The following is a 54,412-nucleotide window of genomic DNA, read 5'->3' as shown; positions in this document are numbered from 1 at the left end:
GATGACAAGTTGGGCTAAGTTAAAAATCTATCCTTCAATTGAAACGAGCATGACAAGGTTTGTCACAAAAGAACATGTATAAAACCCAATCATGCGAGTTCCATCAGACCAATAACTTAGACTTATTTTATACGGATGAAAAATATTATTCGTAATTTGCAAGCATGGATTTAAAATTAGCAGTCCTCATTGACGGGGACAACATACCTTCGGGCTATATAAAAGAGATGATGGAAGAGATTGCCAAATACGGCAATCCTACCATCAAGCGGATTTATGGCGATTGGACCAAGCCAAATCTGGCGCGCTGGAAGAATATTCTCCTGGAAAATGCCATTATGCCCATTCAGCAATACGGGTATACCACGGGCAAGAATGCCACCGACTCGGCTATGATTATTGATGCGATGGACATTTTATATTCGGAACGGGTAAACGGGTTCTGCCTGGTTTCCAGCGATAGTGACTTTACACGGCTGGCTACACGCTTGCGGGAAGCCGGGATGATGGTGATAGGTATCGGCGAAAAGAAAACACCCGATCCCTTCATTGTATCCTGTGATAAGTTTGTTTACATCGAAATTTTGAAAAATGCCGGCGATGAGGATGATGGAGCGGAACAAGATAAAAAACCGGCCAAAAGTACCGTAGATAAAATCACACCCAAAGTGATCCGCCTCATTTCAAGCTCCATTGACGACATTGCCGACGATGACGGATGGGCTTTTCTGGGGGATGTAGGAAACCTGATTCAAAAGAAACAGCCCAATTTTGATTCGCGTAATTACGGATTTCAAAAACTCACACCACTTATAAAATCAATTAGTGATTTTGAAATTGAAAAGCGGGAAAATTCCAAAGGTCAGCTTAAGTTGATTTATGTACGGAAAAAGGAGAAACCAAAGAAGAGTACTAAGAAATAATTCCACTACCCCTTCAAAAAAAATTTCTGTGACATGAAACGCAAAAAACCGGATAGCAGATATACAGAATACAGCATAATAATTGGTTTTTATTGCAAGTCAAGAGTTTTTTATTAGGATGAAACGAGCATGACAAGGTTTGTTACAAAAGAACAAGTATAAGTTATTGCATGCGAATTTCATCCAACTTTAAAAATAAATTTTATAAGGATGACAAGTCTTGGATGGACAAGTGCAAAATGAGTTAGGTGGATTTTAAATCCGCACCAGCCGCATAAATTCAAATCTCACCGGCGGGATACTGAAAGGGGGTCCCAATAACGGAACCCCCAACCTTCAGCCACAAAGGCAAATTTTACAATCAGTTTACGGGATTAAACCCGGCTATTTCACTCCCCATGCAGTTTTTTCTTCTTCTCCAATAACTGATCCTTTGTCTCCTCGTGCTCAGGATCAGGAACAATACATTCTACAGGGCATACATCAATGCATTGAGGTTCATCATGAAACCCGACACACTCTGTACAACGGTCAGGATCGATCACAAAAATGCTGTCGCCTTCCGATATGGCATCGTTGGGACATTCAGCTTCGCATACGCCGCATGAAATACAATCCTCATTAATTAGTAAAGCCATAATACATATCCATTTAGTAAGTTGATAATTAAATGTCCGGCAACCTATCAACCGGGAAAATATTTTCCCGCTCAACAAAGGAACCCGGATTCAAATTCAAAAGCATTTTGAGAAAATTTGAGATGTTTTCTTTGTGAAGCAAAACTACTGAAATTAACATCGCAAAGATAACACAGGTTCAAACAAAAGCCAAAGTTATTTATATTTTTTAAATAATCCTTACTCGATAACTTTAAACATCCTCTTCAAACGATTCCCTTCGTTGTCAACAATGGTCAAAACATGTTTTCCGGGATCGGGGGCGCACACTATTTCGTGCGGTGCACTTGTCCGCCCAAGGTACTTATTATCCAGATGCCAGAAGACAGAAGCTCTGGCATTGGCATGCACCGCTTTAAAGATAATATCCTGTTTCTCTCCGTCCAGGTCGACGGGGCGGATAACCACTGCCCCGGGATTCGGATAGATGAATTCCATCGGGTTGTTTTCTTCATCAAAACAGCCTGGTTTTTTGGGCGGTAGAAAACGATAATCAGCATTTCGCCGACTATAATACCAACCCATAACCGGGGGAAGCACAAACCATGGCTCAGTAATAATCTCTCCGTCTGATTCGCACGAAATCCGGGTCCGAAAGTGACGGTCGGGTGTCAGATGCACCAGCCTGTGCCAGGGACAAACAGGTGGTGCTTTAACGCTGTTGGGGATGAGTAAAGTATCGGGATCGGGACAAAAAGTACCCGCCAGGTATCCGGAACTACTGCAAATCAGAGCTTCGGTCATGTCGTCGTATGGCGTCCCGAACCATTCCCCTTGAGGTAAGAGATCAAAAAGTTGAAACATCAGTGGTCCGGCAGTGGTTCCACCCAAAAGACCGGCTCTTCCTTCTCCGGAAGCATTCCCAACCCAAACAGCAACAACGTACCGACCATTAATCCCCAAACTCCAGGCATCACGAAAACCAAAACTGGTCCCTGTTTTCCAGGCAATGTTCTGTCCGGAAGTAAAGTTCTCCCAGCCTGACTCTTCAGGTGGCCTGGCGAGACTTCTCATCGCTTCAAATGCCCACCAGATGCCCCCGGCAGAAAACACAGGCGGATAATCGGTATAAGTGACTTCCTTCTTATTCGGAATTTCAAGAAACAATGAATGAAAATCGTTTGTCCGGTAACGGCTGCCTTCTTCTGTATAATGCCGTAAGGTTCTTCCCAGAGAAGCATAGCTGCAGGCCAGTTCCCAAAGGTTTACTTCTCCGCCACCTAAAATCAGGCTCAATCCGTAGTGATCAAAACTTTTGTTCAAAGAGGAAATTCCTGCATCGGACATTTTCTTCAGGAACCTGTCTCCGCCATACTGCTTAAGGAGTCTGACAAAAGGCACATTAAGGGATCGGGAAAGGGCGTCGTTTGCAGGCACTGCTCCGTCGAAGCGGGGATAAAAATTCTTTGGAGCATAGCTGCCATACTGAGTCGGTACATCGGGCAAAAGCGTTTCCGGAAGAATTAATCCGTCCTGAAGCGCTGCAATATAAAGGAAAGGCTTCAAAATACTACCAGAGCTTCTGTCTGCTCTCACCATATCCACCGAATGTCCTGCCTTTTTTTCCCCCGGCCGGCTGTTTCCAACATAAGCCAAAACGTAGCCTGTTTCCACGTCGGCGATTAAAGCTCCGGCATGACGAATATGATTGGCCGCCAATCTTTCTGAATGCCGCTGAAGGGCCCTGGAAGCCCTTCGTTGCAGATCATTGTCTATAGTGGTTACGATTCTGTGCCCGGGTCTGGTTTTCAGAAAATAGTCGATCAGATGAGGAGCATCGCCGGGTAGCTCACGCCGTCCACCGGGTAAAGGCTCGGCAATGGACAATCGTAGTTCAGTGGTGTCAATATGTCCCTTTTCGAATAGTTTTTGAAGCAACCGGTCCCGCTTTTCTTTTAGTCTATCCTGATTCAATCCGGGACGAAGCATCCCCGGTGAGTTGGGTAAAGCAGCAAGTAAGGCAGCTTCGGCCCATGTCAAATGGTCGGGAGGTCGCTCAAAATACTGCCAGGCTGCCGTTTCTAACCCCACTACATTGCCACCGAAGGGCGCATTGGCAGCATACATCAGTAATATTTCTTCTTTTGTTTTAGCCACTTCCAGGCGCAAAGCCCGGATCATTTCCCAAAGCTTGTTCTGCACGGTGCGGGGTGCATTTCCAGACATGCGGGCCACCTGCATAGTGATGGTACTGCCCCCGCTAACAATCTTTCCTGCTCTGATGTTTTGCTTCATTGCCCTCAAAATGGATGCAGGATTGATGCCTGGATGAAAATAGAAATATTCATCTTCAAAAAGGAGAAGGCATGTTTTATACTTTTCCGGAAGTTGCCGGGGTGCCGGGAATCGCCACTGCGCGTCATCTGCTATATGAGCCCCCAGAAGTGAACCGTCACCTGCCATAACAACGGTACAAAGAGATGAAGAAAAACGTGGAACGGGAACGAGAAGAAATAACCCAAACACCATCATCCCTGCGAGAAGAAAACGAAACATTCTTCGGGATAATATTATGCCTGATAATTTTCGTGGCGAAAATTGCATTAATATAAAATTAATCTAATGTATTGGCCGAATAGCCTGCCCCCGTTTATCGGAGAAATCCCGCATGCAAGAACTTATACATATCCTCGTTTTGGATTCCTAAAACAATGCAAGCAACTGGATAAAAATAATGAGCAACACCATTGCCACAGGATAAACCGTAGCGTAAGCAATGGCAGGCGCGTTGGTATCGGTCATTGAATCCACAGCAGCCAGGCCGGGCGTACTGGTCATGGACCCCGTAAGGCCGCCAAGCAAAGTCAGTATATTCATGTTTTTCATAAAATGAGATGCTACAACAGCCAGTATCATAGGAACTAAAGTAATAACGCCTCCTATCACGAAAAGCTGAGACCCATATTCCGCATAGGTGTCAACAAGTTGTGCTCCGGCCTTGGTACCAACCTCAACAAGGAAAAACATAAGGCCTATTTGTCGCAGTAATTGAGTCGCGGCACCCGACATACTCCAGATTACAGGGCCGGTGCGTCCAATACGGCTCAAAATCATGGCCACAACCAGTATTCCACCGGTGAGCCCCAGGTTAAAAGACATACCACCACCAAACGAAAGCGATAGTTCACCGAGCAAAATCCCAAGCACAATCCCGGCTGCAACAGGGAAAAAATCGGTATCGGAAAGCTTTTTGTCGTCATTCCCAAAGATACGAACCACCTGTTTCATGTTTTCCCGGCTGCAGGCAACCGTCAACTTATCGCCCATGTGAAGCCGCATGGATGGTGAGGGTGTAATGTCAATGCCGCTGCGCCTGAGCCGTGTCACTGTAGCCTGATAGTTGCTCCACAGGTTGAAAGTTCCCAATGGCTGGTTAACCGCTTCTTTATTGGTAACCAGAATCGACTGAACCTCATAGGATTTATGAAGCGGAATCTCCGCGTCGGTTTCATTTCCAATTAATAACCGGAATTTACTGAGTGCTTCGTCGGTACCCACAGCCTTTACGAGATCTCCTTTTAAAAGAACAGTTTCGGGAGAAGGAACCACTGCATCGCCTTCATGCATGATTCTTGAAATAACCGCCTTGGTCATTGACCTTATCTTCAGTTCGGATATCGATTTACCGATAACATTTTCATTTTCAACCCTGAAAGTTTTACTTTTTATCTCGGGATATCCCGATTCGTTCAGCTTCTCAAATTCCTTTTCGGCCTTCTTTAAATCTGCTTTAATAAGCTTAGGATAAAGCCTGACAAATAAAATAACACCGATAACACCAAACGGATAAGCAATTCCATAACCAATGGAAACGAGAGACGAACCCGTGGCATCAATGGCGGCTGCGAGTCCCGGTGTACTTGTAAGTGCTCCGGAAAGAAGTCCGATGGCAACCGGTGTCTCAATACCTGTCCACTTAAACGCAATCAATGTAATAATAGCCGCCGACCCGACAATTATGGTAGCCAAAATGGCAAGATTCCGTCCCTGCTTCCGGAACGATTCAAAAAATCCCGGACCCGCCTGCATACCAATGGTATAAATAAAAAGAACAAGCCCGAGCTTTCCGATAATCGGCGGCATTGTCATCCCATAGTGCCCGAATATAAGGGCAACAAAAATAATGGCAGAGATATCGAGAGAAATACCTTTTATTTTGATGCTTCCCAGGATGAAACCCAGGCAAATGATGACGAAAAGGCCAAAATACTCCGTTGTAAAAACTTCCATTGAATCAGATATTAGAATTAGAACCGTGGTACAAAGTTAGATGAAATGACTATTCAATTTTATGTACGAGGTTAAATAATATTAACGTCCAAAAAGTGACAGTAGATATAAGTTCATCCATACAAATTTTTCACCACGACTGCCCACGTCTGTCGATAAGAAGAATAGGCTGAAGCCTTTCAGTATCCATTCAACCTAAAAGTACACTCGTCAAATTGACTATTGCTATCAAAAGCCAGAACATAAGAATGAGTGCAGTCTAAAAAGCATCTTTGTTACCAAACTCATTGTTATTTTTGACTTTTTGTTGCACATTTGAATTTTAGAATTCAACTAAACGTGTGATTTTTAAACAGTGACCGTCTATAAAGGAAAGAAAAGGTGTACCAAATTATGTGTCTATCCAGAAAGTTTCATCAGTATATAATTTATTTATTAAGGTCGGATGGAACTCGCATGCAAGAACTTATACATATTCTTATTTTGTGGCAAACTTTGCCATGCTCGTTTCATTTACTAAAAGCTACAAAGTCCGAAAATACGGAGTTTACTTATCGTAAATGAGTAATCTTCGAACAAGTATAACACCGTAAATGGCACTTTATTAACAGACACTGAATCAAACAGTAGGATGAAAGGTTTTACTAAAGAACAGTTAATTGAAGACATAAAAAAACTTGGAATTGAACAGGGAAGCTTGCTTCACTTGAAGATTTCATTGAAATCCATTGGCTGGATTGATGGAGGAGCTTCTACCCTTGTTGATGCATTCCTTGATGTTGTAGGTCCCGGTGGAACAATTGTGGGCGATGGTATTGTTGATACTTACCCCTTACCCCTAAGTGAGACAAATGCTAAGAAAATAAGTAACGAAAAAAGTCCGGCAAATACAGGAGCTGTAGTAAATGCAATGATTCAACACCCAGGAATGGTCAGGAGTCAGCATCCGGTTCGGAAATTCGTTGCAATAGGCAAGCTGGCACACAATATTATCGATAATCACACATATAAAAGTTATGCAGATGCTGTTTTGGAGGATTTGGCTGCAAGGGGTGCATTAAATATTTCTGTAGGGAAAAATGTGAATTGGGGTACAACCATCCATGTTGCTCAAAAAAATGCAGGCCTGATTAAAAAGCCCGAGAAAAAAGGCATAAATTTTATTGATGAAAATGGCAATATCCAATTATGCAAAGTTAACTGGCAGGGCGGATGCACCAGAGGGTACAAAAAATTTCATCCTTTCTATCAAAACGCAGGAATCGTAACTGAAGGGAAAATAGGAAATGCAATCTGCCATGTTACACCGATGGACCAAACACTGAAAATTGACACTGAAATTATGAAAGAAAACCCCGATTTCTTTTTCTGTGACGATCCAACATGTAAAGATTGCAGACTTCACTGGGCTCATTCCAAAGGAAGTTGGCTCTCCGTTAAATGGCACTCTGCAATCAAAATATTAAAAGATAAACTACACTGAAACATGCTCTTATCTCCAAACAAAATATCTTATGTTTTAACTCATTTGGGACACCACATTCCCGAAATCGACCGTGACAATATTCTGGTTTTGAAAGAATCAGAATCAGTTCCTGAAAACACTTCAGGGAAACTGATATTTAGTTTGCGCGGAGCAAAAGAACCTGAGCCGGTTATGGTCACATGGAGAGGCAAAAAAATTCCTGTCTTGTTTGGACAGAGTCACAAAAGAGAAAGCGTATTTCAGATCGACCAAAAAGGGAACGTAATTTTTCACCACGATTTACTTTCTTCGGCATTCTACTTATTGTCCGGACAGCAAGAATACGAAGCAAACGAGACAGATCAATTCGGAAGATTTCCTTACAATTTATCAATCCAAAAAAAGCTGAATTGCGTACATCTCCCCCTTGTCAACTATTATTTCGAGATGATTCTCGAAGGATTGGAAGCACACGCACAACTGAACAACAGTAAAATCAGGCGTCGAAAACTCTTTGATAATTTCGGATTCTTTTTGAGTCATGATGTTGATCGTGTGGCTTTTTATCACCCATTTAATGTGCTCTATAAAATTAAACAAATCATTGGTTTAGCACCAGTCAATTACAGTAAAATTAAAGCCGCGAGGTTATTTTTCCAGGGCGTTTTTTACAACCTGAATCCTTTCAGAGGAGAAGACCCCTGGTGGAACTTTGACTGGATGATGAACCTTGAAAAACGCCTGGGTATTCGTTCAACCTTCTTCTTTTTAAAACAGGAAGACCGTTTTGACAATTCACTTTACAAATACCATTACAAAAAGATAAAAAACTTAATTACAAAAGTTTCGGAAGATGGATTTGAAGCAGGACTTCATGGAACAATGCGATCGGCTATCGATGCCAAAAACCTGCTCCAACAAAAGAGTGAATTCAGTCGGGTTACCGGCATCGAGCCGGTTGGAATTCGTCAGCACTATCTACGCTTTTCCATCCCATTGACATTTAAAAACCAGCAGGGGGCAGGTTTTAAGTATGATACATCGCTGGCGTTTGCCGAACATGATGGTTACAGGAACGGTTACTGTTGGCCGTTTCATCCCTTTGATTTTGAAAATGACAAAATGATGCCAATATGGGAAATTCCTCTTGTAATGATGGAAGTCTCCGTGTTAAACTACCGGAAAGCGGGCTTTACAGGATTGCAGGAAGCCGTGGCGCATTATACAGCAGAAGCTGAAAAATTCGGGGGCATTTTCAGTCTGCTTTGGCACAATTGCCGGTTAAGCGATATTGAAATACCCGGTGTGACTGAATTCTACGAACATCTACTTAAAGAAATAATGCAACACAAGCCCCAACCCGTGAGGGGCATAGATATTTACAGAAAAATTAACGCGCTATAGAGTATCCTGGCGGCAAGAAATTAAACAAGCGTTTTCAAAAGTTCTTTCATGCTCACCCGGTTGGTGATAATGTCGTAAAGGTCTGAAATTTTTACACGTTCCTGTTCCATGCTGTCGCGGTAGCGGATGGTGACTGTGTCATCTTCAAGTGTTTGGTGATCCACGGTGATACAGTAAGGTGTTCCAATGGCATCCTGACGGCGATAACGTTTCCCGATGGAATCTTTCTCTTCGTAACGACAATTAAAATCGAACTTAAACTCGTCCACTATCCTGAGTGCTTTTTCGGGCAGTCCGTCTTTACGCACGAGGGGCAAAACGGCGAGCTTAACAGGAGCAAGTACGGGCGGAAGTTTCAATACCACCCGTGTATCACCGGGCTGACCATCCTTGCCAGGGACTTCTTCTTCGGTATAGGCGCCCGCCAAAATACTCAGAAACATCCGGTCAACACCGATAGAGGTTTCGATGACATAAGGGATATAACTTTTATTCAGTTCCGGGTCGTAATACTGCATCTTCTTGCCCGAGTATTTCTGATGCTGCGACAAATCGAAATCGGTACGTGAATGAATGCCCTCTACTTCCTTAAAGCCAAACGGCATTTCAAATTCCACATCGGTAGCAGCATTGGCATAATGCGCCAGCTTATCGTGGTCGTGAAAGCGGTACTTTTCTTCTCCCATTCCAAGTGCCTTGTGCCACTTCATGCGCACCTGCTTCCAGTAGTTGAACCATTCCATTTCCTCGCCCGGCCTGACAAAAAATTGCATCTCCATCTGCTCAAATTCGCGCATGCGAAAAATGAACTGACGCGCCACAATTTCGTTGCGGAATGCCTTTCCAATCTGGGCAATTCCAAACGGTAGTTTCATCCGCCCGGTCTTCTGCACATTCAGGAAATTGACAAAAATACCCTGTGCCGTTTCGGGACGAAGATAAATTTTGGAAGCACCTTCGGCTGTAGACCCCACTTCGGTAGAGAACATCAAATTAAACTGACGCACCTCCGTCCAGTTTTTAGAACCTGAAACCGGACAAGCCACATCATAATCGAGGATGATCTGACGCAACTCCTGAAGATCATTTTCATTGAGGGCTTTTACAAATCTTCCGTGTATTTCGTCAAGCCTGGCCTGATTTGCTTTTACACGCGGGTTGGTTTCCCTGAATTTGGCTTCATCAAAATCGTCACCAAATTTTTTACGCGCCTTTTCTATCTCTTTATTAATTTTACCTTCGTATTTGGCCATCAGCTCCTCGATCAGTACATCTGCCCTGTATCTTTTTTTGCTGTCCTTATTGTCGATAAGCGGATCGTTGAAAGCATCGACATGGCCGGAAGCTTTCCATATAGTGGGATGCATAAATATAGCAGAGTCGAGTCCCACAACATTTTCATGAAGCAGCACCATGGAATCCCACCAGTATTTTTTGATGTTGTTTTTGAGCTCCACCCCGTTCTGTCCGTAGTCGTAAACGGCACCTAAACCGTCGTATATCTCACTGGAAGGAAACACAAAACCATACTCCTTGCAATGGGCTACCAATTTCTTAAACACGTCTTCCTGGGCCATAAAATGATGTTTTATTTTTTATTGTCCAATTCACTCTTTGTAAAGTGCACAAAAATAAGGGAAAAAATGTTTATCGCGAATAATTTTGGGGAAATCAATTCAGACATTAGCCGGTAAGGCATATATAAGTGCAGTATAAAAAGCCTTCAAACTGCTGATTTTTACCCCTGACCCCTAAAGGGGAACTGCTAAAAATCAGCAGTTTGAAAAAGTCCCCTTTAGGGGATTTAGGGGTCAAAAGGCTTTTTAAACTGCACTTATAAATGTATGACACCTTCGGCGTCGATTTCTTTATGTCTCAAACAATTATAAATATAGAGCCTTTCAGGCTCCGTTCTACTCAAGAAAAACAATATAATCCCGAAAAGTCGGTCAAAATATTAAGGAGTAAGCTCATTTATAGAAAATTAAACATTAACTTATTCCTTTGGGTTACCGGTAAACGAAATGATCGGTTTTGTAAAATAATTGTTTTTCTTCCAGAACCTCAGTAAAAAGTCAATATTCTCCAGATACAATTTTCCTTTTTCTTCTGCAAAAAAAGGTAATTCCGATTTATAGTTGTCAACACAAAACATAGCCAGCTCCTTAGATATTTCTTCAGACATGAATAACTCCAAAAGATTCCCTGTACATTCAGCTTCATCATAAAAAGGATTGTCGGGAGAAGGGAATGCACTGTTAACATTGAATGCCACCTCCTCCCCGCCTTTAGGATTAAAAGTAACCGGGCGACCCACTCTTTACCACTAAGCGCCAGGAGCCTTGTTCGCGCTTCAGGCAACAGATGATCCCTGTTCCCGCTTAAAAATGACAACACATAATCAACCTTCCCGTACTTATCTGTTACCGGCTAACATCGGTTCGTCGCGATAACCATGACGACCAAAAATAAGATTTAACCCAAACCGGAAACTCAGGTCTTTCTGCTTATAAAACATGGGAAATGAATCGCCATCGTCGAACGAAACATCGGCATAACTCGTTGGTATATAGTCGGCCGCGAAATATAGCTGTAGCGGGCCTAAAAGGAATGATGTTCCCATACCTACTCCGTTTCCGCCATTAAGACTTACGCCGTAGTTCAGGTTAAGTGCAACGAAATTATAAGGCTGTAAATTGGCGGAAAGATTAAAGTCCTGACGAAAATTATTCTTCTGAAAAACACTTCTCGACAAGAGTCCGAATGTAACAGCCGGTGTCAGCCGATAAGACCCCCCGACATAAAGTAACGGGGATAACGGCACACTAAACTTTTCATGCTTCACATCATACTCAATAATCGTTTTGATTGAATCGGCAATATCTTCAAAGGCCTGTTCGATCTCGTCCTCATCCGACCCTTCCACATTTATTCCTTCGAAGGAGTAGGTTCCGTTAAAGGAGAGGCTGTTCAAATCATCTTTAAACCTGACATATCCTAAATTGGTAATGGCTGCAGAAAAAGTCAATTGCTCATCATACCTGTAGACAGCGCCTAAATCAAAGGCCATACCACCATTGCTTAACGACTTAAAATAATCGGTTTTTTCGTCATCCGAAAGATCACGGGTATCTATGGACTCCGGAAAATCACCGGGAGCTCCTTCCTGAACATCAATCGGCGCTGAAGAATAGACCATACCGGAAACCATCATATCCCACTGTGTCCGGGAGGTGTTCAGCTGAAATCGATCGATGTCGGTAACACCGCCAACGATTCCGAAAAGTGGCTTAAACTTGAGCCCGAAGGTGAACTTATCGTTCCATTCCCGACTGTACCCGAAAGCCAGTTCGTGATATAGAGCCTGTTTTATGCGGGTTGAAGAAAAATCGAAACTTTCACCATCCGGAAAACCCAATTCTGCAATTTTAAATAAATCGGACGGCAACCCGGTTTGCATTACACTCCTAACTCCGAGTGAAAAAGTAAAATAATCTCTTCCGGAGCGAAATCCGATCCCCAAAATATCGACATCGCCATACTGGTTAATATTGGCGACTTCTCCGATGGTCCCGTAAAAATCGGAATAGTCGAAACGCTCGCTCAGCGGCGTGATCCACTCGTTACCTGCTTCCTGGAAAGCATCGTCAAAGGCCATATCACTCTGAAAAAGAGTATTGACCGAAGGCAAAGAAAAAAAAGCGTTGGCACGGGGTTGCATGGCAGGATTGATCTGGTGAGACTGAGGTATGGTTTCCATAAAATAAAGCCCCATCGGGCTTTGCCCTTTTGCGGAATACAGAAGAACCAAAGCAACAGAAACGGCAAGTATATATTTTGTGATGTTCATCTCTAACAGCTATTTTCGGATAATACAATGAATTTTAGAAGGAAGGAATTCTACCCCGCCCTTCAAAAGAAACAACCGCTCTGAAGTCCATATCATCATATATTTTGATATATCCCTGCTCTTCAGAGGTTTTATATTTTGTCTGAATAACTATTTCCATGGCATTCCTGTCGAAATACTCATTGATTTGTTCTCCCGAAATGCTGTCGGAAAACGCCGTATGGGCAGGCTCTTCCAGATCGGGATTGCCTGCTGCAATAACATTCGTCTCACTTGTAAGCAGATCACTAATTTTATTACCTTGTGCATCAATGACCCATGCGCTGGCTACAATATCGACAGGTATTCTGCTGTAAAAATCAAACCAGACTATGAATTCTTCAATTTCGCGCACGTCTTCTTCATCGTCGCCAACGATATCATGAATGTCAAAGTCGATCGTATCTTTACGACTGTAATCACTGGTTTTGAACCACACGGGGAATATTACATTCATTTTACCCCTGAGAATATTATCAGGCCCCATGAAATTTTTAACGCCTGTTTCTCCGGCCGGATTGGAAGATGAAGTGACATCAAAAACCATCCGGGCCGGATAGCTGTTTACAATATCAACTATATTTTCAGAGTTATCACGGTTGATGTCGAACGTTGTGACCGAATTTCCGACAGGATTGCCGTTAACAGCAGGTTCCAGGAAAAGATCGATGTAGGGGTTGTTGTTAACTGTCAAAACGCCGCATGGCTGGTCGTCCTGCTTAAAGAATTCCATGTTTTCCACCCTTACATTAAAAGGAACTCCTATTCCACTTGTTACCTCGAGGTTTAAGTTTAAATCAAAAAATTCTATTTCGTCAATAACATCGAGCTCATCGAAAAAATCAAAGCTAAGCTCCTGATCCTGCTTTGACGCAGTTTGTTGGCCAAAATAGCCAAAAGTTAACCCCGGCGTCATACCTGTCAGAGCAAAATCCAACTCCACATCGCCAAGATCGGCATTTTGCAAGTCAACTGTGGTTATTACGGAAAGATAACTTGAATCCTGTGCCTGCGAATGCGAAGGTATGACTTTCATACCCGAAAGGTTTTCATAAATATTGAACACATTGTTGAAACCATACGCAACGAATGAATATTCAAGAGGCTGCCCGTTATTCAACACTTCAGGGATGGTTAACGAAACATTACCGGTCGTTCCGTCTGGGATGCTCAGTTCCGCATTTAAAACACCATCATCCATGAAAATAGTATCGTAACGAACATCATCGCGCATATTAAGTTTTACCTTTTCCTTAAAATCCCCGGCAGCTTCGCCTTGCAATCCCGGTGACAGCAAAAGGTCGAGCGGAGAAAAATACCAGGTTTCTCCGAAGTCGTTCAACGTCACAAGTGTTTCCCATTCAATATCAACTTCCTGGTCATATCTGGCATTGACCAGCCCCTCTTCGTCCACGAAGACATGTTCGTTATCAATATCCTCAAGCAAATCGGAAATTTTATAGGTTAATTCACCGGCAGGCGCAGCAATCTCTACCTGGCGATTATCGTTTAAGGTATCGGTATTCACCCATATATCATCGTCTTTACATCCCCATAGCACCAGCAAAAGGGAGAAAAACAAAATTTTTATCAGTCCGTGGTGAGTCTTCATAACGTCAAAATTTATCATCAACTTTAATTTATTACTTCTATTTCCACTCTTCGGTTTTGTGCCCTTCCCTCAGCAGTAGTATTGGGAGCAATCGGCCTGTCAAAACCATAGCCCTCATATTCAATACGATCGGGTGCAATACCCTGAGATTCCAGGTAACGTTTCACGGTCAATGCCCGGGCTCTTGACAAGCGTTTGTTCAGCGATGCCGATCCCGTATTGTCGGTGTGTCCTGAAACCTCTATTCTCACAGAGGGATTCTCCCTGAGCAGGCGAACAAGTCTGTTGAGTGGTCCGTACGACTCGGCCCGCAAGGTAGCTTTGCCCGTGGTAAACAGAATGTTCTCCACCACAATGCTTGCACCTTTCGACATGGGCTGAAGCTCAATATTCCAAACTTTCAGCGTAGTATCCGGATGGAACTGAAGCGGCATATTTTTGAAAAAATAGCCGTCGGCATTAACCTCAACGAGGAAGGGCCCCCGCTCATAAACGGTCAGTGAATACTTGCCCGTAACCGAATCGGCATAACAAACCTCAAATGCATCATCTTCTCCCGGGCGGAATACTGCCAGCTCAGCCGGTATAATATTGCCGGAATTCTCTTCGGTGACTTTCCCGGACAAGGTATAGGCAATGACGCTCTTTTCGAGTACTATATTTTTCACCTCTTCCTGCCCAATTGTTTTTTCCAGTAATAATTCGGACGAATAGCTGTAATAATTTTCTGCTGACACCGTCATTTCAACATTTATTTTGTCCTCAAAGGTAATGGCGTACTTTCCGGTTTCAGGTTCGGAGAAAATGCGGTGTATGAGAGAGTCCGTTTCGAGATCAGCAAAAAAGATTTCAGCATTCACAGGTTCTCCGGTATCTTTATCGGTTATAATTCCTTTTACCGTGTACGGATGTTTTAATTTCTCCATCTCAAAATTAAGGATTACCGTGTCGTGTCTTCTTTCGGGTAGAGGAACCCGGGCAGATTGCATCTTATAGGCTACGGAAGCCGCCTGTAAAATATAACCGGCTGTATCTTCAAGGGAAATGAAAAATTCACCGGTAACAGAATCATTCTCTCCTGAGAAAATCTGTTCATTCCTTACTGTATTTACCAGTGACAACTGCGCAAAGACAGGCTCCCGGGTTTGCCCGTCAACGATTTTCCCACCGATGTAAAACGGAACACGCAGGTCTCTCTTAATCTTATATAAATCCAGCCCCCCATAACCACCGGGTCGTGAGGAAGAAAGAAACACCACCAGTGAATCGGAAGCGGATGGATGGTAAAACAGGTCATCGTGAGGACTGTTGTATGGCTGTCCGATATTCACAGGCTCAGTCCATTCTCCGTTCTCGTTTTTTTCGGTTTTAAATATGTCAAAACTGCCCAATCCCGGGTGTCCGTTCGATGCAAAAAAAAGTGTCTGCCCGTCGGGAGTGACATAAACCGCTTCTTCATCCAGCGGTGTATTTATTTCGGGACCAATATTTTGAGGCCGTGTAAAACGATCATTTCTTTTCCGGGTAGTGACCCAAATATCTTTGCCCCCTACTCCGCCCCATCTGTCGGAAACAAAAAACACAGTGCCGCCTTTGGCTTCGGTGAGGGTAGTCTCTTTGGATGTTTTTTTATCAATCCGGTGCCTGACAGCAAACGGGCGTGCTGTCTTTTCTTCGGTGATATCCGCTAATCTGATCTGTCCGCTGCGTTTTTTCCCCTTGTACACAAACAAAAAGTTCTGTTCGGGTGAAATGCCTGCGACAGCTGTATTAAACCTGTTGTTTAACCCGGGAACCTCGATCCCTTCGGATACCATTCCTTCGGTATAGGCTGCCACCAGAACACGTTCTTCAAAGTTTTCACGGCTTTGCGGCTCTTCGGACAATCGATCCGGTCTTTTTGAGGTGTAAAATATTCTTTCATGCCTGCTGTTTTCAACTGCAGCATAATCATCGAAATAACTGTTTACCGCAGGCCCCATATTAATAACAAACGCCGGAATTGAGTCAGCAGCATTATTCATTCCATATTCACACTCCCTGATCAATTGATTGTAACGGGTTCTGAAAATTTTTTTCTCACGTTCTGATAAAGTATCATTGTATTTTTCGAAAGCTGCCTTTGCACGATCATAATCAAGAGCTGCCTGATAAGCATACCCGAGTTGGAGGTAATAATCGCGGGCAACATCCGGCAGACTCTTCAATAAATACCTCACTGCCTCATCGGAATGTCCTCCCAAAAGTGCGCTGACGCCCATTTTATAGTTAAGAGGAACAACCTCATCGGTAATGGCGTAAAGTTGTTTAAAAGCCCTGTAACTGCCTTCGTAGTATCCCCGTTGATAATATTTTTCCGCTTCGTTGAATTTCTCAACAATAAATTCTTCTCCAAGATATTCGGAACGGGAGATGATTTCACTAACATCGATTTTGGGATTTTCCTGTGAAAAAGAAAAAGGAAAGCAGACCATTAACAGGAAAAAAGAGACGAAAAAAGCCGGTTTCGCCGATGTCCACGTGGAAAATGCCGGAAGCCTGTAAATATGGCTAATTAAGAAGAGGCTTCTACTTAAAAGTATTTTCATATTTTTTAAGTTTGGGAATATTGCAAATCTATTTTCTACAGACTCTTACTGGCTGTTTCTTGTTGTACTGAAGTGCTTGTGTTTCTCCCCTGGTAACCGATGCAAGATACGAGAACATGTGAAAATAATTCATGAGTACGGTCTTTTGCTTCTTTCGCTCATGAGAAAAAAATAATGAACCCAAATGTTAAAAGTTCCAATTCAAAAAGAAAAATTTTGACCCTAATGCGTTGTACGACAGAAAAGAAAAAAAGTTTATTCTTTTGCTGTTTCATAAAAAACCCGGGATATCCATTTAGATACCCCGGCATTTTGAGTTCATTCCTAAAAGTCTCTTTCATCTAACTCAAGATACAATTATTGAGTGAGTACGGTCGAAAAAGCATCTAAATTTATTACTTCTGCCCGGGGGTCACTTTCACCCTGCTCTCTGATTCTGATCGATGAAGAGCGAAGAAACCCCAAAACAGTAATTCCCGATATTTCTACCGGTGAAGCCGGTCACCGGCATGGCTTAAAACAGTGCCGCTCAAAATGCCCCGGTATTGAGCTTCGTCATTTAAAACTTCAAGCGCTTTTTTGAGAACCTTATCGTGCTTCAAAGCATATTTAATGGCGCCTTCCTGATAATAGTAACGTTTCATGAGCTCATTGCCCAGAAGGTCATCCACCTCATCACGGAATGTTTTTAAGTCAAACGAAACATCCACATCGAGTTTCTCTTCCAGTGCTTTAAATTCGTTCAGATGGATGTCATAATATCCCTCTTCTTTGGCTGCCTCAACCAATTTTCTGAAACGTTCGCGACTGGCAGAAGTATATTTAAAATCATCAAGGGAGGTCACAAAATCAGTAAAGTCGCTATATAAATCATCCGACACCACAAACGTTTCCGGTTTTGCAACGGAAACATTTTCAGAAACAAAGGCATTTGCATATTTGAAAATGGTTTGCTGTGCCATCAGGGCATAAGCAATATTACTGAGGGTATCGCGGGGCACCAACACATCGGGAGAAATTCCGCCACCGTCATATACCGTACGCCCGTTATCGGTCTGGAATTCCGAGACAAGTGAGTCGGGGACGTATCCCACACTTCCGTCTTCATTTCGATGCGAATAATCCAGCGCCTGGATACACCGCCCGCTGGGGATGTAATATTTTGCGGTTGTTACTTTCAACTTAGCATTATATGGAAGGTTTCGGGTGGTCTGAACCAGTCCTTTACCGAAAGACCGGTTTCCGACAATCACTCCCCGGTCATGGTCCTGGATAGCGCCGGCCACAATTTCGGAAGCCGATGCAGAGCCTCTGTTTATCATTATAGAGAGGGGAATAAGTGTATCGACAGGGGCTTTTGTGGCACTGTAAACTTTGTCCCATTGTTTAATTTTCCCTTTGGTGCTGACAATTTCCGAACCCCTTGGAACAAACAGGTTGGCAACCTTAACTGCCTCATCTAACAAACCGCCGGGGTTACCTCTTAAATCAAGAATAATTTTCTCAGCCCCCTGCTTTTTTAAATCGTTAAGCGCTTTTTCCACTTCACGGGAACAATTATGGGTGAAGTTATTCAGCACAATAATGCCGGTGTTGTTTTCTACCAGACCATAGTAAGGCACCGGATTTATCTGGATATTCTCCCTGATGATGCTAATTTCGAGTGGTTTCTCTTCTCCGTAACGTTGAACAACTACTTTCACCTCGGTATTAGCCGGGCCTTTTAGTTTGTTACTCACCTCTTCTGTGCTTTTGCCCTTCATATCAACGCCATCGATTGAAAGGATTTTGTCGCCCGCTTTGAGTCCGGCTTCATCGGCCGGAAAGCCCTTGTAAGGTTCGGAAATACAAACATAGTCATCCAGGCGGGTAATGAGTGCACCGATACCTGCATATTCGCCGGTGGTCATAAAATTAAAATCATCCATCTCGGTTTCGGAAATGTAGGTAGTATAAGGGTCCAACGACTCAAGCATGGCTTCTATGGCTGTTTCAATCAGTTCTTCCGGGTCTGTTTCATCCACGTAATAAGTGTTCAGTTCACGAAAGAGTGAATAAAAAATATCAAGGTTTTTTACAATGGAAAAATTCCTCTCTTCATTATTTGCAGATACAAATCCCAGAGAAATAATTAAACCAATCGCTATCCCGGTGGTCCATCCCAGCCACTTTTTTCCTCTTAATTTCTTCATTGTTACTATTTATTGTTGTATAATTAATGTTTTCCAGAAAATCAAGGGCTGCTGAAACCAGCCTGCCAAGGATTATCACAATAAAATATGTATAAGTCCTTGCATTCGAGTTTCATTCAATCAATGACTCAGACAAATTTTATATTGATAATCCTCATTAACAATAAGTTATCTCAGACACAAAAACTCAATACGCCTTGATTTTGACAAAAAACGTCCTTCTTTATTATATTGCTTTTTTTATTAGATATTCCGTGTAACACGAAAATCATACTCCCTTCATCGAATAAAACACAAATCATGCCATGCCGGATGCTTCTCTTCAACAAATATCAAGACTTTCTAAACCAGCCGGGTTTATATTTCCACAGCAGGAAAGCGGCAAAAAGAAGGATTAATAGGCCTCCCAAAATGGCAAGGGTATTGGCCACATGGACTGATGACGGTTCAAAACGAAATTCAACCGTATGCTCCCCATCGGGGATCATTAAAGCCCGAAGGATATAATTCACTCTTTTTATTTCAGTTTTCTCTCCGTCGATGTAAGCATTCCATCCGGCAGGATAATAAATTTCACTGAACACTGCCACTTTCTTCCCGGGAGATGTTACTTTGTAGGTCAGCTTATCGGGTGCATAAGATATTAACTCAATGTTCCCGCCTTCTCTGTCATTCTGATACGAGTTCCAGGAATTATCGAGCCGGTCCTGTCTGATGACAGCTGTTTTCTGCAAATCCACATTTTTCAGGCCGGATATCTCTTCTTCGGCTGAAGTCACAACTTTGACGTTATCAACAAACCAGGCATCCCCGTAATTATGGATGTTCTCAACGGGCTCTTGTCCCGGATGATAAACAACATACTTTGTATTGAGCATATTCAAAACCGGCATCCCGGCCAAGAGGTCCAACGCCTCGTCTCCCGAACCGCCGTTTCTGAAATGTCCCATGAGCAAACGCCAGTTGTTTTGAAGATAATAATCAATGATGTCCTGATATATCCGTAGTTTAGCGCCATGATACCCGCCTATTGACTTATGAAAATAGGATGTATTAACCTCGGTAAAAGGATTGCGGTAAATGGTAAAAACCCGGAAGTTGGGATCATCGTCCTGCAAAATAAATGCATCGGCTTTTGTCTCCTCAAACCGGCTGGCACTCTGCCTGGGCGCTTCAAAGTCGTCGCTGTTCAAATATCGTTTGTCAACACCCCATAAATCAATAAGTACCAGCAAGACTAATCCCGGAAGAATGTATTTCTTCGAAACACGATTGGTCGTGTACAACCAAAGAGAGCCGCTCCCGAGTAAAATGAAAAAGAATGACCTTAACGCATCGTTTTTCAGTAAAACCATGCGTGCCTGTTTCATGTTCATAATCACCTGATCAATCAGGGCAGCCTGATCGGGCATATTTTGCTTTTGCTGTGCAAGGGCAGTTGCTTCTTCCCGGCTCATGAAGCTGAAAAACAAATCGGGAAATAAGTACAAGATCAATGCAACGCCACCGGTAAGCCCGAAAGCAGCAAGAAACTTACCGCTCTGTTCGCGAATATATGCAGGATTATCAATGATCTTTTTTAAACCTGTCATCCCTAAAAGAGGGATCGTGACCGTTGCAATCACCAACGTCATTTCAACAGTCCGGAATTTATTATAGAGTGGGAAATGGTCGAACATAAAATAGTTAAACCATTCCAGGTTTTCCCCCCATGCCAGGATAATGGAAAGTATCGTTGCGGCAACCAACCACCATTTTTCACGTCCTTTGTAGAAAAACAATGAGAGAACAAAGAAAAAACAAACCAGCGCACCCACATAAACCGGGCCTGAGGTAAAGGGCTTGCTTCCCCAGTATTGCGATTGTTGTCCTACAATTTCTCTCAGCCTGTTGTCCACCTCTTCCATTGCCCGTGGATTTCTTGACAAAGGTTCGGAAGCACCCCCCATTACATTGGGAATCATGAGCGTCAGCGTTTCAGCTTTTCCGTAACTCCAGGCAAAAGCATAATCACGGTCGAGGCCGGTATCCTGTTCTCCCTCTTTCGTGGAAGACTCCAATTCGGAAGGCCCCCTGATACTAAATTTTCCGTATTCGTATGTGGGCAAAAGGTGTGGCAAGTTTGGCAAAACCGCCAAAAGTGCGGCTCCAACCAGGATTGCAGCTCTGATTAGAAAATCCCTGATTTGACCATCTTTCCAGGCATAGATGAAACGACTGAGCATCAAAACCAAAACAAGAATAAAAAGATAGTAAGTAATCTGCACATGATTGTAGGCAAGATGCAGACCCAGGGTGAAGGCAGTAAAAAATGCCCCCTTCCATTTATTGCTGTTGAGTGTATACAGAATACCGGCAATTACCGGAGCCATCAGTGCAATGGCATAAGCCTTGGTGATGTGCCCGGCAATAATAATGATAATGTTATAGGACCCGAATCCGAAAGCTATTGCTCCCAGAACGGATAATAGCTTCCCCATTTTCATGCTTCGAAGAAGGACATAAAAGCCCAGAAGGTAAAGAAACAAAATGGCAACCGTAGAGTAAGGCAATCCAAGACGCACAATTCGGTTGATATAGCTGAAAATGTTGGCCGAAGAGTCGCCTTTAATCTGATAGGCCGGCATACCGCCAAACATAGAGTTGGTCCAGAATGAATGTTCGCCGGTAGCCTCTTCATGTTCCACAAGTTCCCGAGACATCCCGATGGCATGAATATTATCCATTTGGGGCAACTCATATCCCTTCAGGACGGGACTGAAGTAAACGAAACTCAGAATAACAAACAAAACAATGGTGCCGGCAAAACTGAAAGTTGGTCTAAGCTTTTGAATTTCCATCGTAACAATACTTTGTGATTTCGGGTCGGAAATATACATAAAGTTTACGAAGCAGCCTTCCTATCGGCTGAAACTTTAATTATGCATTTTCGTATATACTTTTAATATAGAAAATCTTTGCTCAATGTTCGTAATCCTGATTCAATACCGCAGCTCTGATGCCCGAATCAACGCCGTTAAACAACAACATAAATCCTTCCTTAAAGAACAAACGGAAGAGGGCAATATTATCACCTCAGGCCCACGAACCCCCAATACCGGCGAAGTAATTATATCCTGCCTGCAAGATATTGAGAGTCTGCATGCGTTACTGAATCAGGACCCTTTTTACAAAAAACGAATCGGCCAATATCAAATTATTGAATTTTCCCCCGATAACAATTGTGAGCAAATTGAAGATCTGCTGACTTTTTATGATGAAAAGGATTAATGATGCTTTTTATGCCGCACTCATACTCAAAAAATTCTCAAATATCGTTGCAATGCCGTATGCGAAAGCGGGTATATCCATATACCGGGACATCCTGAATAACAAAGTCATCAACTCTTGCCTGTGGTGGCCCCTGCCTGCATGCCATTAAAAAACGTTCCAATGGCTCTTCATCTCCTTCTGCATCAATCTCCACATTCCCTCCCGGCATATTCTTTACATATCCGTTAATCCCAAAGCGAAGTGCATTATCCTGTACAAAATAGCGAAATCCTACGCCTTGTACTCTGCCACTTATTATTACTCTGACCCGCTTCATTTGTTTCAGCTTTATTGTTTACCGCATTTGTTTAACAAACATCCTGTATTTGTAAATATTCAACAACCAAATGCTGACAAACCCTCTGGCAAGTAAAATTCTTATCACCGGATGGACCATTCCGAGAACCGGAATAAATAAACATCGCATCCATCTGTTGCCATAGTAAAACCGCAATAATTTATTATCGTTTATATAATTTTGATCATAACCGGTTATTTCCAATGTTCTCTTCAGATTGAAAAGGCTCTGATTAACCTTGCTCAAAAATTCCTGGTTGGTTTCCAGTTCCCCGTTCATAACAGGATTGTCTATATGAACAATGTTGATGTTATTCTTCTTCAGGTTGAACCCAAAAAGTGTATCCTCATGTCCATATCCCGATAAACTTTCATCAAAAGGAAATTTAACCAATAATTGACGACTGATCAAAAAATTATTGCTCATAAAAGAACGATTCGGAAATCGTCTTCGTTCCTTTGCCGTAAAGCTTTCTTTCAAAATTCCGTATCGCCATCGCAAACGGCGATTTCGTCCCGGCTTTTCATCCGGATAAATCTTGCCCCCGCAAATCACCACGTCAGCATAATCGGATGGAATGGCCGATAAATAATTCTCCAAGAAATCGTTTGAAATAATTTGTGCATCACAATCCAGAAACAACAAATAGTTATACACAGCATATTTTAAAAACAGGTTCCTGATCCGGGCTCTTCCTATATTGGGATATAACTCAATATATCGTCCAAATTTATGAACTTCCTGGTTTATTTTCCTGAAATGTTCATCGGATCCGTCATCAATAAAAACCAGTTCCACCGGGACAGCCAACTGCCCGGCCTGTTTGTAAAGAAGATGCGCGAGGCTTCGCACATCAGCATTATATACAGGAACGCATACAGAAATCATTCGAAAGGTTAACGTTTGTGCAGACCGCATTCCTTACTTTCGGGATTTTCCCACCACCATCGACCGGCTCGTACATCTTCCCATGGCTCAATAGCCCGTGTACAGGGCAGGCAACCAATGCTGGGATATCCTTTATCGTGAAGCGGATTATAAGGAACCTTGTTTTCTTTAATATAGTTCCACACCTCGGACTCGGACCAACGGGCCAAAGGGTTAACTTTAATAAGCCCGTTGTTATCGTCCCACTCAACAACCTGAATATTCTGGCGTGTCACCGATTGTCCGGCACGCAGCCCGCAAATCCAGGCGTCAAGAGTTTTAAAAACACGTTTTAACGGTTCTATCTTTCGGATATGGCAACAACGCTTACGATTTTCAATGCTTTCGTAAAAAAGATTGATTCCTTTGGCGTTGACCATTTCTTCCACCTGTTTGTAATCGGGGAACAGCACTTCAATCTTGATATTGTATTTTTTATTGGTACGGTCAATCAGGTCGTAAGTTTCCGGAAATAATCTCCCGGTATCCAGCGTGAAGATGCGGGCATCCGGTTTAATTTTCAGTACCATATCAGTCAGCACCTGGTCTTCGGCCCCCATACTTGACGAGAGTGCTACCCTGTCTCCATATTCATTAAGGAACCAGGTAAGCACTTCCGCGGGGTCTTTCTCCGGAAATCGTTTATTCAGTTCTTCAATTTTAGATTTATTCATCAGTTCAGTATAAATTTAGTCTAAGTTATTGGCCGAATAGCCTGTTCCGATTTATCAAAAGGACTCACATGCTCATATATTCTTGTCATTGAGTCATTGGAACAACGATATCCCTTATCAAGTTTGCTTTATCTTATATCTGATAATGAGCCACTCCTAACCTGGACAAGCCAGAGCGAAAAATAACTAAAAAGCTATAGTCATAATTTGTCGGATTAGCTAATTGCTACGCAATTATTTTTTGTCGTCATCGACACGTCTGGAAGGAGTTCGAGAACACCTTAAAAAATCAATTATGATGTTGTCAATGACACAAATGATTGTCGCATCAAAGATGCGACTAAATTCGCGTTAATTCGCGCAAATTCAGTGATCCAAAGTACAAATGGCGCAGCCATTTATAAATATTTTGCCAAAACATACAACAAAATTAGAGATAAGGTACTAAATATATTTTTTAGACCGCACTCATCAGACCTTTTCGGTATTCTATTGATCACCGAAACAAACACCCATGTGACGTGCCTTGTTCACCAGTCCGTTTTCGGGTTCGACCAGCCTCAGACGACCGCCAACTTCTTCCAGCGGGATACTGATGATCTCATTCCCACGTATGGCAACCATTTGTCCAAAATTTCCTTCGTAGATCATTTGAGCAGCATAAGCACCATAACGGGTAGCAAGAATCCGGTCGGCCGGTGTCGGACTTCCTCCTCTCTGAATATAACCGAGAACCGTTTCTCTTGTTTCGAGACCGGTCAATTTTCGTATTTTCTTGGCAATAAACGCGCCTGCGTTTTTTTTCTTTTTGCCGGTTTTAATTCCTTCACCGACAACAACAATAGAATAAGGCTTCTTTTTTCGGCTGCGTTCAATGAGGCAGTTGGCAACAACGTTCATGTCATATTCCAGTTCGGGTATAAGAATAACATCTCCACCTCCTGCAATTCCTGAGTGAAGGGCGATCCATCCGGCATGGTGTCCCATCACCTCTATCACCATAACACGTTTGTGTGAATTGGCCGTGGTATGAAGCCGGTCGATGGCCTCGGTGGCAATATGCAGTGCCGTATCGAATCCGAAAGTAACATCGGTCCCCCATACATCGTTATCGATGGTTTTGGGAATTCCAACCACATTAAGTCCTTCGCGACTGAGAAGGTTAGCTGTTTCCTGGGTACCGTTGCCACCAATACAAACCAATGCATCCAGGCCGAGTTCTTTATAGTTTTGCTTAATAAGCTGCGGTTTATCAGAGACAATGTCTCCTTCCTGTTGCTTAAAAGGTTTCATTCTGGAAGTTCCCAGGATGGTTCCTCCCAGTGTGAGAATACCTGACAAAAGCTGTTCATTCAGCGGAATAACATCTTTCTCCAGCAGGCCGGTAAAACCATTGGCGATGCCAATCACCTCCATCCCGTATTCAACAATAGCTGTTTTGCCGATGCCCCTGATGGTGGCATTGATACCGGGACAATCGCCTCCGGCAGAAAGAATCCCTATTTTCATTTTTTTATTTCCCATGTTAAGCGCTGTTTGTTCTCAGTAAATATATCTGTTCGTCCGGGTTTGCTTTAAGAACAGGCAAAAGTCAATCCCGTTCAGGGATGAAATACCAATAAAGGAATATCGGTATGAAAAAGAATTTTACGCGTAATTTCAGGGCTGAACAATTGCGCAATCATATTGCGTTTTCGTTTGGTCATAGCGATCAAATCTATATTATTGTCACCAACATATTTCTCAAGAGCAGGAATAAACGGTTCGCCCTTTTCAAAGCCAAATTTCATCCGGTGGTTCCGGTATGTGGCTTTACAATAGTCTCTGAATTGCTCTTGTTTTCTTATTTCTGCTTTATCGGGTTTATGATTAACAAACCTGATGGCATGTATTTCGGTATGAAACGGAGTAATAAGGCGAACCAGCTTATGGATGGAAATATAATCGCTGTCGCTGAAATCGGTAATAAACAAAACCTTACTGAGTTTATCGAGGTCGACTTTCGAATTTGCCGGCACGGCAAGAACGGGGGATTCGGCTCTCTTCATTACATCAGCAGTAATACTTCCGAGCAGTTCCTTTATGGTTTCCCCTTTACTTTTGGTTCCCATAATGACCACATCGGAATTCATCTCCTTACACACTTGTATAATCACATCTTCAGGATATCCAAACTCAAATCTGTTTTGCAACTCAACATTGCGATCCTGAAGCGTAGTCATCTTGTTGATGGTCGCCTGGCATAGCGCGGTCAGCCTGTCTCTGGCATCTTGTTCCCTTCGTCGTATGCTCTCCTCGGAGTTCGGCATGTCGGGTGCGGCCTCTTCTTCAAGGTCTTCATATTCGGGAAAACTATGCAAGATAGTTATTTTCGACGGAAATTTACCGGCGAGGGTCAATGCATAAGTAAGTGCATTGACCGAATAATCGGTAAATGTAACGGGAACAAGGATGTTTATCATAGCTTTAAAAGGTTATAGCAAATTACCCAATAATACAGCAAAAGTTACAAAAAAATAAAAAAATCCCCCATTCAAAAATAAGAGAATGCGGGGATATAATTCTTTATCGTTGCAATCAGATAATAAGCATTGCATCGCCATAAGTTCCAAACCGATATTTCTCTTTTACGGCTGTCTTGTATGCTTTCATAATCAAATCATAACCGCCAAAGGCTGCCACCATCATGAGCAACGTGGAATAAGGCAGATGAAAATTGGAAACCATTGCATCGGCAACGCTGAATTCGTACGGTGGAAAAATAAATTTATTGGTCCATCCCTCAAAAGGATTCACATGTCCGTTGGTCGAAACAGAACTCTCGATGGTTCGCATCACGGTTGTTCCAACCGCACAAATTCTTCTGCGCTGATCCTTTGCTCTGTTAATGATACGGGCCGATTCCTCCGGAATAATAATCTGTTCCGAATCCATTTTGTGCTTGGTCAGGTCTTCAACATCGACAGACCTGAAACTGCCAAGGCCAACATGAAGGGTAATATAAGAAAAGTCGATCCCTTTTATTTCAAAACGTTTCAGTAATTCACGGCTAAAATGCATTCCGGCGGTTGGCGCTGCCACAGCTCCTTCGTGCCTGGCAAAAATGGTCTGATAGCGTTCTCTGTCCTCAGGTTCAACTTTTCGGTTAATAAACTTGGGCAAAGGGGTTTCTCCCAGACTGTAAAGCGTCTTCTTGAACTCTTCGTAAGAGCCGTCAAAAAGGAACCGAAGCGTACGGCCACGTGAAGTTGTGTTGTCAATAACTTCTGCTACCAATGTGTCATTTTCTCCAAAATAAAGTTTGTTTCCAATCCGGATTTTTCTGGCGGGATCCACCAACACGTCCCACAATCGTTGTTCTTTGTTCAATTCACGAAGCAGGAATACCTCTATTTCGGCACCTGTTTTTTCTTTGTTCCCATACAACCGTGCCGGAAAAACTTTTGTATTATTAAAAATAAGAACATCTTTCTCATTAAAATAATCAATGATGTCCTTAAAAATTTTGTGTTCAATTTTCCCGGTGTCCTTATGCACCACCATCAAACGCGATTCGTCGCGGTTAGGTGCGGGATGCAATGCAATAAGCTCTTCTGGCAATTTGTATTTAAACTTTGACAATTTCATAATGCCGCCTTGTAGTTTTGTATGGTTTATAATTCAAAATTTCGCACAAAAATAAGCCTAATTTATACGCAGGAATCGTCAATTTGTTTCAAAAAATTTTTTCTTATTTTTTCTCTCACATCAATTCCCGGGTGTTATTTGTGATTCACACAACGACTGCCTTTCTTCGACAATAATCAATAAATTATATAAGTCCGTTGTTTCTCCATTTTTCTATTAAAATATTAAACTGATTATCAAAATATTCAATGGTCATAGCTTTATCAATACTATAATTCCCTATTACCGTACGTCTCAAACCGGACAAATAAGCTCCGGAACCAAGGGCTATCCCCAGATCGCGGGCAAAAGAGCGTATATAGGTCCCTTTACTGCAGCGCACAAAGATTTCAGCTTCACTGTTTTGATAGTTTAATAACTTTAATTCGTGAAATATCACTTCCCGGGCCTTCATTTCCACTTCTTCCCCTTTTCTGGCCATTTGATAAGCGCGTTTGCCATCTATCCTGATGGCCGAGAACCCGGGTGGTATTTGCTGTTGTTCGCCTAAAAACCGATTCAGAGCAGTCTCAATCTCATCTTTCCTGATATGCGCGTAAGGATATTCTCTGTCAACTTCGGTTTCAAGATCGAAAGAAGGGGTTGTAGCCCCGAATTTGACTTTGGCAAAATAGTGCTTTTCTTCAGCCATCAGCCGGTCAATGTTTTTTGTTGCTTTTCCGGTACAAACAATAACCAGACCAGTAGCCAGCGGGTCTAATGTGCCTGCATGACCAACCTTTATTTTCTTTATTTTTAATCCATGCTGCAGGCGCGAGCGTATCTTTTTCACTACGTCGAAGGATGTCCATCTGTAGGGCTTATCAATCAAAAAAATCCGACCTTCAGAAAAGGCCTTTGGGTGATCAATCTGTAAAATATCTGTTGTGATTTCTATTTCCATGTAAGTTTGAATAAAACTTTTCTTCTTTTCCGGTTGCACCTCTACCGGAAACTCAAAAGTTATCAGGAATATTTAAGTCAGGTCTTCATTCAAAATTACCACAAATAGGCCCCGATTGCCAAACCTGCAACAATGGCACAATAGATGGCAAAATAGATCAACCGGCCTTTTTTGACAATCTCTATCATCCACCGGCAGGCCAGCAACCCGCTGATAAAAGCAGCCAAAAATCCTGTCAGAAGAAACCATGGGCCAATAGCTCCATCAACAGAAGCTTGAGAAACATCCGCTTTCAACAACGAGAGAATATTTTCGCCCAAAATCGGCACCAATACCATAAGGAACGAAAAACGTGCCACTTCGGTACGTTTGTTCCCGATTAATAAACCGGTTGCAATGGTTGCCCCTGAGCGCGAAATTCCCGGAAGCACAGCTATGGTTTGAGCAACACCAATCACTAAAGCATCCCAGAAACCTATATCGCGCTCCCCCGATTTGCGGAAATAAGTAAAAGCCAGTAACGTTGCGGTTATCAACAACATCAGTCCAACCACGAGCAACATATTGTCACCATCGAAAATCTCTTCCACATAATCCTTAAAAAACAACCCGACAATAGCAATGGGTATCATTGAAACAGCGATTTTTGCAATATATTGTGTTTCCGCATTCCACCGAAAACGCGAGAGCCCGAGAAGAAGCGAAACAATATCCTGCCTGAAAACCACCAGTGTACTCAAAACGGTAGCTCCGTGAACAACAACAGTAAAACGCAAACTGTCCGGGGAATCAATTCCAAATAGATGTTTCCCGATTTCAAGATGACCGCTGCTGCTCACCGGCAAAAATTCAGTCAATCCCTGAATCAATCCTAATATTAAAGCTTCAAACCAATCCATCTAATTTATTATATGCCAAATAAATATTCCTGTTTGGTGTATGTTCAGAAAGTGCTGGTTGCAATGCCTGCACGGCCGCCAAAAACGGTGTCCCGAATGAACTTTTTATTGGGTTGTTATTAAAAAAACTTACAAAAGCAACTTGGGGATGAGTATTTTGGCGACAAGCGTAACGCACCAAATGGTACTTTATGAACAGATACTATTTAACGTTAAAAATGTCCGCCCCGATAAAAAAGGCAGACATAGTTGAATGGTGCTTAACCTGATTTATTTAAAATTTTGCGGGTAAACCGGAATCAGACATGAAAAACAGGTTCTGCTATAGCCTCAGGTAATTTAAAAAGTTATTCTTTCCCCTGCTTCTTGCCTTTTTTGGTATCGGCGGGTTTCTTCATTATGGCATAAATACCGAACAGAAAGCCGAATAAGACAACAAGAGGCGCAAGGGTAATACGCCGGAAGCTGTAAATGTCTTCGTTAAAAATCTGCGGGTCTTCATTACTACTGCCGGTCATTAACACAAAGCCAATGACGACAATGATGAATGCGATGGCGAGTAACCGGTAATTCTGTTTTTCAAGCGCCATCTCCGATTTCTTTTCTGTCATTTTTTTTGGCATATTACCTTTCTTTTTAATTCCTAAAAGTCTCTTTTCGCCAATCACATTTTTTGCAGGCTCAAAAATACAAATCTTCAGCCTTCAGTCGTAAATATTTGTTTACGGCAAAAAAAGTGGAAACCAGTGTAATTAATATCCCTAAAACTATCACAATGGCAAAAAGAGTTCCAACCAACCAAAAGTTGTCGAAACCAATCATCCCTTCCATTTCATTAGTGAGGCCGTAAATAAGCGCCGAAAGCAAAACAATGGCCACGGTAGCACCGGCCAAACCATGCAATATGCCCTTTACCAGGAAGGGGCGCCGGATAAAGCCCCGTGTCGCTCCAACCAACTGCATGGTTTTGATTAAAAAACGCCTGGAATAGACCGATAATCGTATGGTGTTATTAATTAAAGCAATGGCTATAACCAACAGCAGGATGGCAAACCCACCCAGTATGATGGCTATTTTCTCAATATTTTCGTTGACCGCATGAAGCAGATTCTTCTGATAATAAACCTCTTTTACCTGTGGAAAGTTCAAAATCTGATTTTCAATAACCGCCATGCTGTCAGGATTGGCATATTCGGCAAAAACCTTAACTTCGATGCTTGATAACAGCGGGTTATATCCCAGAAAATCGACAAAGTCTTCCCCCAGTTCATCTTTCATGATGGCAGCAGCTTCTTCTTTACTCACATAAACAGCTTCGCGAACATAGGATGATGCATTCAGAATTTTTTGAAGCCTCTGAACTTCTGCTTCGCGGGAATTGTCGTTCACCAAAATGGTAAATCCCAGGTTTTCTTTTACATAAGTTGACAGCCGTTGAGCGTTCAGGATCAGAAGCCCGATAATACCCAAAAGAAAAAGTACCAGTGATATACTTATCACGGTTGTTACATAGGAACTTCTAAGTTTTCGTTTGGCGGCAGTATTGCTCATGGGGTTTAAAACATTTTCCCTAACAGAATGCAAATATAACAGAAATAAGCACCAACCCGTTAAAAATGACCGGGAATTAACAAATCGTCAGATTTTTAGATGTGATAAAAGTTACCGACACGCAGAAATATGACATAGTATCGACACAGCGCATTAATGCAAACCCCTATTCGTCCCCGACAGGCTGACAAAAAAATATGTTAAAACCATACTTGTTTGTACAATTTCTAAACAAGAGTTATAACTTTGAGAAAATATTGATGTCACTTCCTTAGCACATAAATTCATAAAACAGCCCAAAGAATTATGTATAAATTCATTTTTGGCCCGGTTCCTTCAAGACGATTGGGGATGTCGCTGGGCATCGATCTGGTTCCCCGAAAAATCTGTTCACTCGATTGTGTTTATTGCGAAGTAGGGCTTACTACTAAGCTGACAACTGAACGAATGGAATACGTCCCTTATCAGAAAGTGATAAATGAGCTGACGTCCTATCTTGAGAATCAGCCTGCTCCGGATTTTATTACCTTTTCGGGCTATGGAGAACCAACGCTCAATTCAAGAATAGGAGATGTTCTCAAATTCATCAAAGAAAATTATCCCGATTTAAAAGTCGCTGTGCTGACCAACGGGACCCTCTTTTCAGACAAGAAGGTGAGAGAAGAACTAATGAATGCCGATGTTGTGCTACCCTCTCTGGATGCAGCAACCAACAGTACCTTTAAAAAGCTGAACCGTCCTGAAAAACATTTGTCGGTTGATGACCATATTAACGGCCTCATCCAATTTCGAAAGGAGTTTAAAGGCGAAATATGGCTCGAAATATTTATCCTCCCCGACTACAATGATAACACAGAAGAACTTGAAGCACTGAAAAAGGCGATTGATAAAATTCAGCCTCACCGTATTCAACTAAACACGCTGGATCGCCCCGGAGCCATAGAGGGTTTAAGAGCCGCATCAAGGGAAGAACTGGAGAATATCCGGAAAAAACTGGGGCCGAAAAATGTTGAAGTTGTCGCAGCTACCACCACAAGGCAAGAATCCAAAGCTTACCGCAACGACACCGAATACGCCATTCTTGAAACCATTGCACGGCGTCCCTGCACCATTGATGATCTTCGATACATTTTGGGATTACATGTTAATGAAATTAATAAATACCTGGATGTTTTACATGCCAACGGCAAAATTACAACCGAAATAGGAGAACGGGGAATCTTTTACAGGATTGCATAGAAAAGTGGTTAGTATCTGTTCAAAAAGTACCCATTTGGTGAGTTACTCCAGCCACCAAAATATTCATCAGTATAAAATTAGTCTAAGTCATTGGCCTGATGGAACTCCCATGCAAAAATATGTATAAATACCATCTAACCTGTAATCATCAAAGAAACCAGAGGCATGGAACAAGATTCTTCGTCGTTACCTCCTCAGAATGACATTAGACAGTTTGTCATTCTGAGCGGAGCGAAGAATCTATCATCAATTAAAGCATGATAGGTTGCATCATTTCAATCACTTAGACTAATTTTATACGGATGAAAGTAAACACCGTTTTTGCGGGCTTCGCGAGTCTTGCAACCGGCACTGTGTGAACAAACACATGATTTGTTACAACTCCCGACTTTTTTATAGCCGGAACAAGTTAGTGAAAATTTTCTCGGGCTTATGGACATAGACCATTTCATTAAACAGCTAATGAGCCTCAAGCCAGTTTTTCCCGATTCCCATATCCACCTCAAGCGGTACTTTAAGTGAAACGGCCGATTCCATTTCTTTTTTAACAATTTGCTTTACAGTATCGGCTTCAGATTTTAAAACTTCAAAGTTCAATTCGTCATGAACCTGAAGTACCATTTTGCTTTTCAGGTTTTCCTGTTCAAAAGCCCTGTCCACTGCAACCATGGCTTTTTTAATGATATCGGCAGCAGCTCCCTGAATGGGCGCATTAATAGCATTTCGTTCGGCAACTCCCCGAACAACACTGTTGCGGCTATTGATGTCGGGCAAATAGCGACGGCGTCCAAACATGGTTTCCACATAACCTTTTTCGCGCGCCTGCTTGATGGCACGATCGATATATTGCCTGACTCCGGGAAAATTCTGAAAATATTCATCAATGATTTCTTTTGCCTCACCACGTGGAATATTTAATCGTTCGGAAAGTCCGAAAGCCGAAATTCCATAGATAATGCCGAAATTTGCTGTTTTTGCCTTTCTCCGCATATCCGGGGTGACTTTATCAACTTCTACTTTGAAAATTTTGGCCGCGGTGGCTGCATGGATATCTTCCCCTCTGTTGAAGGCTTCCAGGAGGTTTTTGTCTTCACTCAGATGAGCCATCAGACGTAGCTCCACCTGAGAATAATCGGCACTCAGGAAAAGATGATCATCGTCCGAAACCACGAAAGCTTTGCGCATCTCGCGTCCTTCTTCTTCACGGATGGGTATGTTCTGCAAATTAGGATTGGAGCTACTCAGTCTGCCGGTGACCACTACTGCCTGGTTAAAAGAAGTGTGCAATCTTCCCGTTTCTTTATTTATTAATTTAGGTAATGCCTCTACATAAGTGTTTAATAATTTTTTAAGGCCTCGATATTCAAGAATATGCTCAACGATGGGATGGCGGTCGCGAAGTTTCTGCAATATTTCTTCGTTGGTGCTGTACTGTCCCGATTTGGTTTTTTTGGCTTTATCGTCGATTTTCATTTTTTCAAACAGCACTTCTCCCACTTGTTTCGGGCTTGAAACATTAAATTCGGTGCCTGCTTCACGTTCTATCTGCGCTTCCAATTCCCGGATACGCTTTTGTAGCTTTTTGGCATACTCCTTCAGGGCACCGGTATCCAGGCAAACACCCGTATATTCCATTTCCGCCAATACTTTCAGTAACGGCATTTCGATATCCTGAAAAAGAGAGGTCATATTATATTTCTGAAGTTCTTTCAGGAGTGGCTCTTTAAGCTGGAAAGTAATATCGGCGTCTTCTCCGGCATATTCGGCCACGATTTTTTTATCGACGTTGATCATACTGCCCTGGTTTTTTCCTTTGGCACCGATGAGTTCTTCAATCGAAACCGGTGTATAATTCAGATACGTTTCAGCCAAAAAATCCATATTGTGCTTCAGTCCGGGCTGAACCAGGTGATGAGCAACCATTGTATCGAAAAAGGGTCCCTTTATATCAGTGCCGTAACGTTTCAGCATCAGGTAATCGTATTTGAGATTTTGCCCGATCTTTAGAATCTTTTTATCCTGAAGCACACTTGCAAATCTGCCCACAATGTTTTGTGCTTCTTTTTTGTCTTTAGGAACAGGAACATAGTAGGCTTCCCCTTTCTTAAAGCTAAAAGACAAACCGACGAGTTCATTTTTCCAGACATCAATGGCCGAGGTTTCCGTATCAATACAGAACTCGCTTTGCACGCTCAGGTCGGCTGCCAATGCATCAAGTGCCTGCTGCGATTCAACCAGATAATATTGATGGCTTGTTTCATTAATTGTTTTTTTCGATGATCGCGAAGGAATGTCTGTCGCTTCTTCATCCCCGAAAAGAGAGCCCTGAGTGGCCGAATTTCCTGGTTTTCCTGCAATTTTCTCCCACAGTGTTTTAAACTCCAGCTCTTCAAAAACAGGTTGAAGTTTTTCAAGATCGGGACTACCATGCAGGAATAATTTTTCATCGAATTCAATCGGGACATTGATATTAATGGTTACCAGTTTTTTGGACAGCTCGACCTGATCTTTATACTTGATGAGATTCTCCTTCTGTTTACCGGAAAAATCATCGATATGGGCATAAACATTTTCAATAGAGCCATATTTGCTGATAATATCCTTCGCTCTTTTTTCACCAATGCCGGGACATCCAGGAATGTTGTCGGCACTATCGCCCCAGAGTGCGAGGAGATCGATTACCTGCCCGGGATTTTCGACACCAAATTTTTTGCGTATTTCGTCAATGCCCCATTCTTCAATTTCATTTCCTGCCGATTTGGGTTTGTACATCAGCGTGTGTTCCGTAACGAGCTGCGCATAGTCTTTATCAGGGGTTACCATAAAAGTTTTAAAGCCTTCGGCTGCAGCCTTTCGCGATAAGGTTCCCACCACATCATCCGCCTCATACCCGTCAACCTGAATAATATTGATATTGAAGGCTTCCAATATTTTCTTGATGTAAGGAACTGCCTTTTTGATGTCTTCCGGTGTCGCTTCCCTGTTGGCTTTATATGCTTCGTAAAGTTCGTTCCGAAAAGTCGGTCCGGACGGATCAAAAGCCACTGCGATGTGAGAAGGATTTTCCTTGTTCAACACTTCGAGCAACGAATTGGTAAACCCAAAAATGGCCGAGGTATTAAGTCCTTTGGAATTAACACGGGGATTTCGGATAAATGCATAATATGCCCTGAATATCAGCGCATAAGCATCAAGAAGAAAGAGTTTTTTTTCTTTTTCAGACATGATGTATCGGCTTTATTCCCGAAAATTAAGAAAAAAAGCACAACTACTCATTATCGGAAGCATACCATTCGGCAAAAGAATTGGAAGTCTCGTGTAGTTTCAGACTAAAAAGTTTGATGTGACGGGGAAGCCGTGTCTTTATTCTCTGCACAAAATCAAGCAGGAGGTTTTCACAAGTGGGCTGATAAGAAACGAGGTGGAGACGGTCGGTGAGCTGTGTTATCTGTGATAGTTGAGCGGCATCTGCCCGGTTACTCAAAACAAGAGAATGATCCATTTTTTCAACGATTTCCTGTTCGACAATCTTCTTCAGATCGCCAAAGTCCATGACCATTCCGTATTTGGGATTATTTTCATCATTACAGGGTTCGCCAATTATTGTTACCTGCAGGATGTAAGAGTGTCCGTGAATATTTTTGCACAATCCGTCGTAATTCCACAAAGCGTGACTCATTTCGAAACGGAACTCTTTCGTTAATCTGATCTTCGCCATTATCTGCCCTTCAATACAATATCAGAAAAATTTCAGTCAACCGAGCAACGGCTGACACATTCAACAATATTCCGTAAACTATCGTGCTTCAGAAAATAGTAAGTGTTTTTACCTTCTCGTTGAGATGCCAGAACACCTTTATCTTTAAGAATGCCCAAATGATGAGAAGTAGTACTTTGCTCAATATTCAACAAGTTGTGAATTTCGGTGACAGTTAACTTTTTACCATCTTCAAGATGACTTAAAATAGCGATACGCATGGGATGCGCAATTGCCTTAAGCATACTCGCGGCACGATCGAGCTGTTTAGCATCAAGGTCTTTAATTTTCATTGCTTGTACTTCCATTGTCAATAACTTTCAACAAAATTTTCGGGGTAAATTATTGAGTGCAGTCTAAAAAGCCTTTTGACCCTTAAATCCCCTAAAGGGGACTTTTCCAAACTGCTGATTTTAAGCAGTTTTCCCTTTAGGGCTCAGGGGAATAAAAATGGTAAAATCAGCAGTTTGAAGGCTTTTTATACTGCACTCATTATTGCTTCTCTACATCATATCGTTCGTTGAACATTTGAATATCCTAAAAGCCATTCAGTAATGATCTGATCTTTAACCGCCGGAAACGATATAATTACCATTTTACTAACAGACAAATATAATGAAGATATTTTGATTATTAGATATTTAAATTTTTAAAATATCCAAATATATAGATGACATTGATATTTAAGAGCGGTTAAAACACAAATACGCATCAATTTGTTATTTTTGACAGTTGAGTACAGTCTAAAAAGCCTTTTGACCCCTAAATCCCCTAAAGGGGACTTTTTCAAACTGCTGATTTTTAGCAGTTCCCTTTAGGGGTCAGGGGTAAAAATGGTAAAAATCAGCAGTTTGAAGGCTTTTTATACTGCACTCACAGTTGAGGGACAGAATCTAAATAAATCCGGAACAATCATTCCGTTTCGGTTTGAAAAGAGAAATAGAGATAAACAAACCAATATCAATGAAGATATCATCCAAAATAACATTTCCTATAGAAAAGGAAATGAAGAAGTTCGGGCCCTATTATAAGAAGAACTTCGACACACAAATCCCTTTGCTCAACATTATCACCAATTACCTGATTCGCCGTAAGGGAAAACAGATGCGCCCGATGCTGGTTTTCCTGTCGGCAAAACTGAATGGAACAGTCAACGATGGCACTTATACTGCAGCCGGATTAATTGAGCTTCTTCATAATGCCACATTGATTCATGACGACGTAGTAGACGAAACTTATCAGCGGCGTGGTTTTTTTTCCATCAATGCTTTATGGCGCTCTAAAATTGCCGTACTGGTTGGCGACTATTATCTTGCCATGGGACTTATTAAAGCACTTGAAGAGAACCAAACCGAAGTACTCAGAATTGTATCGGAAGCAGTGAAAGAAATGAGCGAGGGAGAGCTACTCCAAATTGAAAAATCAAGAAAACTAAATATTACTGAGGATATTTATTATGATATTATCCGAAAAAAGACAGCTACTCTTATCGCTGCCTGCACTTCTGCCGGTGCATATTCGGTGGGCGCAACGGATGAAGACGTGTCAAAGATGCATGACTTCGGACTGAATCTGGGCATTGCATTCCAGATAAGGGATGACCTGTTGGATTATGAAAAGACCAACCTGGCAGGAAAACCATCCGGCAATGATCTGAAGGAGAAAAAAATGACGCTTCCTCTCATCCACGTGCTCTCGCAACAATCTCCTGCCAAAAGAAAACAGATTCTCAGCACCATAAAAAAACATCATAAAAACGGGAAAAAAATTGCACCCGTCGTTGAATTTGTCAAAGAGAACGGAGGCATAGATTATGCCCGAAAAAAAATGACAGAATACAGGGACAAAGCGCTATCCATTTTGAAAACCTTTCCCGAAAGTGATGTCCGCGAAGGGTTGGAAGAGTTGGTTTATTATACTACTATCCGAAAAATATGATATTAGCCCCGCATAAAAAGCATCTTTGTTGACAAACTCATTGTTGTTTTAAAATTTTGAATCCTCATTAACAACAAGTTAACTCCGGTACAAAAATTTAAAACGTCTGAATCCTGACAAAATATGCTTTTTATACTGTACTCATGATCTTTGTCCCGCAATTTTTTTATTCGTTTTAAAAGCATTTCGAATATGTTCTTCCTTCAAGATCGGCAAGGTCACTCATCAAATTATTGGCCAGTCGGCTGGCGCCAATCCTGAAACGCTCTGGTGTAAGCCACTCATCACCAAGCACCTCTTTTACAATACCATAATATACCAAAGCATCGTCGGTAGTTGAAATACCTCCTGCAGGTTTTAAACCAACAGCTATGCCGGTTTCCCGGTACCAGGCCTTAATAGCATGAGCCATAATCCACACCGCACCGGGAGTGGCAGCAGGACTGAGTTTCCCGGTTGAGGTTTTAATAAAATCGGCGCCGGCAGCCATTGATAAGATCGATGCTTCCCAAATATTCTCTGTGCTTACTAAAGCTCCTGTTTCAAGTATAACTTTCAGAAAAGCATCTCCCATTATTGATTTAATGGCTTTTATCTCTTCCATAACGAGCTCGTGGTTACCTTCAAGAAATTCTCCAACCGACAGGACAATATCTATTTCATTGGCCCCCAGTTCAAGCGCCTTTCTGGTCTCCAGAATTTTCAAATCAAGAAAAGTCTGCGAAGAAGGAAAGCCTGCAGAAACAACTGCTCTTTTAACATCAAGCTTTCCAATCCGGGCTTTCAGCACGCTGGCAAAAACAGGATAAACACAAACCGCTGCCACTAAAGGCAGATCGGGATATTGCCGGTGAAAAGAAATCAGGTTATCACAAAACGCCTGAACAGAATTTGCACTGTCGGTGGTATTCAGACTCGTAAGGTCAATACACGAAAATATGGTCTTCAAATTATCGGGAATCATATACTCCCCAAGATTTGAGGAGCCTTCAAACGACGGCATTTGCTGAAGATATTTTCCATATTTCCCCAGAAGGTGTTCCGTTACTTCCATTTTATTTTAGTTTTGGATTGTTTTTATGACGGTTTTTATCGCGTTGCGTCTTTTTTATCACCGATTGCTCAAACGCAGCAGTAAGGTCAACGCCGGTCTGATTGGCCAGACAAACAAGAACCCATAAAACATCTGCCATCTCTTCCTCTAAACTGAGTTCTTCGCCGGCCTTAACAGATTGATCGCCGTATTTTCGAGCCATCACCCTTGCGAGCTCGCCGACCTCCTCGGTAAGTATGGCCATATTGGTAAGTTCATTAAAATATCTTACTCCATGCTCTTTAATCCATTCGTCAACTCTGGCTTGTGCTTCCCGTATATGCATGATCGTCAATGTTTGTTTTTGGTATCTATAATAATCGTTACAGGGCCGTCGTTCATAACCTCAACGGCCATAGATGCGCCAAACTCCCCGGAGACGACCTCATGCCCCAAAGCGGATGAAAGCGTTGTTTTGAATGATTCGTACAAGGGCATAGAAACGTCAGGTCTTGCCGCATCCACGTAGGACGGCCGGTTGCCTTTCTTTGTCCTGGCATGAAGTGTAAACTGGCTGACAACCAAAATCTCACCGTTTATATCTTTAACAGAACGATCCATAACCCCTCGCTCATCATCAAAAATACGAAGATTAATTATCTTATTGACCAGCCATTTGATGTCTTCCTCACCATCGTTTTCAACAATTCCTACAAAAACCAGTAAACCTTTTCCGATACTTCGGGTTTCTTTTTTATTAATGGTTACAGAAGCCCGCGAGGCACGCTGAATTACAACTTTCATCCGTATATAATTAGCCTAAGTTATTAAAAAGATGCAACTTATCATACTTTAATTGATGTTAGATTCTTCGCTTCGCTCAGAATGACAAACAGCTAAGGTTGAGGTTGAGATTGAGATTGAGATTGAGATTGAAGTTAAGGTTGAGAGTTCATCACAGTTGACGCAGATGAACACAGATTATTTTTATTAACATCAATAAAAATCACATTTTAGTCTGTTTGCTTTTTTAGATTCTCCCCTTCGTCAGAATGAAAAAGGGCCTCTTGTCATTCTGAGGAGGTAACGACGAAGAATCTTTCTCTTGTTACAACAAAGTTTTTTTAGCCATTTTTTATTATTCAAAAACTCTTTGCTACTGATGAGATTCTTCGCTCCGCTCAGAATGACAAACTGTCTAATGTCATTCTGAGGCGGTAACGACGAAAAATCTTTCCCTGTTTTTGGTTTCTTTGATGATTATAGGTTAGATGCTGTTTATACATGTCATTTGTGACAAACCTTGTTATGCTCATTTCATAAATGTAAAGATAATTGACACATTATTTAATAATTGACACGACACCGGCATCATAAAAATAGTATTTTTATGGCTCATCACAATAGTCGAACGGAATCTTCGGATTATCTATGATCGTTAAATAAAGCTTAGTTGCTATTATAGGAATTTGAATCCAACAAAGAATATCAACTATATATATGGCATTAAAAATTGTAATTTAAAATTTTATACGTTTTTATTGAAGTATTACTTGACTTTTAAGTCCCCGATATTGCAATATTAGAAATGTACAACGACAATGGACAAAAGTACGCTATTCTTAACAAGTGAAACAGATGACCCGGCATTCAACCTGGCAGCCGAAGAAGTGTTATTAAGAGATCACACAGAAGACATAATATTTCTTTATATAAACAGGGAGGCAGTGATCGTCGGGAAACATCAAAATACACTCTCGGAAATCAACCTCAAATATCTGGAGGAGAACCACATTCCAGTTTTCCGTCGTCTTTCGGGCGGCGGCACCGTATACCACGACCATGGGAACATCAATTACTGCCTCATTGAAAACGGTGAACCAGGAAAATTGGTCGATTTTGTACGGGCAACCACACCTGTGGTTGAAGCTCTTAAGGGTTTTGGTATTGAGGTAAGGCACGGGAAAAGAAATGATCTGCTGGCAGGCTACAAAAAAATTTCGGGAAATGCCTGCCATGTTTATAAATCACGATCAATGCATCATGGAACCTTACTTTATAAAACCAACTTGAAGCATCTTACTGAAAGTTTAAAAACAGGGACAGTAAAATTCAGGGATAAGTCGGTAAAATCGGTCAGAAGCGAAGTCATCAACATCTCTGATATAATACAAACTGATATGTCACCATCTGAGTTTATGCAGGAACTTGGTCAAAAACTGGCATTCAAATTTAAGGCAATACCATATAATTTTACTGATGAAGAGCTACACCAAATCAACCAATTGAAAAAAGAAAAATATGAAACGTGGGAATGGAACTATGGCTACAGTCCTGTATATGAATTCAGAAAAAGAAGTAAATCACAAAATTACATATTCTCAATAAAATTAAAAGTAGAAAAAGGAATAATTAAAGATATTGATATTCAAAGTAACTTTCCAGATCAGAATGAAATACAAAAAGCCCAAAATGCCATGAAGGAAACCTACCATGAAAAGAATCACCTAAAAGCCAAGCTTAACGGATTCTCCCCGGAATTAACAGAAGCAATACTGCAAACGGTATTTTAAAAGATGAGTCCACTCCTAAAAGTCTCTTTTGGGCATCGCCCCAAAAAGAACCAAAAGGTCTGGTTCGTTTAAACCTGTCAATCCACGTCAGACTTAATTTCCGGCCATTGCGGAAGGCCTGAAAAGGCGCCCATTAAGCCTTCCCGCCAACCGCCAGGCCTGAAAACGGACAGGCCAACGCGTCTTTGAACAGTGAATCTCTTTTAATCACAAACCAGTTTTTCAATCTGCAAGTCGTTTACAAGTACCCCTTCTCAGGCACAGATTTAATTTAAGATTTGCTTAAAAACCTTGTACTTCAAAGGGAAAAATTCACCATAAGCGCTTTATTTGTAAACTATTAGATATTTTTCAGCAAGCCCTGATTATCTATCAATCAGCGTTGGTTAAAACTATTTTTTAAAGAAGGCGGTAATTTTGTCAGCTTTGCTCTCTCCCACTACTTCAGCTATTTTCGCTTTGGCTGCTTCCTCAACGTTTTTTGCAGAACCAAAATGATTAATCAGTTTTTTAATTGTTTCCGGTCCTACCCCCGGAATCTCTTCAAGGCGGGATTTCAAAAAGGAACTACTTCTCTTATTCCTGTGAAAAGTAATCCCAAACCGGTGGGCTTCATTTCTCAGATTCTGAATTAACTTGAGTGAAGGGGAATTTTTATCCAGATAAAGAGGAACCGAATCTCCGGGATAATAAATTTCCTCAAGCCGCTTGGCAATACCAATAATGGTAATTTTTCTGTCGAGATCAAGCTCTTGTAATGCTTTAACTGCAGAACCCAATTGTCCTTTACCTCCATCGATTACAACAAGTTGCGGGACTGGTTGGTTTTCTTCAAGAATACGTTTGTAGCGTCGAAAAACCACCTCCTGCATTGAGGCAAAATCATCAGGCCCCTCAACTGTTTTTATATTAAAATGGCGATATTCCTTTTTTGCCGGCTTTCCATTTTTGAAAACCACACAAGCGGCAACCGGATGATGCCCCTGAATATTGGAATTATCAAAACACTCGATATGCACGGGTAATTTATCCATGCGCAAGTCCTTTTTGACCGTTTCAAGAAGTTGAACATTACGGGGCACCTTCGCATGATTGGCTTGTTGCTTCAATTTTTCGAGACGATAATACTTTACATTTCTTTCGGATAATTCGAGTAATTTCTTTTTATCTCCAATCTTGGGGATCAGAAATTTAACATCCCTGAATTCTACATCCGGTTTAAATGGTACAATAATCTCCGGAGCATTGCTGTGGAGTCTCTCACGAATGTCCGCAATAGCAAGGGCAAGTAAAGAAGTAATATCTTCATCCATTTTCTTTTTATACTCGATGGTGTGTGCCTGGATGATGGCACCGTTCACTACCTTCAGAAAATTAACATAGGCAGCATTTTTATCATCAATGATAGAAAATACATCCACATTATTGATTTTAGGATTTACAACGGTCGATTTACTTTGGAATCCTTCAAGTATTGTCAGTTTCTTCCTAATATCTTCTGCTTCCTCAAATTTATATTCTTCAGCCAGCTTCATCATGGTTTTTTTCATGTACTTCATGACCGAAGTGATATTCCCTTTTAAAATGCTTCTTATCTCATCAATATATTCCAAATATTCTTCCTCCCGCTGAAGACCTTCACACGGCCCTTTGCAATTGCCCAGATGATATTCAAGACAGACCTTAAATTTTCCTTTTAAAATATTTTCCTGTGTGAGTGCATGCCGGCAAGTTCGGAGGGGATATAACTGACGAAACAAATCGATAAGCGTCTTCACCATCATACCGCTGGTGTAAGGCCCAAAATATTCGCTGCCATCCTTTATAATTTGTCTTGTTGAAAAGACCCTGGGGAAGGGTTCGTTTTTTATGACTATCCAGGGAAAACTTTTATCGTCCTTAAGCAGAACATTATAGCGGGGCTGATATTTTTTTATTAAATTATTTTCAAGAAGCAGCGCATCCTCTTCTGTATCCACAACAATATATCGGATGTCATGAATCTTCCTGACGAGTATTCGGGTTTTTGCATTATCAGGTACTTTCTGAAAATAGGAAGAGACTCTTTTCCTTAAGTTTTTTGCTTTGCCAACATAAATTATCTTCCCGGACTCATCAAAATACTGATACACGCCCGGGTCATCCGGCAAAACCGCAATTATTTCTTTCAGATATTTCTCTCTGTTGTCTTTATTAGTCCCCATCAAGTCTATTCAAAAAGTGAAATAAACTCAAAATTTTCACCGTCAAACAAACCTTTATCTCCCAGCTTCATTTTCGGAATAACCAAAAGCGACATAAAAGATAAGGTCATGAAAGGAGATTTCAGTTGTGTTCCCAGTTTTTTTGCCACCTTATCAATACGGGCATAACTTTCTGCAACCTCTTCCCCGTCTTTATCACTCATTATACCCCCCACCGGCAATGGAAGTATTTCTTCATATTCATCAGATGAGACAGAAAGTCCGCCCTTTGCCTCCATAACCATATTAACAGCGCTTGCAATGTGACGGTCTTCGACGCCAACAGCTACCACATTATGACTGTCGTGTGCCACAGAGGAAGCAATGGCACCATTCTTCAAACCAAATCCCTTAATAAAACCAACCGCAACCGGTTTATTTTGATAACGGTCGACAACCACTATTTTCAAGATGTCATTATCTGTGTCAGACTCTAAATGCTCTTTTCCTTCGATTTCTTTTGAAAAAGCATCTGTTACCAATTCTCCATCAAAGCAACGAATAACTTTTAATTTACTTGCTCCTTCCGGAACATCAATGCTAAAATCGTTTTCAGAAACTAACCTGGAAACAAAATGATTTACAATCTCCACACTTTGCTTATCAAAAAGAAGTCCCCGATCAGAATCAAAGACTTTCTGTCCGTCAATATAGGTTTGCAGAATATTGAATTTGTCGGGATGATCGATAACAATAAAATCTGCATTATCCCCCTCCCTAAGCAATCCGACAGGAAGATTATAATGCATTACAGGATTTAATGATGCAGCTCTAAGCAGGTTAAAAATGTCCACACCTTTATTTATGCCCAATTTAACAAGTTTGTCGATATGACCTTCGTGTATCAATTCATCCGGATGAGAATCGTCAGTACACAACATTAAAGATTCGGGATGAGATTCAAATAAACTGAAAAGCGCCTCAAAATTCCTGGCTGCACTACCCTCTCTGATTTGAATTTTCATTCCCATTTCAATTTTTTCTAATGCTTCTTCCAGCGAAAAACATTCATGATCGGTTGATATCCCAGCAGAAACATATTTTCTCAAGCCTTCGCCCCTTAATCCGGGAGCATGTCCGTCAACAGGAAGTTTTCTTTTTTTTGCGCCATTTATTTTACGCAACACCTCCTTATCGCCATTAATAACTCCGACGAAATTCATCATCTCACTCAAGAATAAAATTTCTTTTTTATCCAGTAAAAATTCAACATCCTCATGATCTATAATTGACCCGGAAGAGTCAAGACTGGTTGCGGGAACACAGGAAGGTGCACCAAAAAAACACTTAAGCGGTGTCTTCTTTGAATCATCAATCATATATTCAACACCTTTCACCCCTAATACATTGCCAATCTCATGAGGATCAGTAACAACACCAATTGTTCCACGTGGAACAACCAGTCGTGAAAAACTGGAAGGCACCAACATACTACTCTCTATGTGCACATGAGAATCAATTAATCCAGGCAAAATATAATGGCTGTAAGATTTGTTATTTTTTTCTATTTTATTAATTCTCCCTTGAGAAAAAAAGAGAGTACCGGCATAAATTTCCCGCCGGTGAATGTCGATTATGTTTCCTGAAATGGTTTTCATCCGTATAAAATTAGTCTAAGTTATCGGTCTGATGCAGCCCGTCCCGAGAATCGGAAGTCGCTTCTTTGCGATCATAGCGTTCCTTTAATTTTGCGTTCTTAGCGTGGAATATTTTTCCAACACCTCAAAATAATAAATGGAACTCGCATGCAAAAACTTATACATGTTCTGTTGTGACAAACCTTGTCATGCTCGTTTCATCCTTATAAAATTTATCCGAATTGTTGGAATGATGCAACCTATCATACTTCAATTGATGTTAGATTCTTCGCTTCGCTCAGGATGACAGGGCATCTAATGTCATTCTGAGGAGGTAACGACGAAGAATCTGTTCCCTGTTTTTGGTTTCTTAGATGATTAGAGGTTAATTATACATGTTCTTTTGTGAAGAACCTTACTTCTTAAATAAAAAAATGCAATGTAAATAATTTAAAATTTAAGTATTATTCAGCAGACTCTTCAAAAAGTCCATTTTACTCAATGTATCTGCTGATATGCTCCGTGTAAATCCTTCAATACTAATCTCAAATAAAAAAATATTTATACCATGTTTTCTATAAAAAACCCGCCTGTTAAATCGGCAAATTTATAACTACTCATTTGTTAGTCGATAAAATAACCGTTACAGAAATTTCAAAACCCGAAAACAGGGCATTTAATTACATGAATCAATAACTTTCGAACAAGTCTAAAACATTAGCCTACATATTACAGACAATCAGTATTTCAATAAAATCATTAAATCAAGAAAATTGAATGGCCGATATAAAAAAATTATCACAAAAACACCTGTGAACGGAAACATTAATATAAAAGACATATCAAATTGTTCCACGTGGAACATTATCCTTATATCCGTAACAAAATTGTTCCACGTGGAACATTATCTTCCCATAAGTACCAAAAGCACATTAATATCACTTGGAGAAACACCACTAATTCTTGAAGCCTGACCAATGGTCTCCGGGTCTATTTTTTGAAGTTTTTGTCTGCCCTCCGTAGAAATATTTTTAATAGACCCATAATCAAATTTTCCTTTAATTTTCAAATTCTCTAATCTTTTAAGTTTATCGGCAATGACTCTCTCCCGCGAAATATACCCTTCATACTTAATGGAAATTTCTACACTGTCCAAAATCTCACGTCGTCTTTCCGAAGGGATATCGAAACACAATTCATTCAACTCGTCAACTTCATCAACCAATTCATTTAGCTTAACCTGAGGCCGCGCAATTAAATCTTTGATTTTGACTTTTTGTTTAAGTGGACTTGTATCTTTACCCTTTAACCAGGAATTGATTTGACCAGGAATAATGCTGTAAGATTCAAGAAATTCCTGAATTCTATTTCTCCAGTTCACCTTTTCTTCAAACAAACCATAACGATAATCATCTACCAGGCCAATAGCTCTTCCTTTTGGAGTAAGCCTCAAGTCAGCATCATCCTGTCGTAGTAAAATTCTGTATTCAGCTCTGGAGGTAAACATTCTGTATGGTTCATCAACACCCTTGGTAACCAAATCATCAATAAGTACTCCAATATATGCTTCGTCCCTGTTAAGAATAAAAGAATCTTTATTATGCAGGCTTAAAACGGCATTAATACCTGCTATCAAACCCTGGGCCGCGGCCTCTTCATATCCGGTAGTACCATTAATCTGACCAGCAAAATACAAACCTCTGACTTTCCTGGTCTCCAATGTATGGTATAGCTGAGTGGGATCAAAAAAATCATACTCAATAGCATACCCTGGCCTGAAAATATAGGCATTTTCCAACCCCGGTATTAATTTCAGAGCTTCAACCTGTGTTTCAAGCGGAAGAGAACTACTAAAACCGTTAAGATAAAATTCAATCGTATCCTCACCTTCAGGTTCTAAATGAAGCTGATGTTCGCTCTTTTCTTCAAACGTTACGATTTTTGTTTCAATACTCGGACAATATCGCGGTCCGATGCTCCGAATGGTTCCATTATACATGGGGCTTTCTTCAAGTCGGCTCCGGATGCTATCATGTACAATTGGATTGGTATAAGTTAAATAACAACTTCTTTGTTTAAGTCGTTTATTTGAAACAGGTAAAAATGAAAACTTATAAAAAACATTATCGCCCGGTTGTTCTTTTAATTTGGTAAAATCAACCGTGCGACCGTCAACCCGAACAGGAGTACCGGTTTTCATTCTTCCCGTTTTAAATCCTCTTTCCAAAAATCTATCAGAAAGACCTTTGGATGAAGGCTCGGAAATTCGACCGCCTTCAATTTGCACCTTCCCAACATGCATAAGGCCGTTTAAAAAAGTACCGTTCGTTAGTATAACCTTTTTTGCCAGGAATGTCACATTCAGGGAAGTAATTACACGGAAAACATCAGGCTGAGAAAAATCAACATCCACCACGACATCCTGCCAAAAATAAAGATTGTTGGTATTCTCAAGTTGCTTTCGCCATTCAGCTGAAAATACCATCCTGTCACATTGCGACCTGGGACTCCACATCGCGGGCCCCTTTGAGCGATTGAGCATTCGGAACTGAATCGACGACAAATCGGTAACAATACCCATTTTGCCACCCAAGGCATCTATCTCCCTAACTATCTGTCCCTTAGCAATCCCACCTACTGCAGGATTACAACTCATCTGTGCTAACTTGGTCAAATCCATAGTTATCAACAACGTCCTGGCACCCAAATTAGCCGCAGCAGCACTTGCTTCACAACCAGCATGCCCTCCACCTACTACAATAACATCGTAATCGAAAACCATAATAAAAAAAATGAACTACGAAACGCAAAAGTAACAGTATTACGCGAAATTTGTTTCGTAAAAAAGAAGAGATATATCCTCGGCCCTTCTCATCTCTTCCTTTTCTTGATCAGTAGAATCCTTGTATCCCAAAAGGTGTAATACACCATGAATCATTACACGGAGAAGCTCATTGAAAAAAGTAACACCAAAACGCTCTGCATTAAAACTTACAGTAGGAATACTAATCAAAATATCACCAGAGAGCGATCGTCTTTTAGAATAATCGAAGGTAATAATATCTGTAGTATAATCGTGTGAAAGAAAATTACGGTTGGTCTCTAAAATATAATTGTCTGAACAAAAAATGTAGTTTATATCGCCAACCATAAAGTCTTTATTCTCAATAACTTGAGTAATCCAATTACTAATTTGCTGCTTCTCTGGCAGATTGTATTCAATATCATAGGAAGAATACGATATAGCCACGTTTATTACGTTAAATTGAAAACAACTCTAACTTCATTGCCCTTTTCATTGAACTGTACTTTATCAGCCAGATGTTTCATTAAGAAAATTCCACGACCATGCGTCTTTTCAATATTTTCAGGTTTGGTAGGATCAGGAAGGTTCCAGTAATCAAAACCAGACCCGCTATCAGTAATCACAAACTGAATATCTTTATCGGTAATCTGGTACTGAAGTATAACATCTTTATCACTTTCCAATTTATTTCCATGTACAATTGCATTATTAACACCCTCTACAACAGCAAGTAACAATTTACCGTAAATATCTGAATGTAACTGGTATTTTGCAGAAATATCATCAATCAACCTCTCAACAAGGTTGATATTCTTAATTTCAGATTTGAAAACCATTTTATTCACTACCACAAGTTTTGATTATGGCCGACTATTTTTATCAGGCTAAATTACACTAATTTATACTTACAACCTCAAAAAGGGTTTCTAAATTAATCACATTTTTCAAAAAATTAACGTAAAAGCCATCGCTCAGGATCAAGTTTTGTACTCTCTTCCCAGATTTCGAAATGAAGAACATCCTTCATCTCCGCCTCACTTGTAAAAACTGTGCCGATTTTTTGCCCGGCATTTACAATATCGCCTTTTCTAACAAAAACATCAACCAAATTACCATACACAGTAAGGTATTTACCATGCCTGACAATAACAGCTTTATTTAGTCCAGGAATTGCAACAATTGTAGATACCTGGCCTGGATGAACACAGAAGACATCAGTATTAGTTACCACCTGAATATCAACACCATTATTTTTGATAATAACATTCTTAAGAACGGGATGAGCATGTTCACCAAAAGGATTTACGATTACTCCTTCCTCAACCGGCCATATTAACTTACCCATCATATCGGCAAATTCAACAGAAGCTTCCATACTTATTTCAGCATCTTTTTCAGCCGCAATCAAATCCTTAATCTTGCGCTCCAACTCATTAGCTGCAGCTTCCTTTTCCTTTAAACTTTGCTGTAACCATTCCTGCTCAGTCTTTAATCTTTGTACAAGTCTGGTTTTACGCACCCGGTTATCTTCCAAACGTTTTAATTCATTCTCTATTTCATTTAAAACTTCCTGTTTCTCTCCCTTTTGTTCGGTAATTTCCTTTAAAAGCCCCTGAACACGACTCTGCGATTCTATAAGTTTTTCACCCTGCTTCTGACGGTACCGGCTATACTCTTTAAACAGCCGGTATTTCAAATAGGCATCACTAAAGCCATCAGCGCTGAAAAGAAACATTAACTGATTCAATTGTCCCTTTCTTTTATAGGAATCCCTGATCAATCTCGCATACTCTTCCTTCAGTTGTTTTATATCACTCTCCAAATCGTTAACCAACATCTGGTTAACTTCTATTTGATTATCGAGTTGATCAATTTCATGTTGAAAATTATCTATAAGCTTCCGTCGTGCAGCAATTTCACGATCAATAAGATTAAGTTCCCTCAAATTGTCCTGCCGCGTTTCCCTCTTTTGCTCAATCAAACGGCTGGTATTAGAAATTTCTTCCAAAAGCGATTCTCTTTCCTTCCTGAGATCATCAATACTCTGACCAGAAACCTGAATATTCCAGGTAAAACACAACATCAGAAAAAATATTTTACCGATATATCTTATCATACTTCTCAGGAATACTGAAGGAAATACCGTTGACATCATTGAAACGTATATTTCCAAACTTAGCTTTTAAAGAAAATTTTTTGTCACCAAACTGTCCTTTCATAACAACAGAAGAAGGAAAATAAAATCCGGAAAATTCTCTCGTAAAATCCTCATATAAAATATCTAAATCCACATCCTGAGCGCCAAAATGCAGAAAATTCCGCATCAAATAAAAATCCTCCGGCAATATCCATAATTGATGAAATACAGGTACTTCACTATATTTCCTGTTATTCGTCGATTTAACGTGTCTCTCCTTCGTTGAACTAAATTTATACAACGAATTTTCAATCCCTCTATAATAGTAATCATCAATATCCGTACCGAGACTATCAGTAAAGTCAAAAGGCTTATTCAAAAGAACATTTTGCAAAAAATACAAATCCAGATTAATCCGATACTTTCTATATAGTTCATCATATCCGGAATAAACAACCTGTCTGTTAATCCTGTCAATAATGATTACACCATCTTCCTCAAGTGAAATTCGGGCCGCTTCAATCCCCATTGGCGCTAAAACACTTATTCTTATGAAACTATCAACATACAAAAATACATTACACCTGAAATTTTGATTCTTATCATCCGAAGTAAAAGAAACGGAAGTTCTACTAAAAAAAACACTATTGATATTCTTTCGACTTTCGAAATCTCTGACATTTTTTAAAATCTCTCTTTCACTCAGTGAAGTAATATTCTCTTTTTCCGAAACTTTTTCAATGGTTTTACACCCTATTAAAAACAGAAAAAGAAAAAAGAGTGTAACACCTTTATTCACCATCAATATAAGTTTTCCTTTTTATCTTGTCTTCCAGCAAATCCGAATGACCGTCGTATTTTAATGCGTTATTCCACTGTTTAACGGCCCCTTCAATATCGCCGGTTTTATATAAAATATCTCCGTAATGCTCATAAATAACACCACTGGGCTCCTTCAAATTATCAATGGCACGTTCCATAATAAATTTAGCTTCAGTATACCGGCCTTTCTTAAACAAAACCCATGCATAGGTATCAAGATAGGTAGCATTACCAGGTTCCAACTCAATAGTTTTTGCACTCATCCTTTCGGCTCTGTCTAAATCACGATTTTCAAGCGCCAGATAATAACTGTAATTATTAAGCACGATAATATTATTCTCATCAATTTTAAGCGCCTCCTCATAATGCTGAAACGATTTATCAACATTCCCCATTGAATGGTAAATATCACCAAGATAGGCATGAAACTGTCCCTTTAATCGAACATTATCGTCAGTATATTCTAAACCCTTTTCAAGCGTTTTAGCCGATTTCTCCAACTCATCCTGCTGAAAAAGAGCAACTCCATGAAAAAGTCGAAAAAGCGGTTCTTCAGGGAAAAAAGTGATCGCTAAGGATGATTTTGACGCGAGTTCCTCGTTATCACCAACTTCAGAAAGCAATACCAAATACTCTTGCCAAAGATCCGGCCTCGAAGCATCCATATCAATACCTTTTTGATATATTTTTAAAGCCTCCTCCTTTTGTCCCTGGTCAACAAGAAAACTACCATAACTTCTGTAAAGGTCAGCCTGATATGGATGTATTTTCAGCAATACATCATAAAATTTAATAACATCCTCCCTGGTAAGCGGATTATCTTTACTTCCAAATTGAGAAACGAAAGGAATAAACCGCCGGAACTTATCTTCAAAATCGACATCCTTCGAGGAAAATCCCTTAAGTAATTCTTCTTTAAAAGAAACAGTATCCTCAACATTAAAATAATAATTGGCAAGAGAAAAATGTACTTTCCCGTTATCCGGCTGAATTTTCAAAACTCTCTTGTACTCTTCAAAAGCACGTTTAAAATCTCTGTTCTGTAGAAAAAAATCACCAAGATAAACACGGTAATCACCATTAGAAGGATATTCCTCAATCAGCTTTTCTAATTCCTTTTGAGCGCTTTTCAAATCATTGCTCTCAATAAATAACTGATATATTTCGAAAGTTATCGCTTCATTAATGCCAACTTGCTCCTCAATTTTCTTCAAATTTGAGATAGCTTTATCATACATTCCGTTTTCTATATGAAGCTGAGCAACAAAATAAAGATCATCCACTGAAGGCGGATCGGAAAAATCAAGTAATCGTTCACCCACCTTTACAGCATCTTCTCCTTTACCATTATTCTGATAAATACTGGAAAGCAAAGTAACGTAATAACGATTATCCGGGCTGTAACGAACAGCTTTCTCCATCAGCTTTTCAGCTTCATCGATATTATCACCGGACAGAAGAATCCGAGCCAGCTCATACGCACAAACAGCGCAAGTAGTATCAATTTTTAAGGCCTCAGCAAAATACATGAAACTTTTTTTGGTTTCATTAATTGCCTTAAACCGGTTAGCTTCCAAAAAATAATAATCAAATTTTCTTTGCTCCTCCTCACTCAATTTTATAATTGCTCCGGAAAAATCGTTATCTCCGCTATCGTCATGCACCTGACTATTTCTATAAACAGAACAAGAAGAAAATATATAAAGAAAAAATAGTATGAAAAAAATATATCTCATTCGAAAAAATTTTTACAATCCTGTATGTCCAAAGCCTCCGGAACCCCGCAAAGTTTCACTCAATTCCTCCACATGATCCCATTCAAAAGTTTCATATTTATGAATAACCATCTGACAAATACGATCACCATTATTAATAGTAAATTCATTATTGGAAAGGTTAACAAGAATGACTTTTATCTCACCCCGATAATCACTGTCAATGGTACCAGGTGAATTAAGAACAGTGATCCCGCTCTTTGCAGCTAAACCACTTCGAGGTCTTATCTGCGCTTCAGTACCCTCAGGCAATTCTATATAAAGACCTGTTGGAACCATAGCTCTTTCAAGTGGCTTTAACATAACGGGTTCATCTAAAAAAGCACGCAGATCAACACCTGCAGAACCTGAGGTGGCAAATTCAGGGACTTCATTACTACTCCTGTTAACCAATTTTATCTTTATCATACTTCTGAATAACAAAAAATGAACCAATAAAGAAAACAAATATAGTTGCTTTAAACAGATAGGAAAAAAAATCTGATTCAATGCTTACTTTTAAATCCAAAAAATAAATAAAACCGGCTATAATAAAATAAAATAAGTATTTGACAGGTTTGTAAGGCACAGGATAGAATTTATGCCCGATTATACCCGAGATTACCATCATCACAAAATACCCCGTCAACAATGCCAGGGCAGAACCGAAAACACCAATCAAGGGAACCAATACTATATTTAAAACAATCGTAATAGCAGCACCAATACTACCGAAAACTGCTCCTATCCATGTTCTGTCAGTAAGTTTGTACCACAATGACAAATTAAAATAGATTCCGTAAAAAAGTAAAGCAAGCAACACAACAGGAACAATAGTATTGCCCCTTATATAATCTTCGGTAAGAACAATGTTAACCAGGTCAATAAACAATGTAACACCCAGAAAAATGACAAGACCAAAGAAAATAAAATAATCCATTACTTTGGCATACGAAGTTCTTCCTTCTTCTTTGTTTTTAAAGAAAAAAGGCTCAAAAGCAAACCTGAAAGACTGGGTAAATAAGCTCATTAACACTCCAATCTTAAAATTGGCTCCATAGATAGCAAGCTGACTGAACCCATTTTCATTTAAAAGTGCAGGAAGTAATATTTTATCAATATTTTGGGTAATCATCCCGGTAATTCCAACAAATAAGACAGGCAGCGAATAAATCAGAACAGGTTTCAAAACAGAAAAATCTACAAAACTCTTAAGCCTTAAAATCTCAGGTAATAACAACAAAAGTGTAACAAAACTACTAATAGCGTTACTCAAAAACACATAAAAAATGCCGTCAAATCGACTATAAAAATCAACTATA

General features: G+C 40.7%; 44 protein-coding genes (1 of these 44 running past the window's edge). 7 read left to right on the top strand and 37 right to left on the bottom strand.

Annotation, left to right across the window (positions count from 1 at the left end; all coding sequences use genetic code 11):
• The first annotated feature begins 164 nt into the window (after positions 1–164).
• Positions 165–923, top strand: a complete 759-nt coding sequence (locus tag ATH1_RS0106465; protein WP_010419151.1) for an NYN domain-containing protein — start codon at positions 165–167, stop codon at positions 921–923.
• Between the two features lie 389 nt (positions 924–1,312).
• Here the strand turns inward: ATH1_RS0106465 and ATH1_RS0106460 are convergent, their stop codons facing one another.
• From ATH1_RS0106460 to ATH1_RS0106445, 3 genes are all read right to left on the bottom strand, one after another.
• Positions 1,313–1,561: a YfhL family 4Fe-4S dicluster ferredoxin gene (locus tag ATH1_RS0106460; RefSeq protein ID WP_010419148.1), complete on the bottom strand. Its 249-nt coding sequence runs from the start codon at positions 1,559–1,561 to the stop codon at positions 1,313–1,315.
• Positions 1,562–1,780: 219 nt separating this feature from the next.
• Positions 1,781–4,144 carry a penicillin-binding protein 1C gene (gene pbpC, locus ATH1_RS0106450; RefSeq protein ID WP_245531728.1) on the bottom strand — a complete coding sequence of 788 codons (2,364 nt, stop codon included), beginning with the start codon at positions 4,142–4,144 and terminating at the stop codon, positions 1,781–1,783.
• 99 nt (positions 4,145–4,243) lie between these two features.
• Entirely contained in the window at positions 4,244–5,830 is a 1,587-nt protein-coding gene (locus ATH1_RS0106445) for an aspartate:alanine exchanger family transporter (protein ID WP_010419144.1), read from the bottom strand.
• 631 nt (positions 5,831–6,461) lie between these two features.
• Here ATH1_RS0106445 and ATH1_RS0106440 point away from each other — a divergent pair.
• Positions 6,462–7,313: an AAC(3) family N-acetyltransferase gene (locus ATH1_RS0106440; protein WP_010419141.1), complete on the top strand. Its 852-nt coding sequence runs from the start codon at positions 6,462–6,464 to the stop codon at positions 7,311–7,313.
• A 3-nt stretch (positions 7,314–7,316) separates the two neighbouring features.
• Positions 7,317–8,699, top strand: coding sequence for a polysaccharide deacetylase family protein (locus tag ATH1_RS0106435; protein ID WP_010419139.1), 1,383 nt, complete (start codon positions 7,317–7,319; stop codon positions 8,697–8,699).
• Positions 8,700–8,719: 20 nt separating this feature from the next.
• On the opposite strand, the gene ATH1_RS0106430 is transcribed toward ATH1_RS0106435, so the two are convergent.
• The 8 genes from ATH1_RS0106430 to ATH1_RS0106395 form a co-directional block, all read right to left on the bottom strand.
• Entirely contained in the window at positions 8,720–10,276 is a 1,557-nt protein-coding gene (locus ATH1_RS0106430; protein ID WP_010419138.1) for a glycine--tRNA ligase, read from the bottom strand.
• 106 nt (positions 10,277–10,382) lie between these two features.
• Positions 10,383–10,571, bottom strand: coding sequence for a hypothetical protein (locus tag ATH1_RS22570; RefSeq protein WP_085930710.1), 189 nt, complete (start codon positions 10,569–10,571; stop codon positions 10,383–10,385).
• A 124-nt stretch (positions 10,572–10,695) separates the two neighbouring features.
• Positions 10,696–10,974, bottom strand: coding sequence for a hypothetical protein (locus ATH1_RS0106425; RefSeq protein WP_211208075.1), 279 nt, complete (start codon positions 10,972–10,974; stop codon positions 10,696–10,698).
• A gap of 141 nt (positions 10,975–11,115) precedes the next feature.
• Entirely contained in the window at positions 11,116–12,549 is a 1,434-nt protein-coding gene (locus ATH1_RS0106420; protein WP_010419132.1) for a DUF5723 family protein, read from the bottom strand.
• Between the two features lie 34 nt (positions 12,550–12,583).
• Complete coding sequence (locus tag ATH1_RS0106415) at positions 12,584–14,200, bottom strand: hypothetical protein (protein ID WP_245531727.1); 1,617 nt, start codon at positions 14,198–14,200, stop codon at positions 12,584–12,586.
• A 23-nt stretch (positions 14,201–14,223) separates the two neighbouring features.
• Positions 14,224–16,788: an OmpA family protein gene (locus ATH1_RS0106410; RefSeq protein WP_010419126.1), complete on the bottom strand. Its 2,565-nt coding sequence runs from the start codon at positions 16,786–16,788 to the stop codon at positions 14,224–14,226.
• A 485-nt stretch (positions 16,789–17,273) separates the two neighbouring features.
• Complete coding sequence (locus ATH1_RS0106400) at positions 17,274–18,980, bottom strand: S41 family peptidase (protein WP_010419122.1); 1,707 nt, start codon at positions 18,978–18,980, stop codon at positions 17,274–17,276.
• A gap of 332 nt (positions 18,981–19,312) precedes the next feature.
• Positions 19,313–21,820, bottom strand: coding sequence for a YfhO family protein (locus ATH1_RS0106395; RefSeq protein ID WP_010419118.1), 2,508 nt, complete (start codon positions 21,818–21,820; stop codon positions 19,313–19,315).
• Positions 21,821–21,944: 124 nt separating this feature from the next.
• Between ATH1_RS0106395 and ATH1_RS0106390 the strand changes: the two genes are divergently transcribed.
• The gene (locus tag ATH1_RS0106390; protein WP_010419116.1) at positions 21,945–22,250 is read left to right on the top strand and encodes a YciI family protein; all 306 of its coding nucleotides are present in this window, start codon (positions 21,945–21,947) and stop codon (positions 22,248–22,250) included.
• Positions 22,251–22,287: 37 nt separating this feature from the next.
• Here ATH1_RS0106390 and ATH1_RS0106385 read toward each other — a convergent pair whose 3' ends face one another.
• The 10 genes from ATH1_RS0106385 to ATH1_RS0106340 all read right to left on the bottom strand — a co-directional run bounded on the left by ATH1_RS0106385 (position 22,288) and on the right by ATH1_RS0106340 (position 31,211).
• Positions 22,288–22,569 carry an acylphosphatase gene (locus ATH1_RS0106385; RefSeq protein ID WP_010419114.1) on the bottom strand — a complete coding sequence of 94 codons (282 nt, stop codon included), beginning with the start codon at positions 22,567–22,569 and terminating at the stop codon, positions 22,288–22,290.
• An 18-nt stretch (positions 22,570–22,587) separates the two neighbouring features.
• Positions 22,588–23,478: a glycosyltransferase family 2 protein gene (locus ATH1_RS0106380; protein WP_010419111.1), complete on the bottom strand. Its 891-nt coding sequence runs from the start codon at positions 23,476–23,478 to the stop codon at positions 22,588–22,590.
• 8 nt (positions 23,479–23,486) lie between these two features.
• A complete protein-coding gene (locus ATH1_RS0106375; protein WP_010419109.1) occupies positions 23,487–24,191 on the bottom strand; it encodes a phosphoadenylyl-sulfate reductase in 705 nt (234 codons plus the stop codon).
• Between the two features lie 489 nt (positions 24,192–24,680).
• The gene (locus ATH1_RS0106370; RefSeq protein ID WP_245531726.1) at positions 24,681–25,715 is read right to left on the bottom strand and encodes an ATP-dependent 6-phosphofructokinase; all 1,035 of its coding nucleotides are present in this window, start codon (positions 25,713–25,715) and stop codon (positions 24,681–24,683) included.
• 77 nt (positions 25,716–25,792) lie between these two features.
• The gene (locus ATH1_RS0106365; RefSeq protein ID WP_010419105.1) at positions 25,793–26,653 is read right to left on the bottom strand and encodes a universal stress protein; all 861 of its coding nucleotides are present in this window, start codon (positions 26,651–26,653) and stop codon (positions 25,793–25,795) included.
• A gap of 115 nt (positions 26,654–26,768) precedes the next feature.
• Positions 26,769–27,818, bottom strand: coding sequence for a tRNA preQ1(34) S-adenosylmethionine ribosyltransferase-isomerase QueA (queA, locus tag ATH1_RS0106360; protein ID WP_010419102.1), 1,050 nt, complete (start codon positions 27,816–27,818; stop codon positions 26,769–26,771).
• Positions 27,819–28,002: 184 nt separating this feature from the next.
• On the bottom strand, positions 28,003–28,761 hold the full coding sequence (gene truB, locus ATH1_RS0106355) for a tRNA pseudouridine(55) synthase TruB (protein WP_044114957.1): 759 nt from the start codon (positions 28,759–28,761) through the stop codon (positions 28,003–28,005).
• A gap of 95 nt (positions 28,762–28,856) precedes the next feature.
• Positions 28,857–29,660 carry an undecaprenyl-diphosphate phosphatase gene (locus ATH1_RS0106350; RefSeq protein ID WP_010419098.1) on the bottom strand — a complete coding sequence of 268 codons (804 nt, stop codon included), beginning with the start codon at positions 29,658–29,660 and terminating at the stop codon, positions 28,857–28,859.
• A 347-nt stretch (positions 29,661–30,007) separates the two neighbouring features.
• Complete coding sequence (locus tag ATH1_RS0106345; RefSeq protein WP_044114974.1) at positions 30,008–30,283, bottom strand: DUF3098 domain-containing protein; 276 nt, start codon at positions 30,281–30,283, stop codon at positions 30,008–30,010.
• Between the two features lie 58 nt (positions 30,284–30,341).
• Positions 30,342–31,211 carry a cell division protein FtsX gene (locus ATH1_RS0106340; protein WP_010419093.1) on the bottom strand — a complete coding sequence of 290 codons (870 nt, stop codon included), beginning with the start codon at positions 31,209–31,211 and terminating at the stop codon, positions 30,342–30,344.
• Between the two features lie 306 nt (positions 31,212–31,517).
• Between ATH1_RS0106340 and ATH1_RS0106335 the strand changes: the two genes are divergently transcribed.
• Positions 31,518–32,450 carry a radical SAM protein gene (locus ATH1_RS0106335; RefSeq protein ID WP_010419091.1) on the top strand — a complete coding sequence of 311 codons (933 nt, stop codon included), beginning with the start codon at positions 31,518–31,520 and terminating at the stop codon, positions 32,448–32,450.
• A gap of 459 nt (positions 32,451–32,909) precedes the next feature.
• Here the strand turns inward: ATH1_RS0106335 and polA are convergent, their stop codons facing one another.
• Genes polA through ATH1_RS0106320 form a run of 3 tightly spaced genes read right to left on the bottom strand, consistent with a single transcriptional unit; the run spans position 32,910 to position 36,515 of the window.
• Positions 32,910–35,675 carry a DNA polymerase I gene (gene polA, locus ATH1_RS0106330; protein WP_010419088.1) on the bottom strand — a complete coding sequence of 922 codons (2,766 nt, stop codon included), beginning with the start codon at positions 35,673–35,675 and terminating at the stop codon, positions 32,910–32,912.
• A gap of 43 nt (positions 35,676–35,718) precedes the next feature.
• Positions 35,719–36,168, bottom strand: a complete 450-nt coding sequence (locus tag ATH1_RS0106325) for a 6-pyruvoyl trahydropterin synthase family protein (RefSeq protein ID WP_029163988.1) — start codon at positions 36,166–36,168, stop codon at positions 35,719–35,721.
• Positions 36,169–36,200: 32 nt separating this feature from the next.
• A complete protein-coding gene (locus ATH1_RS0106320) occupies positions 36,201–36,515 on the bottom strand; it encodes an ArsR/SmtB family transcription factor (protein WP_010419084.1) in 315 nt (104 codons plus the stop codon).
• Between the two features lie 655 nt (positions 36,516–37,170).
• Here ATH1_RS0106320 and ATH1_RS0106315 point away from each other — a divergent pair.
• Positions 37,171–38,145 (top strand): polyprenyl synthetase family protein, encoded by a 975-nt coding sequence (locus ATH1_RS0106315; protein WP_010419078.1) that lies wholly within the window; start codon positions 37,171–37,173, stop codon positions 38,143–38,145.
• Positions 38,146–38,320: 175 nt separating this feature from the next.
• On the opposite strand, the gene deoC is transcribed toward ATH1_RS0106315, so the two are convergent.
• From deoC to dtd, 3 genes are read right to left on the bottom strand one after another with little or no spacing between them, the layout of a single operon-like run.
• Positions 38,321–39,199, bottom strand: coding sequence for a deoxyribose-phosphate aldolase (gene deoC / locus ATH1_RS0106310; protein WP_010419076.1), 879 nt, complete (start codon positions 39,197–39,199; stop codon positions 38,321–38,323).
• A gap of 1 nt (position 39,200) precedes the next feature.
• Positions 39,201–39,524: a nucleotide pyrophosphohydrolase gene (locus ATH1_RS0106305; protein WP_010419075.1), complete on the bottom strand. Its 324-nt coding sequence runs from the start codon at positions 39,522–39,524 to the stop codon at positions 39,201–39,203.
• A 5-nt stretch (positions 39,525–39,529) separates the two neighbouring features.
• Positions 39,530–39,982, bottom strand: a complete 453-nt coding sequence (gene dtd / locus ATH1_RS0106300) for a D-aminoacyl-tRNA deacylase (RefSeq protein ID WP_010419072.1) — start codon at positions 39,980–39,982, stop codon at positions 39,530–39,532.
• A 797-nt stretch (positions 39,983–40,779) separates the two neighbouring features.
• On the opposite strand from dtd, the gene lplA reads away from it, so the two are divergent.
• Complete coding sequence (lplA, locus tag ATH1_RS0106295; RefSeq protein ID WP_010419069.1) at positions 40,780–41,751, top strand: lipoate--protein ligase; 972 nt, start codon at positions 40,780–40,782, stop codon at positions 41,749–41,751.
• Between the two features lie 392 nt (positions 41,752–42,143).
• On the opposite strand, the gene uvrC is transcribed toward lplA, so the two are convergent.
• The 10 genes from uvrC to ATH1_RS0106245 all read right to left on the bottom strand — a co-directional run.
• A complete protein-coding gene (gene uvrC / locus ATH1_RS0106290) occupies positions 42,144–43,955 on the bottom strand; it encodes an excinuclease ABC subunit UvrC (protein ID WP_010419066.1) in 1,812 nt (603 codons plus the stop codon).
• A gap of 5 nt (positions 43,956–43,960) precedes the next feature.
• Entirely contained in the window at positions 43,961–45,592 is a 1,632-nt protein-coding gene (gene ade, locus ATH1_RS0106285) for an adenine deaminase (protein ID WP_010419064.1), read from the bottom strand.
• An 883-nt stretch (positions 45,593–46,475) separates the two neighbouring features.
• Complete coding sequence (gene mnmG / locus ATH1_RS0106280; RefSeq protein ID WP_010419061.1) at positions 46,476–48,353, bottom strand: tRNA uridine-5-carboxymethylaminomethyl(34) synthesis enzyme MnmG; 1,878 nt, start codon at positions 48,351–48,353, stop codon at positions 46,476–46,478.
• Positions 48,354–48,392: 39 nt separating this feature from the next.
• Positions 48,393–48,821, bottom strand: coding sequence for an rRNA maturation RNase YbeY (gene ybeY, locus ATH1_RS0106275; protein WP_010419057.1), 429 nt, complete (start codon positions 48,819–48,821; stop codon positions 48,393–48,395).
• 5 nt (positions 48,822–48,826) lie between these two features.
• Complete coding sequence (locus ATH1_RS0106270) at positions 48,827–49,213, bottom strand: ATP-binding protein (protein WP_010419054.1); 387 nt, start codon at positions 49,211–49,213, stop codon at positions 48,827–48,829.
• Positions 49,214–49,329: 116 nt separating this feature from the next.
• A complete protein-coding gene (locus ATH1_RS0106265) occupies positions 49,330–50,529 on the bottom strand; it encodes a murein hydrolase activator EnvC family protein (protein ID WP_245531725.1) in 1,200 nt (399 codons plus the stop codon).
• Positions 50,474–51,316, bottom strand: coding sequence for a lipoprotein insertase outer membrane protein LolB1 (lolB1, locus tag ATH1_RS0106260; RefSeq protein WP_010419049.1), 843 nt, complete (start codon positions 51,314–51,316; stop codon positions 50,474–50,476). Before lolB1 ends, ATH1_RS0106265 begins: the two co-directional genes overlap by 56 nt.
• Positions 51,306–53,072 (bottom strand): tetratricopeptide repeat protein, encoded by a 1,767-nt coding sequence (locus tag ATH1_RS0106255; RefSeq protein WP_010419047.1) that lies wholly within the window; start codon positions 53,070–53,072, stop codon positions 51,306–51,308. The genes lolB1 and ATH1_RS0106255 overlap by 11 nt, the downstream gene beginning before the upstream one ends.
• A gap of 12 nt (positions 53,073–53,084) precedes the next feature.
• On the bottom strand, positions 53,085–53,519 hold the full coding sequence (dut, locus tag ATH1_RS0106250; protein ID WP_010419045.1) for a dUTP diphosphatase: 435 nt from the start codon (positions 53,517–53,519) through the stop codon (positions 53,085–53,087).
• On the bottom strand, positions 53,497–54,412 hold the 3' portion of the coding sequence (locus ATH1_RS0106245) for a lipopolysaccharide biosynthesis protein (protein WP_010419043.1). It continues 545 nt past the right edge of the window; 916 of the gene's 1,461 nt are visible here — the last part of the coding sequence; the start codon falls outside the window, past its right edge; it ends in the stop codon at positions 53,497–53,499. The genes dut and ATH1_RS0106245 overlap by 23 nt, the downstream gene beginning before the upstream one ends.

Origin of the sequence: Anaerophaga thermohalophila DSM 12881 (genome assembly GCF_000191885.1) — a bacterium.
GTDB lineage: Bacteria > Bacteroidota > Bacteroidia > Bacteroidales > Marinilabiliaceae > Anaerophaga > Anaerophaga thermohalophila.
Note: the sequence above shows the minus strand (reverse complement) of the source record. Positions and strands in the feature narration are given on the sequence as shown.

Bases quoted from the DNA above. Each gene is read 5' to 3' on its own strand.
- ATH1_RS0106410 (WP_010419126.1), bottom strand. From the start codon at position 16,788: ATGAAAATACTTTTAAGTAGAAGCCTCTTCTTAATTAGCCATATTTAC.
- mnmG (WP_010419061.1), bottom strand. From the start codon at position 48,353: ATGGTTTTCGATTACGATGTTATTGTAGTAGGTGGAGGGCATGCTGGT.
- ATH1_RS0106325 (WP_029163988.1), bottom strand. From the start codon at position 36,168: ATGGCGAAGATCAGATTAACGAAAGAGTTCCGTTTCGAAATGAGTCAC.
- ATH1_RS0106370 (WP_245531726.1), bottom strand. From the start codon at position 25,715: ATGGGAAATAAAAAAATGAAAATAGGGATTCTTTCTGCCGGAGGCGAT.
- queA (WP_010419102.1), bottom strand. From the start codon at position 27,818: ATGAAATTGTCAAAGTTTAAATACAAATTGCCAGAAGAGCTTATTGCA.
- ATH1_RS0106385 (WP_010419114.1), bottom strand. From the start codon at position 22,569: ATGAAGCGGGTCAGAGTAATAATAAGTGGCAGAGTACAAGGCGTAGGA.
- ATH1_RS0106305 (WP_010419075.1), bottom strand. From the start codon at position 39,524: ATGCATATACGGGAAGCACAAGCCAGAGTTGACGAATGGATTAAAGAG.
- ATH1_RS0106315 (WP_010419078.1), top strand. From the start codon at position 37,171: ATGAAGATATCATCCAAAATAACATTTCCTATAGAAAAGGAAATGAAG.
- ATH1_RS0106445 (WP_010419144.1), bottom strand. From the start codon at position 5,830: ATGGAAGTTTTTACAACGGAGTATTTTGGCCTTTTCGTCATCATTTGC.
- ATH1_RS0106420 (WP_010419132.1), bottom strand. From the start codon at position 12,549: ATGAACATCACAAAATATATACTTGCCGTTTCTGTTGCTTTGGTTCTT.
- uvrC (WP_010419066.1), bottom strand. From the start codon at position 43,955: ATGGGGACTAATAAAGACAACAGAGAGAAATATCTGAAAGAAATAATT.
- ATH1_RS0106400 (WP_010419122.1), bottom strand. From the start codon at position 18,980: ATGAAGAAATTAAGAGGAAAAAAGTGGCTGGGATGGACCACCGGGATA.
- ade (WP_010419064.1), bottom strand. From the start codon at position 45,592: ATGAAAACCATTTCAGGAAACATAATCGACATTCACCGGCGGGAAATT.
- polA (WP_010419088.1), bottom strand. From the start codon at position 35,675: ATGTCTGAAAAAGAAAAAAAACTCTTTCTTCTTGATGCTTATGCGCTG.
- lplA (WP_010419069.1), top strand. From the start codon at position 40,780: ATGGACAAAAGTACGCTATTCTTAACAAGTGAAACAGATGACCCGGCA.
- ATH1_RS0106365 (WP_010419105.1), bottom strand. From the start codon at position 26,653: ATGATAAACATCCTTGTTCCCGTTACATTTACCGATTATTCGGTCAAT.
- ATH1_RS0106430 (WP_010419138.1), bottom strand. From the start codon at position 10,276: ATGGCCCAGGAAGACGTGTTTAAGAAATTGGTAGCCCATTGCAAGGAG.
- dut (WP_010419045.1), bottom strand. From the start codon at position 53,519: ATGATAAAGATAAAATTGGTTAACAGGAGTAGTAATGAAGTCCCTGAA.
- truB (WP_044114957.1), bottom strand. From the start codon at position 28,761: ATGGAAATAGAAATCACAACAGATATTTTACAGATTGATCACCCAAAG.
- ATH1_RS0106335 (WP_010419091.1), top strand. From the start codon at position 31,518: ATGTATAAATTCATTTTTGGCCCGGTTCCTTCAAGACGATTGGGGATG.
- ATH1_RS0106380 (WP_010419111.1), bottom strand. From the start codon at position 23,478: ATGATTTCTGTATGCGTTCCTGTATATAATGCTGATGTGCGAAGCCTC.
- ATH1_RS0106255 (WP_010419047.1), bottom strand. From the start codon at position 53,072: ATGAGATATATTTTTTTCATACTATTTTTTCTTTATATATTTTCTTCT.
- deoC (WP_010419076.1), bottom strand. From the start codon at position 39,199: ATGGAAGTAACGGAACACCTTCTGGGGAAATATGGAAAATATCTTCAG.
- ATH1_RS0106345 (WP_044114974.1), bottom strand. From the start codon at position 30,283: ATGCCAAAAAAAATGACAGAAAAGAAATCGGAGATGGCGCTTGAAAAA.
- dtd (WP_010419072.1), bottom strand. From the start codon at position 39,982: ATGAAAGTTGTAATTCAGCGTGCCTCGCGGGCTTCTGTAACCATTAAT.
- lolB1 (WP_010419049.1), bottom strand. From the start codon at position 51,316: ATGGTGAATAAAGGTGTTACACTCTTTTTTCTTTTTCTGTTTTTAATA.
- ATH1_RS0106415 (WP_245531727.1), bottom strand. From the start codon at position 14,200: ATGAAGACTCACCACGGACTGATAAAAATTTTGTTTTTCTCCCTTTTG.
- ATH1_RS0106340 (WP_010419093.1), bottom strand. From the start codon at position 31,211: ATGAGCAATACTGCCGCCAAACGAAAACTTAGAAGTTCCTATGTAACA.
- ATH1_RS0106395 (WP_010419118.1), bottom strand. From the start codon at position 21,820: ATGGAAATTCAAAAGCTTAGACCAACTTTCAGTTTTGCCGGCACCATT.
- ATH1_RS0106320 (WP_010419084.1), bottom strand. From the start codon at position 36,515: ATGGAAGTACAAGCAATGAAAATTAAAGACCTTGATGCTAAACAGCTC.
- ATH1_RS0106460 (WP_010419148.1), bottom strand. From the start codon at position 1,561: ATGGCTTTACTAATTAATGAGGATTGTATTTCATGCGGCGTATGCGAA.
- ATH1_RS0106435 (WP_010419139.1), top strand. From the start codon at position 7,317: ATGCTCTTATCTCCAAACAAAATATCTTATGTTTTAACTCATTTGGGA.
- ATH1_RS0106350 (WP_010419098.1), bottom strand. From the start codon at position 29,660: ATGGATTGGTTTGAAGCTTTAATATTAGGATTGATTCAGGGATTGACT.
- ATH1_RS0106390 (WP_010419116.1), top strand. From the start codon at position 21,945: ATGTTCGTAATCCTGATTCAATACCGCAGCTCTGATGCCCGAATCAAC.
- ATH1_RS0106265 (WP_245531725.1), bottom strand. From the start codon at position 50,529: ATGTCAACGGTATTTCCTTCAGTATTCCTGAGAAGTATGATAAGATAT.
- ATH1_RS0106440 (WP_010419141.1), top strand. From the start codon at position 6,462: ATGAAAGGTTTTACTAAAGAACAGTTAATTGAAGACATAAAAAAACTT.
- ATH1_RS0106375 (WP_010419109.1), bottom strand. From the start codon at position 24,191: ATGAATAAATCTAAAATTGAAGAACTGAATAAACGATTTCCGGAGAAA.
- pbpC (WP_245531728.1), bottom strand. From the start codon at position 4,144: ATGCAATTTTCGCCACGAAAATTATCAGGCATAATATTATCCCGAAGA.
- ATH1_RS0106465 (WP_010419151.1), top strand. From the start codon at position 165: ATGGATTTAAAATTAGCAGTCCTCATTGACGGGGACAACATACCTTCG.
- ATH1_RS0106270 (WP_010419054.1), bottom strand. From the start codon at position 49,213: ATGGTTTTCAAATCTGAAATTAAGAATATCAACCTTGTTGAGAGGTTG.